45 protein-coding genes and 1 pseudogene are annotated in these 44,299 nt (G+C 67.7%); 15 read left to right on the top strand and 31 right to left on the bottom strand.

Features of this window, described 5'->3' with window-relative positions:
• Positions 1-122 precede the first annotated feature (122 nt).
• The 4 genes from RT97_RS24575 to RT97_RS24565 form a co-directional block, all read right to left on the bottom strand.
• Complete coding sequence (locus RT97_RS24575) at positions 123-1,673, bottom strand: class I SAM-dependent methyltransferase (protein WP_155403880.1); 1,551 nt, start codon at positions 1,671-1,673, stop codon at positions 123-125.
• Positions 1,674-1,734: 61 nt separating this feature from the next.
• The gene (locus tag RT97_RS33205) at positions 1,735-2,382 is read right to left on the bottom strand and encodes a hypothetical protein (RefSeq protein WP_155403879.1); all 648 of its coding nucleotides are present in this window, start codon (positions 2,380-2,382) and stop codon (positions 1,735-1,737) included.
• Between the two features lie 532 nt (positions 2,383-2,914).
• Positions 2,915-3,202 (bottom strand): hypothetical protein, encoded by a 288-nt coding sequence (locus tag RT97_RS24570; RefSeq protein ID WP_042581462.1) that lies wholly within the window; start codon positions 3,200-3,202, stop codon positions 2,915-2,917.
• A gap of 57 nt (positions 3,203-3,259) precedes the next feature.
• On the bottom strand, positions 3,260-3,661 hold the full coding sequence (locus tag RT97_RS24565; protein WP_042581461.1) for a hypothetical protein: 402 nt from the start codon (positions 3,659-3,661) through the stop codon (positions 3,260-3,262).
• Between the two features lie 199 nt (positions 3,662-3,860).
• Here RT97_RS24565 and RT97_RS24560 point away from each other — a divergent pair, with 199 nt between their 5' ends.
• Complete coding sequence (locus RT97_RS24560; RefSeq protein ID WP_042581460.1) at positions 3,861-4,097, top strand: hypothetical protein; 237 nt, start codon at positions 3,861-3,863, stop codon at positions 4,095-4,097.
• 138 nt (positions 4,098-4,235) lie between these two features.
• Here RT97_RS24560 and RT97_RS33525 read toward each other — a convergent pair whose 3' ends face one another.
• Positions 4,236-4,394, bottom strand: coding sequence for an HHHH-motif protein (locus RT97_RS33525; protein ID WP_172672245.1), 159 nt, complete (start codon positions 4,392-4,394; stop codon positions 4,236-4,238).
• 415 nt (positions 4,395-4,809) lie between these two features.
• On the opposite strand from RT97_RS33525, the gene RT97_RS24555 reads away from it, so the two are divergent.
• Positions 4,810-5,799 carry a Bug family tripartite tricarboxylate transporter substrate binding protein gene (locus RT97_RS24555; protein ID WP_042581459.1) on the top strand — a complete coding sequence of 330 codons (990 nt, stop codon included), beginning with the start codon at positions 4,810-4,812 and terminating at the stop codon, positions 5,797-5,799.
• 20 nt (positions 5,800-5,819) lie between these two features.
• On the top strand, positions 5,820-6,803 hold the full coding sequence (locus RT97_RS24550; protein WP_042581469.1) for a D-2-hydroxyacid dehydrogenase family protein: 984 nt from the start codon (positions 5,820-5,822) through the stop codon (positions 6,801-6,803).
• Between the two features lie 21 nt (positions 6,804-6,824).
• On the opposite strand, the gene RT97_RS24545 is transcribed toward RT97_RS24550, so the two are convergent.
• From RT97_RS24545 to RT97_RS24535, 3 genes are read right to left on the bottom strand one after another with little or no spacing between them, the layout of a single operon-like run.
• Positions 6,825-8,945 (bottom strand): acetate--CoA ligase family protein, encoded by a 2,121-nt coding sequence (locus tag RT97_RS24545; RefSeq protein WP_253278316.1) that lies wholly within the window; start codon positions 8,943-8,945, stop codon positions 6,825-6,827.
• Entirely contained in the window at positions 8,942-9,754 is an 813-nt protein-coding gene (locus tag RT97_RS24540; RefSeq protein WP_042581458.1) for an enoyl-CoA hydratase/isomerase family protein, read from the bottom strand. The genes RT97_RS24545 and RT97_RS24540 overlap by 4 nt, the downstream gene beginning before the upstream one ends.
• 13 nt (positions 9,755-9,767) lie before the next feature.
• Positions 9,768-10,736 carry a tripartite tricarboxylate transporter substrate binding protein gene (locus RT97_RS24535; protein ID WP_042581457.1) on the bottom strand — a complete coding sequence of 323 codons (969 nt, stop codon included), beginning with the start codon at positions 10,734-10,736 and terminating at the stop codon, positions 9,768-9,770.
• 131 nt (positions 10,737-10,867) lie between these two features.
• Between RT97_RS24535 and RT97_RS24530 the strand changes: the two genes are divergently transcribed.
• Entirely contained in the window at positions 10,868-11,638 is a 771-nt protein-coding gene (locus RT97_RS24530) for an IclR family transcriptional regulator (RefSeq protein WP_080898415.1), read from the top strand.
• Between the two features lie 15 nt (positions 11,639-11,653).
• Here RT97_RS24530 and RT97_RS24525 read toward each other — a convergent pair whose 3' ends face one another.
• Both RT97_RS24525 and RT97_RS24520 read right to left on the bottom strand, forming a co-directional pair.
• Positions 11,654-12,799: an ABC transporter substrate-binding protein gene (locus RT97_RS24525; RefSeq protein WP_042581455.1), complete on the bottom strand. Its 1,146-nt coding sequence runs from the start codon at positions 12,797-12,799 to the stop codon at positions 11,654-11,656.
• Positions 12,800-12,916: 117 nt separating this feature from the next.
• Positions 12,917-13,807 carry an amidohydrolase family protein gene (locus RT97_RS24520; protein WP_042581454.1) on the bottom strand — a complete coding sequence of 297 codons (891 nt, stop codon included), beginning with the start codon at positions 13,805-13,807 and terminating at the stop codon, positions 12,917-12,919.
• Positions 13,808-13,886: 79 nt separating this feature from the next.
• Between RT97_RS24520 and RT97_RS24515 the strand changes: the two genes are divergently transcribed.
• A complete protein-coding gene (locus tag RT97_RS24515; RefSeq protein WP_042581453.1) occupies positions 13,887-15,590 on the top strand; it encodes a M14 family zinc carboxypeptidase in 1,704 nt (567 codons plus the stop codon).
• Positions 15,591-15,598: 8 nt separating this feature from the next.
• Here the strand turns inward: RT97_RS24515 and RT97_RS24510 are convergent, their stop codons facing one another.
• A complete protein-coding gene (locus RT97_RS24510) occupies positions 15,599-17,293 on the bottom strand; it encodes an alpha/beta fold hydrolase (RefSeq protein ID WP_042581452.1) in 1,695 nt (564 codons plus the stop codon).
• A 234-nt stretch (positions 17,294-17,527) separates the two neighbouring features.
• Between RT97_RS24510 and RT97_RS24505 the strand changes: the two genes are divergently transcribed.
• Positions 17,528-17,758 (top strand): hypothetical protein, encoded by a 231-nt coding sequence (locus RT97_RS24505; protein WP_042581451.1) that lies wholly within the window; start codon positions 17,528-17,530, stop codon positions 17,756-17,758.
• Between the two features lie 151 nt (positions 17,759-17,909).
• On the opposite strand, the gene RT97_RS24500 is transcribed toward RT97_RS24505, so the two are convergent.
• The 6 genes from RT97_RS24500 to RT97_RS24475 form a co-directional block, all read right to left on the bottom strand.
• Positions 17,910-18,866 carry a S1C family serine protease gene (locus RT97_RS24500; RefSeq protein ID WP_042581450.1) on the bottom strand — a complete coding sequence of 319 codons (957 nt, stop codon included), beginning with the start codon at positions 18,864-18,866 and terminating at the stop codon, positions 17,910-17,912.
• A gap of 72 nt (positions 18,867-18,938) precedes the next feature.
• Positions 18,939-21,179: a hypothetical protein gene (locus RT97_RS24495; protein ID WP_042581449.1), complete on the bottom strand. Its 2,241-nt coding sequence runs from the start codon at positions 21,177-21,179 to the stop codon at positions 18,939-18,941.
• Entirely contained in the window at positions 21,179-21,679 is a 501-nt protein-coding gene (locus tag RT97_RS24490; protein WP_042581448.1) for a pyridoxamine 5'-phosphate oxidase family protein, read from the bottom strand. Before RT97_RS24490 ends, RT97_RS24495 begins: the two co-directional genes overlap by 1 nt.
• Before the next feature lie 160 nt (positions 21,680-21,839).
• Positions 21,840-22,445 carry an isochorismatase family cysteine hydrolase gene (locus tag RT97_RS24485; RefSeq protein WP_042581447.1) on the bottom strand — a complete coding sequence of 202 codons (606 nt, stop codon included), beginning with the start codon at positions 22,443-22,445 and terminating at the stop codon, positions 21,840-21,842.
• Between the two features lie 2 nt (positions 22,446-22,447).
• The gene (locus tag RT97_RS24480) at positions 22,448-22,939 is read right to left on the bottom strand and encodes a hemerythrin domain-containing protein (RefSeq protein WP_042581446.1); all 492 of its coding nucleotides are present in this window, start codon (positions 22,937-22,939) and stop codon (positions 22,448-22,450) included.
• Between the two features lie 109 nt (positions 22,940-23,048).
• Positions 23,049-23,282, bottom strand: a complete 234-nt coding sequence (locus RT97_RS24475; RefSeq protein WP_042581445.1) for a hypothetical protein — start codon at positions 23,280-23,282, stop codon at positions 23,049-23,051.
• Between the two features lie 159 nt (positions 23,283-23,441).
• On the opposite strand from RT97_RS24475, the gene RT97_RS24470 reads away from it, so the two are divergent.
• Complete coding sequence (locus RT97_RS24470) at positions 23,442-23,714, top strand: hypothetical protein (protein ID WP_042581444.1); 273 nt, start codon at positions 23,442-23,444, stop codon at positions 23,712-23,714.
• 30 nt (positions 23,715-23,744) lie between these two features.
• Here the strand turns inward: RT97_RS24470 and RT97_RS24465 are convergent, their stop codons facing one another.
• The 5 genes from RT97_RS24465 to RT97_RS24445 are packed head-to-tail and all read right to left on the bottom strand — an operon-like array spanning position 23,745 to position 29,863.
• On the bottom strand, positions 23,745-25,079 hold the full coding sequence (locus tag RT97_RS24465) for a four-carbon acid sugar kinase family protein (protein ID WP_042581443.1): 1,335 nt from the start codon (positions 25,077-25,079) through the stop codon (positions 23,745-23,747).
• Positions 25,076-26,353 (bottom strand): ribulose-bisphosphate carboxylase large subunit family protein, encoded by a 1,278-nt coding sequence (locus tag RT97_RS24460; RefSeq protein WP_042581442.1) that lies wholly within the window; start codon positions 26,351-26,353, stop codon positions 25,076-25,078. The genes RT97_RS24465 and RT97_RS24460 overlap by 4 nt, the downstream gene beginning before the upstream one ends.
• Before the next feature lie 2 nt (positions 26,354-26,355).
• A complete protein-coding gene (locus tag RT97_RS24455) occupies positions 26,356-26,895 on the bottom strand; it encodes a VOC family protein (RefSeq protein WP_042581441.1) in 540 nt (179 codons plus the stop codon).
• Between the two features lie 37 nt (positions 26,896-26,932).
• Complete coding sequence (locus RT97_RS24450; RefSeq protein WP_080898414.1) at positions 26,933-28,828, bottom strand: TRAP transporter large permease; 1,896 nt, start codon at positions 28,826-28,828, stop codon at positions 26,933-26,935.
• A 6-nt stretch (positions 28,829-28,834) separates the two neighbouring features.
• The gene (locus RT97_RS24445) at positions 28,835-29,863 is read right to left on the bottom strand and encodes a TRAP transporter substrate-binding protein (protein WP_042581440.1); all 1,029 of its coding nucleotides are present in this window, start codon (positions 29,861-29,863) and stop codon (positions 28,835-28,837) included.
• 123 nt (positions 29,864-29,986) lie between these two features.
• Between RT97_RS24445 and RT97_RS24440 the strand changes: the two genes are divergently transcribed.
• Positions 29,987-31,042 (top strand): LacI family DNA-binding transcriptional regulator, encoded by a 1,056-nt coding sequence (locus tag RT97_RS24440; protein ID WP_042581439.1) that lies wholly within the window; start codon positions 29,987-29,989, stop codon positions 31,040-31,042.
• A 242-nt stretch (positions 31,043-31,284) separates the two neighbouring features.
• Positions 31,285-32,754: an FAD-dependent monooxygenase gene (locus RT97_RS24435; RefSeq protein ID WP_042581466.1), complete on the top strand. Its 1,470-nt coding sequence runs from the start codon at positions 31,285-31,287 to the stop codon at positions 32,752-32,754.
• Positions 32,755-32,761: 7 nt separating this feature from the next.
• On the opposite strand, the gene RT97_RS24430 is transcribed toward RT97_RS24435, so the two are convergent.
• The 3 genes from RT97_RS24430 to RT97_RS24420 are packed head-to-tail and all read right to left on the bottom strand — an operon-like array spanning position 32,762 to position 35,663.
• Complete coding sequence (locus tag RT97_RS24430) at positions 32,762-34,567, bottom strand: ABC transporter ATP-binding protein (RefSeq protein ID WP_042581438.1); 1,806 nt, start codon at positions 34,565-34,567, stop codon at positions 32,762-32,764.
• 6 nt (positions 34,568-34,573) lie between these two features.
• Entirely contained in the window at positions 34,574-35,221 is a 648-nt protein-coding gene (alkB, locus tag RT97_RS24425) for a DNA oxidative demethylase AlkB (RefSeq protein WP_042581437.1), read from the bottom strand.
• Positions 35,222-35,261: 40 nt separating this feature from the next.
• Complete coding sequence (locus RT97_RS24420) at positions 35,262-35,663, bottom strand: hypothetical protein (protein ID WP_042581436.1); 402 nt, start codon at positions 35,661-35,663, stop codon at positions 35,262-35,264.
• Positions 35,664-35,931: 268 nt separating this feature from the next.
• Here RT97_RS24420 and RT97_RS24415 point away from each other — a divergent pair, with 268 nt between their 5' ends.
• Both RT97_RS24415 and RT97_RS24410 read left to right on the top strand, forming a co-directional pair.
• Positions 35,932-36,207, top strand: a complete 276-nt coding sequence (locus RT97_RS24415; RefSeq protein WP_042581435.1) for a hypothetical protein — start codon at positions 35,932-35,934, stop codon at positions 36,205-36,207.
• Positions 36,208-36,318: 111 nt separating this feature from the next.
• A complete protein-coding gene (locus RT97_RS24410) occupies positions 36,319-37,944 on the top strand; it encodes a phospholipase D family protein (protein WP_042581465.1) in 1,626 nt (541 codons plus the stop codon).
• Positions 37,945-37,994: 50 nt separating this feature from the next.
• Here the strand turns inward: RT97_RS24410 and RT97_RS24405 are convergent, their stop codons facing one another.
• The 5 genes from RT97_RS24405 to RT97_RS24385 form a co-directional block, all read right to left on the bottom strand.
• Positions 37,995-38,252, bottom strand: a complete 258-nt coding sequence (locus RT97_RS24405) for a hypothetical protein (RefSeq protein ID WP_042581434.1) — start codon at positions 38,250-38,252, stop codon at positions 37,995-37,997.
• Positions 38,253-38,372: 120 nt separating this feature from the next.
• A complete protein-coding gene (locus tag RT97_RS24400) occupies positions 38,373-38,876 on the bottom strand; it encodes a murein hydrolase activator EnvC family protein (RefSeq protein WP_042581433.1) in 504 nt (167 codons plus the stop codon).
• Positions 38,877-39,004: 128 nt separating this feature from the next.
• The gene (locus RT97_RS24395; protein WP_042581432.1) at positions 39,005-39,493 is read right to left on the bottom strand and encodes a CreA family protein; all 489 of its coding nucleotides are present in this window, start codon (positions 39,491-39,493) and stop codon (positions 39,005-39,007) included.
• An 8-nt stretch (positions 39,494-39,501) separates the two neighbouring features.
• Positions 39,502-40,053 carry an NUDIX hydrolase gene (locus tag RT97_RS24390; RefSeq protein ID WP_042581431.1) on the bottom strand — a complete coding sequence of 184 codons (552 nt, stop codon included), beginning with the start codon at positions 40,051-40,053 and terminating at the stop codon, positions 39,502-39,504.
• A 17-nt stretch (positions 40,054-40,070) separates the two neighbouring features.
• Entirely contained in the window at positions 40,071-40,772 is a 702-nt protein-coding gene (locus tag RT97_RS24385) for a fumarylacetoacetate hydrolase family protein (RefSeq protein WP_042581430.1), read from the bottom strand.
• Between the two features lie 157 nt (positions 40,773-40,929).
• Between RT97_RS24385 and RT97_RS24380 the strand changes: the two genes are divergently transcribed.
• From RT97_RS24380 to pgeF, 3 genes are read left to right on the top strand one after another with little or no spacing between them, the layout of a single operon-like run.
• Positions 40,930-41,838 carry a tetratricopeptide repeat protein gene (locus RT97_RS24380; protein ID WP_042581464.1) on the top strand — a complete coding sequence of 303 codons (909 nt, stop codon included), beginning with the start codon at positions 40,930-40,932 and terminating at the stop codon, positions 41,836-41,838.
• Positions 41,839-41,869: 31 nt separating this feature from the next.
• Positions 41,870-42,508: a maleylacetoacetate isomerase gene (maiA, locus tag RT97_RS24375; protein WP_042581429.1), complete on the top strand. Its 639-nt coding sequence runs from the start codon at positions 41,870-41,872 to the stop codon at positions 42,506-42,508.
• Positions 42,509-43,303 carry a peptidoglycan editing factor PgeF gene (pgeF, locus tag RT97_RS24370; protein ID WP_042581428.1) on the top strand — a complete coding sequence of 265 codons (795 nt, stop codon included), beginning with the start codon at positions 42,509-42,511 and terminating at the stop codon, positions 43,301-43,303.
• Here the strand turns inward: pgeF and RT97_RS24365 are convergent.
• Positions 43,235-43,558 (bottom strand): hypothetical protein, encoded by a 324-nt coding sequence (locus RT97_RS24365; RefSeq protein WP_042581427.1) that lies wholly within the window; start codon positions 43,556-43,558, stop codon positions 43,235-43,237. The genes pgeF and RT97_RS24365 overlap by 69 nt on opposite strands.
• A gap of 113 nt (positions 43,559-43,671) precedes the next feature.
• On the opposite strand from RT97_RS24365, the pseudogene RT97_RS24360 reads away from it, so the two are divergent.
• Positions 43,672-44,299, top strand: a pseudogene (locus tag RT97_RS24360) (alpha/beta hydrolase); the annotation flags it as partial.

Here is a 44,299-nt window from a genome sequence, read left to right as displayed (position 1 = left end):
GCGCGCGCGTCAACCGCTCACGATAGTTGTCGTCGACCGCTCAAGATAATTGTCGTCCGCCACGCCCCAATGCCCGTTGATCGCTTCCCACCGTTCGCGCTGGAGACTTTTTATGTATGGGGCTACCGGCGTCGCAGCACCACGAGGCTCTGCAGGTCGGCAAAGTTCTGGACGACCGACACGACCTCGAAGTACTCCGACCAGACGCGCTCGATGTAGCGCGTGGTATGCGAGACATTGCGGTAGACGCCCGGCGACGCTGCGTCCACGCCGACATCGAGGCTGCCATCATCGATGAAGCCTGCTTCCAGGTACTCGGCGATGTTGTCGGGCGTGCGTCCGTCGGGGTAGAACCGCACGAACCAGCTCACCTCGTTGAGCACCGTGGTGACGCACAGGCCGCCGGGCTTGGTAATGCGCTTCAGCTCGCGCAGCCACGTGTGTTGCTCCTGCTCGGCAATGTGAGTCAACACCGAGTGGCTGTAGATCAGTTCGAAGTAGCCATCATCGAAGGGCAGCGGAGGGGAGGGAGACGTGACCTGCACGGACAGCCCCGGCATGTTCTCACGGCACCAGTCGATGTTGACGCGGTCAATGTCCACGCCGTACAGCTTGGCGCGCAGGTGCTCGGGAAAGTGGCGGGCAATGCGGCCGCAGCCTACGCCCCAGTCCAGGATCGGCCCGCACGCATCGATGTGCCGGCCGGTCAGCCGCTCGTACAACGCGGAAAGCTTCACGAACCACGTGGCGCCGCTTCCTAGAAAGTAAGGCTCCTTGATCTTGCCGGCGATGCGGAACATGTGGTCTTCCGACGGTGTGTTCCCATAGCCACGGCCGCGCCAGTGCAGCGACTGCATCGGGAACCGTTCTTTGCCCTCTGCGTTCGCGACGAAGATGTCGAGCCACGGAAGCTCGCCCTCGGCACCACGGTACGCCTCTAGGCTCATTCGACCTCGGTACGCAATGCTCGGCAGGTGCGGAGTATCGAAACCCGTGCCGTCAGCCGACTGGCGCACCGACAGATCAACGATCTCACCATTCACCGAAAGCGGCACGCTATGCAACTGCAGGGCTTCGGCGGCTGGCAGGTAGAGGGTGATTTCGAGGAAGAACTCGCCATTCCGTGGCGTGGCCTGGAGTAGCGCGAAGCCCGGCCCCATGAAGCTTTCGAGTAGGTGCCTTGCCAACACCTCGTTGGTTCGCGCGCGCGCTGGCGGCGTCCAGTCCGAGGGCTTGCCTTCATCGACGTCAACCGTGCCCGCCTCGGGGTAGGCTCGCACCGACTGCACCATGATCCCGAGCTCGCGGCCGTCGCTGGGCAAGGTGCGCCGTGGGGCCACCGAAAAATGGCACAGCGTGTCGAGATTGGAGTAGGACACCGCCACAAGGTTTGCGCCCTGGCGCAGCTGATAGCCACGGCTGCCGGTTACCTTATTGTGGGCGGTCAGCGTGCCGTACTCGTGCGGATAGTAGACCGCCAGAAGTGCCTGCTCGCCGCCCGCACGGAACCGCATGCCGAAGGAAAATGTCGACCAAACGAACCCAGCCTCAGGGCTGTTGAAGCCATAGTCGAGAGTCTCGGCAGACCAGAGATTTTCTGTCAAAGAGATCGTTCCATCAGTGTTTTCGGACGGTCGCTCGCGCTGCTTGAACGTCGGGGGCGACTTCTTCAATATGGTCGGTCTCGCGCCATTCTGCCCGACGTGGCAAACGGCTTTGTCGGGCCACCGTCCCTCAGTAAGACTTCTTGCGAGCTCCGAAGTGCCGCGCGATGTGGAGTGTGAGCCTGCCAAAGCCACAGCCGAGTAGCGTCAGTGGCACGATGAAGAGGGCGCCCAGAAGCGCAGTCATCATTGAGCCTTGGGTGCTCTGCCAATCCACTTGGATTCCCAAATGCCAGGCACCCCAATGTATTGCTCCTCCGGCAATAGCGAGCAGCACCCATAGAAGAGCAGCATTTTGAAAGGCGTAGGCGCCCGGTAATAGACCAAGAGCAAATCCACAACCAAAAGGTTGGAGATATGGCCAGTAAGTCCAGAAGAGGCTCTTAGGCCTGCTTGCAGACCAGAAGCTCCAAATGGCCACGAACAGTGCAATCGACAAGCCAAAAACAAGCGCATTCCAACAACGGCCGTTCAACTTCAAAAGCGAAAATTCTGGTGTTGGCCGTAGAAGATGGAACGATTCTGCGTTCGTGGCGTAACCTATCGCCCGACGTTGCAATACAAATCCAACCAAGCAAATCGCGAGGCCAGCTAGCGCGATCGCAAAGCCAAAAGCTCCCCAGGTCACTACGAACGGCAGTACGCTCCCACCCCAAAACAGCAGCATGCCCAATACCTGAAGGAGGAGATCAGCCCTTTTGCTCTTGATGGATTTCATAGTCTGGTGGCAGAGTTTGGCCGTCAGAGTACCGGTCCGCTCCCTAGCGGACGACATTTGCCGTCGTTGGTACAAGTCGGCGCTACTGTTGGGTTAGGGAAACGCGCCTGATGAAGATGCACGCCGACCAAACCGTCAGATAAAAACGGGTTGGAGCCATAAGCTCAGACCCGCTTTTCTTGGGGTTTGGCAGCTCGTCGATCCTGACAAGTCCAGCTGTCTTCACGTCTCCCGATTGGCGACGGCAAGAAAGGCCTAGCTGGGACGTTGAGTCGGCAAATCGCACTTCGTCGTGTTATGTCGTCGTGGTGCGATAGTCCCTACCGCAGATCGTCCGAATCAAGGCCGACGAGGTCAAGGTCTTCATCACGCGCCTGCTTGCTGTGAGCTTTCAATTCCACATGCGACCCGGCGCCAATCAATGGTGACGTGGGCTTATACCGACCGGTTGAAATGCCGGTGAACGAGAGAGATAAGGCCGTGGCCCTGCTGCTCGGCATGCTCGGCCTATCGAGGCCACCTCAGCAAAGGCTCAAGATTTGACGCGCCCCAAGCGCAGCGCGCCCTTCCTCTCGAGCCGTCGCAGGATTTCGCAAAGCGACGAGTAAGGAATCCCAATCCCCCTGCGTACAAGTTCTGTCGCAGCGGCCTTGGGCGTGCGGATTTCCGCTGGTAGATCGGCGACCGCTTTCAACACATCGGTTTCCCGTCCGTGCAGTGTGGGGCGCAACTGGATGAACTGGTTCTCGGGGCCGGGGCCTTTCGGCACCACTTTGAGGGTTGCAGCGACGACGGGGGGCTTCCCGCTCTTGAGGGTCATGGCGCCGGAATGTGCCGTGTGGACCTGAACCGAATCTGAACACGCACGCGCGACGAATCAAACGTGCCGCACCTCGAAGTACGCCTCGTCCGCGTCGCCCAGATCACGGAAGCCTGCAGTGCGTGCGGCGTCGTAAGCCTTTGCCCAGCGCTTGGCCATGGCGATCTCGTCCTTTGTCAGATCGCTTTCGCCCGATTCACTTGCGTTCTGGAACGCACGAAGTGCCGGGACCACGTCGCAACCGAGTTGCTTGTCCAGCTCTCGCCGGAAGCGCTGCTCTGCAACCTTGAGTGCATCGACGGCAGGGTAGTCGAGGAGTCGGACGGTGTAGGAGACACGGGGCTCCGGCCTGGAATCCTCGAAGACGAAGGGCGCATCGTCTTCGGGCTCCTCCTGTGGCGCGGTATCGATCCGCACCTGATGCACGGGCCGCGGAAAGAACAGTTCAGCTTGGTTCATGGTCGGTCGTAGATAAAAGCCACAAAACACTGGTTAAATATACAGTAATAACGCCGGTGATCGGACGCGGGACGAGCGCATTCGAAGAGACCACCAGCGGGCGGCTGCGGCTGTTGAACCCGATGGGCGATCGGGGTAGATTGAATATTTCAATTCAAGCCGCTCCGCCAAGGTGCGGTGACGACAAGGACGACCGCTCATGCCCATGGATTTCCTCCGACGTATTGAAGACGCCTCCTTCCCCCTTGCAGTCAGGTCGGAGAGCGAAATTCAATGCGCGGCAGTTCTTGCCGCTGCGGAGTTGGTCGAGGTGGTCTTGCCGCCCTCCGGCAGTGAGGGCGCAGACAAGCGAATCGCGGTGATCCTCAGGATCACACCTCTTGGGCGTGCAGAGCTGAACCGGTTGCGAGAAAAAGGCGCGGATGCGATGCAATGAAAACCTGGCCGCGAAATCGGCCTATGTCACGGTCCCCTCGGCGGTCACTGCTGAATCGCACCCCCCACGCATCGCACGCCGACATAAAAAAGCCCTCGCAAGGAGGGCTTTTTTCTGCACGCCTCAAGGGCGCTGGCTTCAGCGCACCCAGTGGCAAACACGGTGGTGATGACGCGCGTCCCACTTGCACACCTTGTGCGCCTTGTGATGGGCGGCGGCCGAAGCCATGGTCGGTGCGAATGCCGCCAGGGTGGCGAAGGCGACGACGCTGGAGAGAACGAGCTGCTTGATCTTCATGTGTTTCTTTCTAAGCAATTGGCATCAAAGGATGCGTCGTGTGGACGACGCACCTTGATAACGCCCGACTCGCTTCCCAGCCGACACACCGGAACCCGCGAACGATCAAAGAGCCGTGATTGATCAACCGCCGGTCTCGACCGCGCAATCGAGCCGACCGGGCAAGAAAAAGCCCGCACGAGGCGGGCAAGGGTAGCCCTGAGAAGGGGAGGAGGGAGAAAACAAGGGGCTACCGAAGTGAAGTCTAACGTATTAATTCGGTCCGCAGCGCAACGTGGCCGATGCGATATCGAAACCGCGCGTATCAATTCCACTGAATGGAATTGGCAGGATGCGGTCAAACGAGCCCGGGCCTAAGCTGATCCGCTGAGACAAAAGATGTCCGCATGCAGCGATGCATCCCCAAGGAGACCCGATGCCCCCAACCACCGCCCCATCCCGGCGCCACTTCAACGCCATGGGAGGCGCACTCGCGCTCATGGCATTCGCCCCGCGCGCCTGGGCCGACACCTTCCCTTCGAAGCAGATCCGCATCGTCGTGCCGTTCTCGCCAGGCGGTCCCACGGACCTCATGGCGCGCGCGGTCGGCAAGATCATGTCGACGAACCTGGGCCAGCCCGTGATCATCGACAACAAGCCCGGCGGTGGCGGCGTCATCGGCATGAGCGAGGTCAGGCACCAGCCGGCGGACGGCTACACGCTGGTCTTTCCGTCGATCCTGGCTGTCACCAATCCGGCGCTGATGCCCGGTTATCCCTTCGACACGCTGCGCGATTTCGCCCCGCTGACCGTGGTGGGTTTCGTGCCCCATGCCGTCGTGGTGCGCACCGATTTCCCCGCCGCCGACCTGCAGGCGCTGGTGGCCAGCGCCAAGGCCAAGCCGGACGGCCTTTCGTACGGCTCCTCCGGCAACGGCACCTCGGCGCACCTGGGCGCGGCGCTCTTCGCGCAGCGCGCCGGCATTCGTGCGACCCACGTGCCCTACCGGGGCGCCGGCCCCGCGGTACAGGACCTCCTGGGCGGGCAGATCCAGTTCATGTTCCTCGACATGAGCAGTGCCTTGCCGTTCATCCAAGCCGGCAAGCTGCGCGCGCTGGCCGTCGCGACAGCCACGCGCTTCGATGGGCTTCCTGCTGTGCGCACTGTGGCCGAGCAGGGCTATCCGGGCTTCGAGGTGCACGGCTGGTACGGCCTGCTGCTCAAGGCCGGCACGCCGGCGGCCGTGACGCAGCGCCTCTACGCCGAGGTCAAGCGCGCCCTCGACACGAAGGAAGTGCGCGATCTCTTCAAGGCCCAGGGCATCGCGCCCGGCGGCATGCCGCCCGACCAGTTCACGACGCTGGTCCGCAACGACCTGGCGATGTGGAAGCGCACGGTCGAAGAACTTCACATCACGCTGCAATGAAAGACAAGGAACACCTGCGCATGCGCATCGCCATCCCGGACGACTACCAGGACTGCGTCCGAGGCCTCGCCTGCTTCTCCAAGCTCGACGCCCACGAGACGCACATCTTCAACGACACGGTCAAGGGCACCGACGCATTGGCCGAGCGTTTCGCCGATGCCGATGCCATCGTGCTCACGCGCGAGCGCACCCGCATCGATGCCGCGCTGCTCGATCGTTTGCCGAAGCTCCGACTGATCAGCCAGACCGGCAAGCTCGCGGGCCACGTCGACCTGGCGGCCTGCACGGCGCGCGGCGTGCTCGTGGCCGAAGGCAGCGGGGCGGGTTCCGCCACCGCGGAACTGAGCTGGGCGCTCGCGCTCGCGAGCCGCCGGCACCTGGTCGACGAGGCCAACCGCATGCGACAGGGCCTCTGGCAAGGGCACCTCGGACAGCAACTCGGCGGACAGCGCCTGGGCGTCTGGAGCTACGGCCGCATCGGCCGGCAGGTGGCTGCGTATGGCCGCGTGTTCGGCATGAAGGTCTGGGTCTGGGGCCGAGAGGCATCGACCGCCGCGGCGCGTGCCGACGGCTTCGAGGTCGCGCCGTCGCGCGAAGCCTTCTTCGCCGAGAGCGACGTGATCAGCCTGCATGTGCGGCTCACGGCGGACACTCGCGGACTGGTCACCGCCGACGACCTCGCGCGCATGAAGCGCACCGCGCTGCTGGTCAACACCAGCCGCGCCGAGCTGGTCGCCGAGGGCGCCCTCGAGCAGGCGCTGCGCGGGGGCCATCCCGGGTTTGCGGCGGTCGACGTCTACGAGCAGGAGCCGGTCATGACGCCCGGCCATCCGCTGCTCGCTTTGCCCAACGTGCTGTGCACGCCGCACATCGGCTACGTCGAGAAGGACAACTACGAGCGCTATTTCGGCATCGCCTTCGACAACATCAACGCGTTCGCCGAAGGCCGGCTCGCCGATGTCGTGAACCCCGAAGCGCTGGAGGCAGCGCGCCGCAGGGGCTGATCCGGCGGCGGCGCGCCCGGCTCACCCGCGTGCGAGCACCGCCACCCCGTCGGCCGCACGCACGCCTTCTCCCTTCGGCAGCACGAACACCGGATTGATCTCCGCCTCGACAAGCCGCTCGCCGAGCGCGTCGATCATCCGGGAGAACGCGACGATCGCCGACACCAGCGCATCGACGTCGGCCGGCTTGCGCCCCCGGAAGCCGTCGAGCAGCGGCCAGGTGCGCAGTTCGCGCACGAGCGACAGCGCCTCGTCGCGGCTCAATCCACCCGGCGGCACCATGCGCAGCGCGGTGTCCTTGAGCAGTTCGGCCGTCACCCCGCCCATGCCCAGCAGCACGGCCGAACCCAGCGGATCGCGATGGCAGCCGAGGATCAGCTCCACGCCGCCCTCGACCATCTCCTGCACCAGGAACTGCCGCGGCTGCACGCCAGCGCGTTCGCTCACCTCCGCAACCATGCGCTCGAGCCGTTCGCCGACACGGTCCGCGGCGATGCCGACCGCCACGCCGCCGACGTCGCTCTTGTGCGTGATCTCGGACGAGAGGATCTTGAGCACGACCTTGCCTTCGCCCATCTCGCGCGCCGCGGCCACCGCCTCTTCGGCATTGGCGACGATGCGCTCGCGCACGCAGGGCACGCCGAAGCCCGCGAACAGGTTCTTCGCTTCGGCTTCGTTCAACGATCCCTCGGGGAGGTCGTCGATGCGGACGATGGCAGTCGTGTCATCGCCTCGCGCCGCGGGCTCTTTCCACTGCGCCGTTTGAAGCATCGAGGCGAGCGCGCTCGTGCAGCTTTCGGGCGCCAGGAACGCGGGCACGCCGCGCCGGTTCAGCAGGCTTGCGATGCCGGGCGCATGCGGGCTCACGAACACGACCAGCGGCTTGTCGCTGCCCGGCAGGCTGTCATGGATGGCGCTGGCCATGAGGTCGGGCATTGCCAGGCCCGAAGAGCCGACGATCACCACCACCGCGTCGTAGCTGGGGCTCGCCAGCAGCGAGGTGATCGCGCCGCGCAGCAGGGCAGGCTGCAGGCCCGCGAGCGTGACGTCGATGGGGTTGCGGTCCAGCACCGCGTGGTCGCCCGACTGCAGCGCCCGCAGCGCGGCGGCCGTCGCCTCGTCGGGCGCCGGCGTCTCGAAGCCCGCGGTGCCGAGGCTGTCGGCCACCAGCGTTCCCGCGCCGCCGGTCGATGTGAGCACCGCGACGCGGCGGCCCGCCAGACGCCGGCCGGTGACCAGCGCGGCAGGCAGGTCGAGCAGGTCCGAAAACGTCTCTGCGCGGATGACGCCGACTTCGCGGAAGAGCGCGTCGTACATGCGGTCGGCACCCGCGAGCGCGCCGGTGTGCGACACGGCCGCCGCCGCGCCCGATTCGGAACGCCCGACCTTGAACACGACGACCGGCTTGCCCTTGCGCGCGGCCTTGAGCGCCGCGGCCTTGAACTTGGCGGGGTTGCGCACGCCTTCCATGTAGAGCGCGATCACCGAGGTCGCCTCGTCGTCGGCCAGGTGGTCGATGAAGTCGGCCATGTCCAGGTCGGCTTCGTTGCTCGTGGAGATCAGCTTCGACAGCCCGATGCCCCGCGCCGCCGCGCGCGACAACAGCGCGCCCAGGATGCCGCCGCTCTGCGACACCACGCCGATGCTGCCGGCCGTGAAGTCTTCCAGTTCCAGCGCGCCCGTGGCCGAGAGCGTGATGCGGTCCGTGAGGTTGACCAGCCCGATGGTGTTGGGCCCCAGGATGCGCATGCTGCCCGCCGCCTCCAGCAGTTGCTGCTGGCGCCGCGCGCCTTCCGCGCCCACCTCGGTGTAGCCGCTGGCCAGCACGATGGCGGCCGCGGTGCCGCGCGCGGCAAGGTCGCGCACCGCCTCGTGCGCGCGCTCGGCGCCGAGCAGCACGATGCCGACATCGGGCGCTTCGGGCAGCGACTGCACATCGGGATAGCTCTTGAGTCCGCCGATCACATCCGCGCGCGGATTCACCGGATAGATCGCGCCGCCGAAGCCGTGCTTCGTCAGGTACGCGACCGGGCGGCCCGCGGTCTTCGTCGGATCGGCCGAGGCGCCGATCACGGCCACGCTGCGCGGCTTCATCAGCCGCGCGATCGCGTTGTCGGGCATGTCCGGCAAGAGGGCGCTCATGCCGCCTTCTCCTTGCCCGCATTCAGAAACGCCAGCACCGCATCGCGATGCTGCTGCGTCGTGTAGCAGATGCCCTGCGCCTGGCTGCCCTTGGCGAACACCTGCTCGGCCGGAGATTCGAAGCTCTGGTTGAGGATCGACTTGCCCAGCGCGATCGCGGCCGCCGAGCCTTGCGACAGTTCGGTCGCCCAGGCGTGCGCGTCGGCGAGCAGGTTCTGCGCGCTCGTCACGCGGTCGGCGATGCCGAGCTTCAGCGCTTCGTCGGGCTCGACCTTTCGGCCGGTGAAGATCAGCTCTTTCGCGCGCGAAAGGCCCACGCGGCGCGGCAGGAAATACATGCCGCCGCCGTCCGGAATGAGCCCGCGTTTGATGTAGCTCCACGCGAAGCTGGCCGCGTCGGAGGCCAGCACGAAATCGCAGGCCATCGCCATGTCGGCGCCGAGGCCGTTGGCGCCGCCGTTGACGGCGGCGATCACCGGCTTGGGCATCGTATGCAGCAGCGACACCGAGTGGTGCACGCGCTGCTGCCGGCTCCAGCCGTTGAAGCCGACCTCGCCTGCGGGCGCGTCCATGCGCCGCTGCATGCCGGCGACGTCGCCGCCGGCGCAGAAGCCCTTGCCGGCGCCGGTCAGCACCAGCGCGCGCACCGCGTTGTCGGCGCCGATCTTCTCCAACGCGGCGATGAAATCGCTGCGCATGCCGTCGGTGATGGCATTGCGTTTCTCGGGGCGGTTCAGCGTCAGGGTCGCGATGCCGGCCTCGATCTCCAGTTCGATCAGCGATGGTGCTGCGTCGGGTGTCGTGCTCATGGGGTGGTGCTCCTCAGTCTGTGGTGATGTGGTTGTCCTTGACGACCTTGCGCCAGCGCACTTCTTCGGCGCGCACGTAGGTGTCCAGTTGCGCGGGCGCGCCGACGTCGACGGCCAGCCCTTCCGACTCGGTCTGCTTGATGAAGGCGGGTGCCTTGACGGCCTTCCTGACAGCGGCGTTGAGCTGGTCGATCACGTCCTTGGGCGTCCTGGCCGCGACGTAGAGGCCATACCAGCTCTCGGCCGCGTAGCCGGGCACGCCGGCTTCGGCGAGCGTCGGCACGCCGGCGTAGGCGGGGGAGCGGCGCGCGGTGGTCACGCCGAGCGCGCGCATCTTGCCGCTGTCCACGAAGGGGCGCACGGCCGACGCGGTGGCGAACATCATGTCCACCTGGCCGCCCAGGAGGTCGGTCATCGCGGGTCCCGCACCGCGGTAGGGAATGTGGGTCAGCTCGACCTTGGCGAGGTTCTTGAAGAGCTCGCCGGCCAGGTGCGCCGAGGTGCCGTTGCCCTGCGATGCGAAGGTCAGCTTGCCCGGCTTCGCCTTGGCCGCGGCGATCAGGTCCGCAACGGTCTTGTAGGGGCTGTCGGTGCGCACCACCAGCACGTTGGGCGAGACGCCGATCAGCGCCACGGGCGCGAAGGCCTTGTCGGTGTCGTAGGGCAACTTGGGCTGCAGCCCCGGGTTCACCGCATGCGCGAAAGTCGCCATGACGAGCGTGTAGCCGTCGGGCGCGCTCTTGGCAACGAACTCGCTGCCGATGATCGTGCCTGCACCGGGCTTGTTGTCGACGATGACGGGTTGGCCCAGCGCTTCCGACATGCCGATGCCGAGCGAGCGCGTGATGGCATCGGTGCCGCCGCCGGGCGCGAAGGGCACCACGATGCGCAGCGGCTTGTCGGGGAAGGCGGCCCAGGTGGCGAGCGGCGCGAGCGCAACGAGCGACAACGCGAGCGCGCGAAAAGTTGTGGATGACGGCATGTTTGTCTCTCTCTTTGTCGGGGATTGAAGCGAGCCTTCAGCTTAGGTCGCATACTCCCGCCGCGCACCCGTCCAATTCCACTCAGTGGAAATGAATGATGCGCCGCAGCTCTGAGAATCAAGGAGACAACATGGCAAGCACGCTCAACCGTTCGCTCGAACGGGGCATGGAAATCCTTCGCGCCTTCCGGCCCGGCTCCACCTTGCTCGGCAACAGCGAGATCGCAGAGCGCACGGGGCTCTCTCCGGCCACGGTGAGCCGCCTCACGCAGACGCTGGTGGTCGCCGGCATGCTCGCGCACGACCGCAGCGCGCGGGCCTACAGGCTGGCCGCGCCGGTGCTGAGCCTGGCGCACGCCATGCGCACCGGCTCGATCGTGCTGCAGGTCGCCGCGCCGCTGATGCGGACGGTGGCCGAAAAGCTGCGCATCAACGTCGGCCTGGCGGTGGCCGACCGGTCGGAAATGGTCTACCTGGAATCGATCCGCTACAACCGCCGCGCCTCGCTGCGCAACGTGGTGAGCGGGCAGCGCGTGCCGATCGAGCTGACATCGCTGGGACGCGCCTGGCTGGCCGTTGCACCGGCCGATGCGCGCGAGGCGCTGTTCGCGGAATTCGCCGCGCGAAGAACCGACTGGCCCCGGCTGCGCAAGGAGATCGACAAGGCCATCGAGAGCGTCGGGCGCCAGGGGTGGTGCGCCGCGTCGTGGCAGCCGGAAGTGGTGGCGCTGGCTGCGCCGTTGAAGCTGGAATCTGCGTGGGGCTACGTGCTGAACGTGAGCGTCTCGTCCACGGATTCATCGAGCGACGTGGCGGCGGAACTCGCCGCGCCGCTGCTGGCCCTGGGCCAGAAGATCACTCGCGCGGTGGACACGCGGGAGCCCGCCGGCGCGATGCGCTAGCGGGCATGGTCGATGTCAGCGGCGGACCTTGCCGTCCTCCGTGAGCATCGACAGCTCCACGTAGTTCGACGCCTTGTGGTCGCGCGCGCTGAAGTCGACGTGGAAGCCGCCGAAGTCGGTGTTCTGCATCGATTCGAGCCCGGTGATCAGCGAATCGCGCGTGGCCGGCTTGCCGGCGCGCTTCAGGCCTTCGGCGAACACCTTGGCCGCCACGTAGCCTTCCATGCTCGAGTAGTTCGGCTTGGCGTCGCCGCCGGCCTTGCGCACGGCCTCCACGTACTCGCGCGAGATCGCGGTGCTGGTGGAGAACGGCGAGGGCATCACCTGGCTGATCACGACGCCGCGGGCGTCCTTGCCGAGCTCGTCGGCCAGCGCCTGCGTGCCGACGAACGACACGTTGAAGAAGGTGCCGCCGTACCCGGCCTTGCGCGCTTCGCGGATGAACGCGGCGCACGCCTTGTAGGCGCCCACCTGGACCACGGCCGCGGGCTTGGCGGCCATGATGTCCTTCACCGCCTTGGCCACGTCGACCGAGTTGCGCTCGACCGTGCCGATGGCAACCGGAGACAGGCCGATGGGCTTCATCGCATGCAGCACGCCGGCCAGGCCCGCTTGGCCGTACGCGTCGTTCTGGTGGAACACGGCGATCTTCTGGATGCCCAGCGAGGTGAGCTGCTTGACGATCAGCGCGGTCTCGTCGTCGTACGAGGCGCGCACGTGGAACACGGTCTTGCGGAACGGATCGCGCAGGGCCTCGGCGCCGGTGAACGGGCCGAAGAACGGAATCTTCGCGGCATCGACCAGCGGCATCGCGGCCATGCAGGTGGGGGTGCCGACATAGCCGAAGAGGGCGAAGACGTCGTCCTTGATGAGCTTGTCGGTGTTGGCCTTGCAGCGCTCGGGCTCGTAGCCGTCGTCCAGCGTGCGCAGCTCGATGGTGCGGCCGTTGACGCCGCCGGTGGCGTTGAGCGCGTCGAAGTAGATGCGCGCGCCCTGGTTCATCTGCAGGCCCAGTTGCTCGGCGGGGCCGCTGAAGGCGGCGGACTGTCCGAGCACGATGCGCGCGGGTTGGGCGAGGGCGGGGAGTGCAACCGCGGCGCCGGCGGCGGCAAAGTACTTGATCGCGTCTCTGCGGTGGAGGGAGGTTTTCAGGGAGGCCATTGGACAGGTGAGCGCAGTCGACAGCCTCTGAAGAACCTGACAGGACCCCCGCTGCGCATGTAAGAAGGTAGTGCGCAGTGTAACCGGGCGTTCGGGTAAACCCTTGGTTTCGTCGGGCTATCGCACGCCGAACAGGCCCGCCGCATTCCCCCATGCCACGCGCTGGGCCACGGCCGGCGGCAGGTCCGCGAGCCAGCCGCGGTAGCCTTGCATGATCTCGTCGTAGCTGCTCCAGCGCTGGTTGATCCAGGTGTCCGAACCCACGATGAAGCGGTCGGGAAACGCGAGGATCAGCTCGCGCCACGGCGCGCACAGCTTGCCGCCTTCGCAGGTGAGGCCGGGGCGGTACGACAGCTCGCCCAACAGCTTCGGATAGCGCTCCAGCATCTGCCGCACCCGCGCGATGGGTGCACCGCCGATGCCCGTGTGCGCCCAGATCAGCCGCAGCTCGCGGCCTTGGGTAGGCGAGTGCGCCATCAGCAGGTCGACCGCCTCGTCGTCCACATGCGCAAGCACGGCGAGCTGCCGCTGCTCGGCCAGCACCATCAGCTTCTTTGCCACAGGGCCGTTGGCATTGGCGCTCTCGTAGAGGTGGAACTCGCCGATGCCGCGGTAGGGGCCGCTCGCGGTACCGCGCGCGAGTTCGGCCAGCACCATCTCGTAGATGGTCTCGTCGCGGAACCAGTTGGTGTAGTCGGCGCGGTTGCGGTAGAGGCGCACGAAGGGCACGACCGTGACGCCGGCTTCGCGCGTCTCGCGCAGGGCCGCGAGCGTGCGCGTGCCTTCGTTGGGCCGCGAGTTGCCGACGATGGCGCGCACGCCGTTGCGCTGCATGCGCGCGAGCGCATCGGCGGGCGGAAACGGGCCGCTGCTGCCGTTCCATGCCTCCTCGTTGTAGTGGAGGTGGGCATCGAAGATCGGGCCGGTGTAGTCGGCCGCTTGCGCCGAGAGGGCGAGGGCTGCGCCGCAAGCCAGGAGCGCGGCGCGGGAGATCGAGGAGGGGGCCATGGATGTTCCTTGCGAGGTGCACCGGGACGATAAACGATCGTCGATGCAGAATCGCTTTCGATCAACGGAGCCTTCCCCGATGCCTGCTGAACAACACCGCCAGTACCTCACGCCGTACGAAACCGGCAACCGCAACCAGACCACCACCTGGGCCGAATGCATCGCCTTCTACGAGCGGCTCGCCCACGACTTCCCCTCGGTGCTGCGGTGGCAGCAGATCGGCACCTCGGACAACGGCATTCCGATGCACGCGGGCATCGTCACCGCCGATGCGCAGTTCGACCGCCAAACCCTGCAGCGGCAACGCCGCCCGGTCTTCTTCAACAACAACGGCATCCACCCGGGCGAGCCCGAGGGCATCGATGCCTGCATGGCGCTGGTGCGCGATTTCTGCACGCAGCCCGCGCGGCTGGCGGCCCTGGGCGAGACGGTCTTTCTTTTCATCCCGATCTACAACGTCGACGGTTGCCTCAACCGGCAGAGCACTTCCCGTGCGAACCAGCTCGGCCCGGAGTCGTCCGGTTTTCGCGGCAACGCGCGGCACCTGGACCTGAACCGCGACTTCATCAAGTGCGACAGCCTCGCCGCGCAGGTGTTCAACCGCTTCTTCACCGCGTGGGACCCGGACGTGATGGTCGACACCCACACCTCCAACGGTGCCGACTACGCCTACACGATGACGCTGATCCCGACCCAGCCCGACAAGCTCGGCGGCGGCCTCGGCCAGTTCCTGCGCAGCCGCATGCTGCCGGCGATCTACGGCGGCATGGACGAACGCGGCTGGCCCACCTGCCCCTACGTGAACTGCGTGGCCGAGACGCCCGACGACGGCATTGCCGACTTTCTCGATTCGCCCCGTTTTTCCACCGGCTACGCGGCGCTGCACCACACCATCGGCTTCATGCCCGAGACGCACATGCTCAAGCCCTACGCCGACCGCGTGTCGGCGATGCGCACGCTGGTCGAGGTGGTGCTGGACTTCACCGTCGCGCACGCGGCGCAGATCCAGGAACTGCGTCGCGATGCCAGGGCAGGCGCGGCGCATCAGGCGCGCTGGCCGCTGTCATGGCGTTCGGACACGAGCCGGCCGAACAGCTTCCGCTTCAAGGGCTACGAGGCGGTCTACACGCCCAGCAGCATCGGCAACTACCAGCGCCTGGCCTACGACCGAAGCCAGCCTTGGGAGAAGGACATTCCGTACTTCGATCGCTTCGCAGAAGACGTGGCCGTCGCCGCGCCGAAGGCCTACCTCGTTCCGCAGGCCTGGCGCGAAGCGATCGAGCGGCTCGAGTGGAATGGGGTGGCGATGCGAAGGCTGGAAGAAGACCAGGTCTTCGACAACGCCCGCGTGTACCGCATCGAACGCGTGGCTTCGCGCCCCGCTCCGTACGAAGGGCACATGTTCCACGACGAGGTGACGCTCGTTGCGCACACCGAGGCGGTGCACGCGCGCGCTGGCGACGTGTGGATTTCGCTGGACCAGCCGAAAGCCCGCTACATCGTCGAGACGCTCGAACCCCAAGCCCACGACAGCTTCTTTCGCTGGGGCTTCTTCAACAGCGTGCTCGAAAAGAAGGAGGGGTTTTCAGCCTACGTGTTCGAAGACACGGCGAGCCGGATGCTGCAGGAAGAGCCGGCGCTGAAGGCCGCCTTCGAAGCTTGGAAGAAGAGCAATCCCGACAAGCTCTCCGATCCGCGCGAGGTGCTCGGCTTCATCTTCGCGCACGGCCGGCGCCATGCCGAGCCCGGGTGGCGGCGCTACCCAGTGGCGGGGCTCGGCTAGCGGAAAGTTCAGCGGGGTGCAGGCCCCGCCGCTCCTGGCGTCCTGGGCCGCGACGACGGCTCCCACGAATCGGGCGTGGTCGCGACCAGCCCCTTGAAATCCTTCCACGACCGCGCACCGGGCACGGTGCGCCCGCCGATCACCACCACCTTGGCGTACGCCACCATGCGCTCGCGCAGGTAGCGCCGGTCGGACTCGGGCCAGGTCTCGATCGAGTGCGGCCCGCGCGCCAGCACGATCTCCTTCACGCCGCGGATGCGGTTGTAGGCCGCGACGGTGCCCTCCAGCGTTTCCGCGCGGTCCCACAGGCCCTTGCCGAAGAAGGCCGCGGGCCAACGGTCCATGCCCGCGAGCGGGGCCGAGTTCGGATAGAAAAGGATGTGGTGGTCCGCCGCCATGCCGCCCAGGAACAGGTTGCGGTCCGAGAGATCGGGCGCGTCTCCCACGTAGCCCGCGCCGCTCGCGAACGACGACAGCAAGATCGCGCCGCGGATGTTCTTGAGGCCTCGCGGCTTGGCGCAGGTCACCTCCGGCAGGTCGAAGCTGCAGGAGGCGACGTAGTTGGTGGTCATTGCCCACGCGGTGGACATCGAGCCGCGCGAGTAGCCGCCCAGCACGAGCGGGATCTCGCTGGCCTTCATGCCCGCCAGCAGCCGGCCGCGCGCGGCGGTGCCTTCGAGCACCTCGCCCGAGGGCGTGAGCATGCGCAGGCCCCGGCCGTCTTCCAGCTGGCCGAGCGTGCGGAACACGTCTTCGCCTTGCTCCAGCGTGTTGGTGTCGCTGAAGCCGCCCGAGAGCCCTTCGCCGCGCCGGTCGTAGGCCAGCACGTCGAAGCCGGCCTGGTTCAGCGCATGCAGGTTCTCGCGCCACCAGCGCTGGCCCATGGTCTCGGTGGTGGCGTTGGGAAACTGCACGGGCGTGGTCTTGCCCGTCTTCTCGTCGGTGCGGTAGGCCACCTCGTCCGGGTGCTGGATCGCAGTGAGCTGCCCGCCGCCGCCGGGCGCCATGACCGCGAGCGCGCGCACCTTGCGGCCCTTGCCGTCGTCCACGCCGGCACCTTCGATGTACCAGCCGCGCAGCTTGATGTCCTCGGTCTTCTTCAGGTCGATGCGCTCGAAGGCATCGGGCGGTACGGTGAACTCGACCGTGTAGGTGCGGCCCTCCGCTTCGGCGATGCCTTCGCGGTAGGGCGCCTTCGCGAAGAAGGCGGGGCGGCGGATCTGCTTGAGGTCGACCTGCCCCTCGGGGTTGATCTTTCCGGACGGATCGACCACGCCCGTGGAGCGCGTGGCGCGCTCCTTGTTCGGCGGCAGCCAGCGCTGCATCTGCGCGTCGATGCGCTTGAAGCAGGCCGCATCTTCCTTGCACGCGCGCCAGCGCGCCTTGAGTTTGTCGTCGGTGAATTCGCTGATGTGATAGTCGCCGCCCGCGTAGCTGGCCGGCGTCGGGTTGGCCGTGAGCAGAAGCGGCACGCACACGGTGTTTCCCACGCCCTTGGGGCCCTGGTGCAGCAGGTAGCCGGGCAGCATCGCGTTGCGGTCGGTGCCGACCCACGCGGTGCAATCGGTGGGCGGCGGCGTGCTGTTGTCCGCCTGCCGCTTGGCCTCGGTGGTGCCGGTGCAGGCCGAGAGCGCGAGCAGCGCGCCCAGACCCAGCGCACAAAGACTTCGTTCGAGGCGGGGCGACGGATCGTGAGGGGTCATGCGGACTGGGCTTGTGGAATGGGGGTGCCATTGTGGCAACGGTGCTTGACGAATACAGCGGGGCCGATGGCGCTTTGTGGTGCGGGAGGGCTCCTACCGCGGGACGTGCGCGCGCTTCGACCAAGGCAGCGAAAAATCCCCGTGGCCAGCTGGACAAGTCACACGGAATTTATCGCCGCCCTGGTAATAGTTCCTTGGGGTGGATGGGGGCGAGCCACTACGCTCGACCCCCTCATGGACGCAACGCCTCTCGCCATCGACCTGCCGGAGCACTGGACCGGCTCCTTCGTGCTCACCCGGACCGGCGGTGGCAGCTATGTCGGCATGGCGAGACTGAGCTCCGGCGGCGTTCCCCGCGGCGTGCTCGTGATCACCCAGCAGCTCACCTGGGACGCGGCGATCGCTCGCGTGAAGCTGCGGGTCGGCCACTTCATCCAGGAGTGGGACCTCCGGCCTCGCGCCTGACACCCGATCCCCCGCATCCTGAGCGGGTATCTCCTGACCAACCTGTGAGCCGGCAAGAAACCGCTGCCGCCCAAGGCCGAGTTCGATGGGTGGCCCCGCAGGAGGCGCCTGGGCCTTCGCGCAGGCGGCGATCGACGTGGACCGGTTCCGATCAGCCGCCCGGCGACACCGTCAGGTAGAACGGCGTGAGCGTTCCCGCCACGGGCCGCAAGAGCTTGAGCAGCAGCGGGCGGCCATAACCCTCGCCCGCCAGCCGCTTGAGCAGGTCCGACAGCTGCGCGAGCGGCGTGCCGTCGCAGCCGACCAGGACGTCGCCGCTGCGCAGGCCATCGCGCGCCGCGGCCGAACCGGCGACCACTTCGACCACCCGCACCCCGGTCGCGACCGGCCAGTCGTTCTCGCGCACCCAGCGCCGGGGCAGGGCGACGGCCGCGCACTGCACGCCCAGCTTGCCGCGCCGCACGGTGCCGTGTCGCATCAGCTCGCCGGCGACCCAGCGCGCCGTGTCGATCGCCACCGCGAAGCTCAGGCCCTGCGCCGACGGAATCACCGCCGTGTTCACGCCGATGACCTGCGAGCTGCTGTCCAGCAGCGGGCCGCCCGAGTTGCCGGGGTTCAGCGCCACGTCGGTCTGGATCACGTCCTCGATCATCCGGCCGCCGCGCGAAGGGAGGCTGCGGCCCAGCGCGCTCACGATGCCGGCGGTCACGGTGAAGTCGAAGCCCAGCGGATTGCCCACCGCCACGGCCACCTGGCCGGGCTGCAGGCCCGCCGAGCTCCCCAGCGGCAGGAAGGCGCTCGGGTGCGATTCGAAGCGCAGCACCGCGATGTCGGTCGATGCGTCCATGCCCACGAGCCGCGCGGCGCTCTCGGTGCCGTCGACGAAGGCCGCGCGCAGCTCGCTCGCCCCCTCGACCACATGCGCATTCGTGATGGCGAAGCCGTCGGGCGTGAAGAGAAAGCCGGAGCCGCTGCCCTGGCCGCCCGCATTGCCGCGCTGCGGCGGCTTTCGGACCTTGATGTGCGCGACGGCCGCGCTGGCGGTGTGAGCCACCTGGGTGACGGTGGCCGAGTAGGAGTCGAGGAGGAATTGGTCGCGTGAGCCCATGGGGCGCCTCTTTCAGTCGGCAAGTCCGAATGAAATGGCGGCGCCCCCGGGCGTTTTCAACCCGCCCGCAGGCTATGAGGACGGCGCGGGCGGCGCCGCCTGGGACGCCGCGGCGGTCGGCGAATGCTGCAGCGCTGCGGGCAGCCGGTTGTCCAGCCAGTCCATGCGCCAAGCCAGCACGACGAGCGCCATCGCCAGCACCACCGCCGCGGCAACCCCGGTCGTGCCGTGGCGCTCCCGGTACGGATCGGGCGCCACCCGCCGCGCGCCCGGCGGCACATGCGCGGTCTGCGACAACATGCCGCCCAGCCGCACGTTGACCTTCATGCGCCCGTTGATGGCCCAGCCGCTCGCATCGAGGATCGGTCCCAGGCTGCGCTGGCGCAGCTTGAGCCAGGCAATCAGCATGCTCGGCCCGGAAATCGCCGCCACGATGCCGACGAGCGCCACCGGTATCCACTGCCCCAGGTCGATGAACTTGCCAAAGATCGCGACCAGCACCGCGCTGATGCTCCCGAGCGCCACGCCGATGGCGGCCACGGTGCCGACATCCACGCGCCCCGCGGTGCGAGTCGCCGCCGTGGGCGCCTTCGCCGCGTTCGCCGCGGCCTGGTCGGCTGTCGTGAGCTTGGTCGCCAGGCCCGTCAGCGTGCCCTGGCCTGCAGCCTCGCTGGCGGCCGCGCGCTTGGCCACCTGTTCCTCTATCACCCGCACGAACTTCTTGTAGGGCGCGAAGAACGCCTGCGCCACGCTGGTCGGGTTTTCGATCAGCTTGGTGATGGTGGCGTCCCAGTCGCGGCCCTGGCGGTCGTAGAAGACGCCGTTGCGGCCGACGAAGAGGAAGTCGATGTCGCCCGCGGTGAACGCCGCGACGATGCTCATCTTCTGGCCCTGGCGCGTGCAGTCGCAGTATGCAAGGCATGTCTTCGCAAGACCCGCGAGCACCGCGTGCTTGGCCGTGTCCTGCACCTGCACCGTGAGCTCGCAGCTGCGGCCGTCCAGGTACAGCGTGCCGGCCTGGAAGATCGCGCCCTCGCGCCGGTAGAAGGCCTTGAACGACACGAAGTTGTTGAGCAGCACGACCAGGTCGCGCTGCAGCCGGATGAGCTTCTCCAGGTCGACGAGCAGCTTGTTGTGCGTCTCGGCGGCCTCGTCGTCGTGCAGGAGCGCGAGCAGGGCTTCGCGGTTCTGCAGGAACGCGTCGAGCTGTGCCAGCGAAAGCGCGGCGGCGGCGTTGTCGGGGCGCTGGGCCATCAACGCCTGCAGCGGCGCGAGTTGCTGCTTGATGGCGAGCCACTCCGTCTCGGCGAGTTCGTCGCGCGCGCCCAGCAGCGGCGTGACGGCGCGCTCGGCGAACGTGGCGATGTCTTCGGTCCACGCGGGGTTGATGCGGTTGCCGTGCAAGGGCAGCACGCAGCGCGGCGTGACGGGGGCCAGGGGCAGGTCGGCAATCGGATCGGCGCTCAGGTCGAGCTTGTTCGCGCCCAATGCGTCATAGGCTTCGGGCGAGGGGTTCAGCGCCGTCACCGCCTGCACGTCGAACGCGGCGACGCGACAGCGCGCGAAGTAGTCGTCGAGCTTGGCCTGCACCTTGCGGGTGGCATCGGCGGCGGCCAGCGTAGGCTCGCCGAGCGGCATCAGCGTACGGTCGTTCGCGTCCGCCTTGGCATGCCAGTCGCGCGCGGCCTGCACCTCGGCGAAAAACGTTTCGACGCGGGGACGATCGACGCCCGGTGTCGCCTTGTGGCGGTCGGGCACGCTGCCGTGGGTGCGCATGATCTCGGCGACCGTCGCGCGCACGGCGTCGTCTTGCGTGGTCTCGGGCGTGATCACGCCGTCGCCGTTGAATCGCATCGCGGACAGCAGCTCGCCGCGGTCCGCGATGTCGGCCAGCGTGAGCGTGGCCAAATCGGGCTTGCCCTGGATCTGCAGCAGCCGGCGCGCCTCTTCGATCAGGCGTGCGCCGTCGGCGTTGTCGGCATCCAGGTCGTCCAGCGTCAGCACGTCGCTGCCCTGCAGCAGCACGTCGGGGTTGCTCAATCTCGCGCACACCCACTCGCAGGCCGCGACCACCTCGGGGGGGCGCACGCGGCCGTCGCCGTCGGCATCGATGAGGTCCAGCGTTCGCGGATCGAAGTCGATCCCTCGCGTCGGACAGGCGAGGGCGACCCACAGCTTCTGGTCCAGCTCCCGCAGGCGGACGATGTCCTCGCCCGTGCGAAAGATGACCTGGTCGGCCCCCCCGACCCGTATGAATTGCCAGCGGTGAGGTGCCGGCGGCGTCGTCGTCGTCGTTGGCGGCACTGTACTCATCAGGAAACGGCGACCTTCTTGTGTTCACCCAGGTCGGGCGTCTTCCCGGTGACGGCGGCCTTGGCCATCTTGAACAGCTGCACCATCTTGCTGTCGTCCACGTCCCAGTATTCGGCGCGCAGCACGCTCACGGCCAGGAGGCCGAGGTTGGGGTCGGTCGGTCCTTCGGGGAACCAGGCCTTGGCCATCGTGTTGAACAGCGCTTCCTTCTTGGCGGCGTCTTCCAGCAGTGCCGCATGGCCCGAGACGGAGACGTAGCTGTCGTCGTCGGTGTTGGCGTAGGAGACATTCACGGTCGGGTCGGTCGCGACATGGCGTGCGATCTCTCCGTCCTTGGGCACGAAGAAGTACAGCGTCGCGCTGTCGTCGCCGTCCTTGTTCTGCGTCGTCAGCGGGTGACTGTGCAACTGGCCGTCGGCGTGGCGGTGCGTGAGCATGCCGAAGCGGGTGTCCTTGATCAGCTCCAAGAGCTTGCTGGTGTTTCCGGTAGTGGCGGTCATGAAGGTTTCTCCTTGGTTGGTGACTTCAAGGTCCACCGTAGAGGCTCGCGCGGCGCCGGCATGAGGACACACGGCGCACACACGTGTCGTCCCAGGCTGACATTGGAGGTCGAGCCGCGCCGCAGTGGGTCAGGCGTTCAGGCGTTGGTGCGCTGATCGCTCAGGCGCCGCGCCGCCGCGGCACCAGGCGGATGCGCGAGGAGGGCGTGGTCGGGAGTTTCTGAAACTCTTCCAGTTGACGCAGCACGATGTCGTTGCGGCTGGCCGACTGCGAAGCCACGCAGTCGCGCGGCACCACCACCGCCAGGTCGCGCATGCCTGCCTCGGTGGCCGTGACGAGCACACACTGATCGCTCGCCACGCCGGTGAGGATGAGTCGGCGCGCATCGAGATGTCGCAGCAGCAATTCAAGAGGCGTGCCGAAGAATGCCGATTGCTTGGGTTTGAGCACGAAATAGTCGTCAGGCCCGGGCTGCAAGGTGCGAGTGACGCCTGCGCCCGCGCTGTTGTTCGCGAGCGACTCCTCGACCAGCGCGGGGAAGTCCGAGCGCCACCGGCCGCGGTTGTCGTTCGCGTAGATGACGGGCACGCCGGCCTTGCGGCAACGGGCCTTGAGCGCGGCGATGCGCGGTGCGATCGCCGCGGCCCGCGGCAAGAGTTTGTCAGCGTCCGGGAAGTCCCAGCAGTTGATCATGTCGATGATCAACAGCGCGGTATGTCCGGCCGCGCGCTCCGGTGCCAGAACTCCGGACGGCTTGGGCGGCATCCCTAGGCAGGTTCACCCATCAGTTCGGCCATCAGCTCTTCCTTGCGCGCGGCGAGCTGCTCACGCATGGCGACGAGGTCCAGCTTGGTGGCGCGCGCCTTGGGGAACATCTCGTTGCGCTCTTCCTTGACATGGTGGTCGATGTATTCGCCGAGGACCTTCACCTTGGCGTCGAACATGTCGTCGATGTCGGTGGCGTCCTGGAGCTGGGCGATCAGGTCCTTGGCGGTGGAATGTTCCACCTCGGCTTCGTCGAGCAGGTCGGTTTCCTTGATGGCCTCGCGCACGGCAGGGTAGAAGATCTCTTCCTCGATCTGCGCATGCACGGTCAGTTCCATGCAGATCTGGTTGGCCAGCTCGCGCTTCTTGCCGGTGGCGCTGGCGGCCTTGGACTCCATGAGTTCCTCGTAGGCGGAGAACATCTTCTTGACGTTCTTGTGGTCGGTATCGAGCAGGCTGCATGCATCGGGCTGTGCGCGCTTGGTGGTGGGCATCGTGGGCTCCTGGTGGGGTGGTGGGGAAAGCAAAGATGCGCAGCACGGTGAGGCGCCTGCGTAGGAATTCATCGCGTGCGCATGCAAGGCGCGCAGCACGTGCCCACACCTACTTCTCTTCGGTCTTGAAGAGACCCCGGATGTTCAGCGCCGCCAGGCACACCTGCAGCGCGATCAGCGCCCACGCCTGCGTGTGCACGCCCCACACGACCCACAGCACGTTGCTCGCCAGGAAGACCCAGAAGCCGACGTTGCGGCGGCCTTTTGCATTCGAGCCCACGAGCCAGGCGGCGGCGACCGAGGCGGCGAAGGCCGGCCATTGGACGAGGGAGAGGATTTCCATGATGGGCGTGCTTGTATGTGGATGTTCGTGGACCGTAGCGCACGCCATCGCCGTCGATCCGGTGCTTGTGCCGACGCGCGACGTGGGCCGGTTCTCACACGGATCGCTCGGGGAGCAGTGCAGATTGAAGTCCGATCACAAAGAAAGACAAGGCCACCCATGGACACCACCTCACCGCCGCTCGACGAGCGTCTCGTCACATTCACCTACCGGGGCTGGATGTTCCAGTGCCGCGCGGAGCGGATCGACGACCTGACCTACCGGCCCGTCGTGCGCTGCCTCGGGCGGTCGGACAAGACCGAAGACATCGAGTTGCCCGACGACACGGACAACGTCTCCTACGCCACCGAAGTGGAGGCGCTGCGCCATGCCGAGCAGCAGGCGGTGCGCTGGGTGCACGACCGCACCAGCGACGGACAAGGACAGATGTAGGGCAAGGAGCGCGACGCAACGCGGCGTGTTTCAGCTCGCGCCGTGCACCAGGCGTTCGAACACGTCTTCCGTGCCCATCTGGCCACCCTTGAGCATGATTTCCATGCCGTCGAGCCGCGCGTCGTCGCTGTGCACGCGGCACAGCGAGGCGCCGGCGCCCATGTCGGCCACGTAGGAGAGCCCCCAGGCATCCAGTGCCTGTACGCCGTGGCTCGAGGTGTCGCCACCGGCGACGCCCACGCGGCGCAGCGGCGTTCGCGCCAGCACACGAACCAGCAATTCACCACCGGCGCGCGCGAGTGCCTGCGCGTCGACGTCGGGCGCGGGCGCTGCCTGTTCGGGCGGGCGCGTGCAGGCGAGGACGTTGTGTCCGAGCGCGAGCGCCTGCGCAATGTCCTGGGCATGGCGCTCCAGCGTGGGCGAGTCGTGCCGTGCGAGCTTCGGCGCATCGAGCCACACGATGTCGAACGACGACGCGGCGGCCACCTGCCGCGCCGTGACGGGCGAAAGGCTGCCGGCAAGCACGAGCACGGGGCCGGTCGCTGGCGTCACCGGTTGCGTCGTAAGCGCATGCGAGCGTGTGTCCAGCGCAGTGGCCAGCGCGTCGATCACGCTGCTCGGCCCCACTGCCAGCAACGTGTCGCGCAGCGCCTCTGCCCACAGCACCTGGCCGATGGCCTCCAGCTGCGCCGCATCGGCCACGTCGAACAGCACGGCCTCGGCGGGCTTGGCGGGCGCGGGCGGGTGCAGCGTGCCTTGCAGCGCCTCGCCGAGCGCATCGGCACCCTTCGACGCGATCGTGAATGGAATGGAGCGCACGTCGGCCAGGCCCTGCCCGGCCAGGTGCAGCCGCAGGTCGGCTTCGTGCATCGGAGTGACGGGGTGCCGGCTCATCGTCGGATGACGGTCGATGCGGAACACCTCGCCGCCGGCGCCGGCCGCGGCGAACAGGTTGCCGAAGAGACAATGCCGGCCGAGATTCGGTTGCCCGCCGACGATGGCGGTCCAGGGCTGCGCGACCGCGCCGCGCAATGCGCGCACGGCCGCGCCGATGGAGCCGATGTGCGGTGCGCTGTCGAAGGTCGAGCAGGTCTTGTAGTGCAGCACGCGCGCGCCGAGCGAGCGGAACAGCGCTGCGACGGGCGCGAGTTCGGCCTGCATCGCTTCGGGCGTCATGGCGCGCGCCGCGCCTGCGATGCCCAGCACGTCGAGCGGGCCGGCGCGTTCGAGCCGCGCGGCATCGGGCGTTTCCAGGAACAGCAGCGCCCGAAGCCCGGCGCGGGCCGCGGTGCCGAGCGTGTCGGTCGCGCCGGTGAAATCGTCGCCGTAGTAGACGACGGCCGGCGCCGGGTTCGCTGGCGTCACGGCTTGCCGAAGAAGGCGAGGGCGCGCGCGAGTTCGGGCGCGCTCTTCGCCGCGTCCTGCAGCGTCGTGCCTGCGCGCGCCGCCGACCACGCCTGACGGATGCTGGTCACGCCGGCTTCCGCGCCGTCCGGGTGCGCGAGGATGCCGCCGCCCGCCATGAAAAGCAGGTCGTCGCTGCCGATGGCGGCCCAGGTGGCGGGCACGGTGCCGGCCCACTGGCCCGAGGAGAAGGCGGGCATCACGCGGTCGTCCGCAGCATCGGTCGAATCGGTCAGCGGCGTGAAGCAGTCGCGCGCCGATTCGATCACTTCGCTGTCGGGCTGCGAGAACTTGCCCTGCAGGCCGTGCACATGCATGTGGTCAACACCTGCGAGGCGCCAGAGCGTCTGGTACGCCTGGAACGAAATGCCCAGCAGCGGATGCCGCGACAGCGCGCCGTACCCATTGCGGTGGCCGTGCAGCGCCAGGCCCGTGTGGCGCCGCAGCGTCTGGATACCCGAGTGCCCGCACCAGTTGAGGCTGGCCATCACGCAGGAGCCGCCTTCGCGCTCAACCAGATCGGCATGCCGCTTCATCGCATCGGTTTCGTCTGTGATGTTGAAGGCCACCATCACGTGCTTGCCGGTGCGCTCCTGGTGGGCGCGCACGACCGCCATCACGGCGGGCACGCGCTCGGCGAGCGGGGCATGCGCAGGGTCTGCGCAGACCTCGTCGTCCTTGATGAAGTCGACGCCCGCGGCGCAGAGCCGTCCGACCAGCGCGGCGGTCTCCGCCGCCGAGAGGCCCACGTTCGGCTTGATGATCGTGCCGACCAGCGCACCGCTTGCCACGCCGGTGGCGCGGCGCGTGCCCGCGATGCCGACGCGCGGCATCTCGAACTGCGCGCGGTAGGCGGCCGGCACGTGCAGCGATTCGAGCCGCAGGCCCGTCACTTCGCCCAGGTCGTACAGGTTGCCCGACACCGTCGCGGCAAGCGTCGGCAGGTTGGCGCCGATGTTCGCCACGGGAAACGAGATGTCGACGTGCGCGCGCCGCCACGGGCCGCGCGTTCCCTTGCGTTCGAGCAATGCGTTCGGCAGGCTCGGCGCCTCGACCGGCGCGAGCTCGGTGATCGCTTCGACCGTCGCGCGCGCACGTTCGCGCAGCGCATCGGTCTCGCCCTCCACCCGCGTGAAGGTGCCGCACGATTGCTCGCCGGCCATCACCTCGGCGACGGCGGCCGGTTCCACCGGCGTCTCGATGAGATAGCGCGCGCGGATGCGTTCGGCCGCCATCGTCACAGCTTGCTCAGGTCGGGGAAGGGCCGCACGGGCTCGCTGCCGTCCCAGCCTTCGGAGGCGCTGCGGATCAGGTCGAACATCTTGCCCTTCGGGCCCGCCACTTCCGACAGCTCGATCACCGTGCCCGGGTGGTACTCGGTGTCGAAGTAGATGAAGCGGCCGCGCTCGCCCACTTCGCCGCTCATCACGGGCTTGAAGCCCTGCGCGGTGAGGCGCGCGAGGTCGGCGTCGTAGTCGGCCGTCCAGTAGGCGACGTGCTGCAGGCCGGTGCGCCCGGCCTGGAGGAAGTCGCGGTACATCGAGGGCACGTCGTTGCGCGTCTGGATCAGCTCGACCTGCACGTAGCCCGAGTTGGCCAGCGCCACCGAGTTGTGCGGCTCGTGCGCCTCGCCGTTGTAGCGGTAGTTCTTGATGGGCACCTTCGGGTTGTAGAACCACGGGCCCACGCCCAGTTTGGTGCTCCAGTAGTCCATGGCGGCTTCGATGTCGTGCACGACATAGCCCAGCTGGCGGATCTCGCCGAGGAATCGACTCATTGGGGTTGGCTCCGGTGATGTGAGTGTGTTGTTGTGATCAGAATTTCAGGAAGCCGGTCGAGAACCACGGGAAGGCGGCCACGATCACCAGGCCCACCAGCATCGCGGCGATGTAGCCCCAGATGTGGCGGATGCCTTCGTCGGGGTTGACCTTGCTCACGGCGCAGGCGCCGTAGTAGCCGACGCCGAAGGGCGGTGCGAAGAGGCCGATGCCCATCGAGAAGATCACCACCATCGCGTAGTGCACCTCGTGCACGCCCGCCGCCTTGGCGATGGGGAAGAGGAGCGGTCCGAACAGCACGATGGCCGGAATGCCCTCGAGCACGCTCCCCAGCACGATGAACGCGACGATCGATACGGCCAGGAAGCCATACGCGCCGCCGGGCAGCGCGCCCATGATGCGGGCCAGGTCCTGCGAGAAGCCCGACTGCGTGAGGCCCCAGGCCATGGCTGTGGCGCAGCCGACGATGAAGATGATCGCGCCCGAGAGCGAGGCGGTGTCGATCAGCATCGGCTTCAGGCGCTTCCAGTCGAATTGCCGGTACACGAAGAGGCCGACCAGCGCCGAATACACGATGCCGATGGTCGACACCTCGGTGGCCGTGGCCACGCCCTCGACCACGGCGGCGCGGATCACGAAGGGCAGCAGCACCGCGGGCAGCGCGACCAGGAGGAGCTTGCCGATCTCGCGCTTGCTGTAGCGCTGCACGCCGCTCAGGTCTTCGCGGCGGTAGCGCCACCACACGACCACGCACAGCGCCGCGCCGAGCACCACGGCCGGCAGCAGCCCGCCCGTGAAGAGCGCGGCAATCGAGATGCCGGTGACCGAGCCGATGGTGATGAGCACGATCGAGGGCGGAATGGTCTCGGTCTGCGCGCCGGTGGCCGAGAGCAGCGCCACCAGGTCGCCGGGCTTGGCGCCGCGCTTGACCATCTCGGGGAAGAGCACGGGCGCGATGGCCGCCATGTCGGCGATCTTGGAGCCCGAGATGCCCGACACCAGGTACATCGCGCCGATCAGCACGTACGAGAGGCCGCCGCGCACGTGGCCCAGCAGGCTTGCGAGGAACTGGATCATGGCGCGCGCCATGCCCGTCATCTCGATCAGCGCGCCCAGGAAGATGAAGAGCGGCACCGCGAGCAGGATCAGGTGCGACATGCCTTCGTCCAGCCGCCCCACCATGACCAGCAGCGGCGTGCGCGTGGTGAGCGCCAGGTAGCCGAAGGTGGCGAGCGCGAACGAGAACGCGATCGGCACGCCCGAGAGCACCGTGGCGGCCACCACGATCACGAAGAAGATCACCAGGTTGAACTTGCCGAGCGTCGCGAACAGCGGCGCGGCGAGCCAGAAGGCGCCCACCAGCGCGGCCATGCCGAGCACCGCCACGGCGATCTGCCTGCCGGTGCACACCCGCACCAGGCGCAGCAGCGCCATCACCAGCATGATGCCGATGCCCGCCGGAATGGCGGCGGCGCGCCAGGCGTTGCTGATCTCCAGCGCGGGCGTGACGATGAACGACTCCTCGTGCGCGTAGTCGATCGAGGGCCAGATGATGAGCACCAGGAACGCGACCGATGCAGCGATGGCGAAGGCATCGAGCATGGCGCGCGTGGAGGGCGTGACCTTCTGCAGCAGCGCCGTCATGCGCATGTGCTCGCCGCGCCGCAGCGCCACCACGGCGCCCAGCATCGAGAGCCAGAGGAAGAGGATCGACGCGAGCTCGTCCGACCACACCAGCGGCGCATGGAACACGTAGCGCGAGACCACGCCCGCGAACAGCACGCAGATCTCGGCCAGCACCAGCAGCGCGGCCAGGGCCTCGACCGCGCCGCCGAGCACGCGGTCGGCGCGCCCGGCGATGCCGCTCAGCGCATTGGCCGAGGGCCCGGCGCCCACGAACGGGGCCGCCTCGAAAGTGGATTCATGCACCATGGACGCTCAGGCCAGCTTGCCGACGGCGCCTTCGAGCAGCGCCCACGCCTCGGGGCCGAAGCGGCCCTTCCACTCGCCGTAGAAGCCCGATTCGCGCAGCTTGGCGCGGAAGGTGTCGGCCGTGGGGCGGTTGATGGTGAGGCCCTTGGCCTGCAGGTCGCCGACCACCGATTCGTTGAGCTTCTTGATGTCTTCGCGCTGCTGCATGCCCGCGTCGTTGATGGCGCGCGCGACGATGGTCTTCAGGTCGTCGGGCAAGGCGTCCCACGCGCGGCCGTTGGCGATGAACCAGTAGCCGTCCCAGATGTGGTTGGTGAGCGAGCAGAACTTCTGCACTTCGAAGAGCTTGGCGACCTGGATGATGGGCAGCGGGTTCTCCTGCGCATCGACGATCTTGGTCTGCAGGGCCGAGTACACCTCGCTGAACTGCAGGCTCGCGGGCGCGGCGCCCAGGCCCTTGAACATCGAGATCGAGAGCGGGCTCACCGGCACGCGGATCTTCAGCCCGTCCATGTCTTTCGCATTCGTGACGGCCGCCTTGCTGCTGGTGGTCTGGCGGAAGCCGTTGTCCCACATCTTCTCGAAGGCGTAGAGGCGCGACTTGGCGATGGCGCCGCGCACGTGCGCGCCGAGCTTGCCGTCCATCGCGGCCCAGACCTGGTTGTAGTCGCTGAACGCGAAGCCCACCGCATTGATGGCCGCCACCGGCACGAGCGTGGCGATGACGAGCGCCGAAGGCGTGAAGAACTCGATGCCGCCCGAGCGCACCTGCGCGAGCATGTCGGTGTCGCCGCCCAGCTGGTTGTTCGGGAAGATCTTGATCTCGACCCGGCCCTTGGTTTCCTTGGCGATGCGGTCCGCGGCTTCCTGCGCGCGGATGTTCAGCGGGTGGCTCAGCGGCAGGTTGTTGCCGTACTTGTACGAAAACTCCGCGGCGCGCGCGATGCGCGGCACGGCCGACACGATGCCGGCGGCGGGGAAGGCGGAAAGGGTGCGCAGGGCATCTCTGCGATTCGGGCGGGTCAGCGAGTTCATGTTTTGTCTCCAGGATCTTCGGAATGCGGTTGATGCAATCTGATGCATCAGTGGATTCGGGCCACAGCGAAGATAAAAGGATGCATCATCCGGGTCAAACTTGGTTCTGATGGTTTTTGATGTATGCGGGATAACCCTTCACCTCCTTCCGATGCACGGCGCGCACGCGTGGTGGACATCGCCCGCGCGGCGCAGGTCTCCACCGCCACGGTCGATCGCGTGCTCAACCGGCGGCCCGGCGTGCGCGATGCCACGGTGCAGCGCGTGCTCAAGGCCGCGGGCGAACTCGACTACCTGCCGGGGCCCGAACTCTATGCGGCGCTGACGCCGCCGCCGCTGCGGCTCGTGTTCCTGCTGCCCGCGGGCACCAACCGCTTCATCCGCATGCTGGGCGACATGGTGGGTTACTCGCAGGAGCACTGGGCGCCGTTCAACGTGCAGTGCCGCACGGTGTTCATCGAGAGCTTCAATCCCCATGAGCTGGCGGACGCGTTGCGCAAGCACGGCCAGCGCTGCGATGGCATCGCGATGATGGCGCTCGAACATCCGGCGGTACGTGAAGCGGTGGCTGCGCTGGCAGCGCGCGGGCTGCCGGTGGTCACGCTGATCTCGGACCTGTCGAACTCCGAGCGCGCCGCGTTCGTGGGGCTGGACAACCGCGCGGCCGGGCGCACGGCGGGCTACCTCATCGGCCGCTTCATCGGCGCGCGCGCGGCGAAGGTCGCGCTCATCGCGGGCAGCCTCAGCTACAAGGCGCATGAGGAGCGCGAGGCCGGCTTCCTGCACGTCATCGACGAGATGTTCCCGCGGCTCGAGGTGGTCGGCCTGCGCGAAGGCCAGGACGACGCGGGCAAGAACTACCGCCAGACGCGCGCCCTGCTGGAGCAATACCCCGACATGGGCGGCATCTACAACATCGGCGGGGCATCGGACGGCGTGGCGCGCGCGCTGAAGGAAGCGGGGCGCGAGCAGAAGGTGGTCTTCATCGGCCACGGCCTCACGCCCGACACGCGCGCATTGCTGATCGACGGCAGCATGGACGCGGTGATCACGCAGAGCCCGCACACCACGCTGATGAGCTGCGTGCGCATCTTCACCAACCTGCGCGACAAGCGCGAGGCGCTGAGCGGCGTGGAGACGACGCGCAGCCAGGTGATCTTTCGCGAGAACCTGCCGTAGCGCGGGTCCTTGGCGTGGGTCTTCCGAGAGTGATCTTGCGGGGGAGAGCCTGGTGGAAACGTCGCGGGCCGCGAGGGCCGTACCCGTCTCCTGGCACTTCCAGAATATAACTGACCGGGGCCCTTGCAGAAGCCCCGGGGGTGTACTTCAGAATCGCCGGCCCTTGCCGGAGTCGGCGGAAATCGGAGTCACTGAATGCATTTGTTTTTGTCTGTGCAATGGCCGCGGATCGGAGCGCGGCAATGAGCGCGCACGCGGTGTTGATCGCCGGCGGCGGCCCGACCGGGCTGATGCTGGCAGGCGAACTGGCGCTCGCGGGCATCGACGTGGCCATCGTCGAGCGGCGCGAGAACCAGGAGGTCGACGGGTCGCGCGCGGGCGGCCTGCATGCCCGCACGCTCGAGGTGCTCGACCAGCGCGGCATCGTCGAGCGCTTTCTCGCGCTGGGGCAGGTGCACCGCGCCGTGCATTTCCGCACGGCGATGGACATCGGCGACTTTCCTTCGCGCCACAACTGCAGCCTCGCGCTGTGGCAGCGCCACACCGAGCGCCTGCTGGCCGGCTGGGTCGGCGAACTGGGCGTGACGGTCCATCGCGGATGCGAGGTGACGGCCTTCGCGCAGGACGGCTCGGGCGTCGATGTCGTGCTCTCCGACGGCCGGCAACTGCGAGCCGCATACCTGGTCGGATGCGACGGCGGCCGCAGCCTCGTGCGCAAGACGGCCGGCATCGGCTTTCCCGGATGGGAGCCGACCACGAGCTGGCTGATGGCCGAGGTCGCGATGACGGAGGAGCCGAAGTGGGGCTTTCACGAGAACGCCTTCGGCATCCATGCGATCGGCAAGGCCGAGAACACCGAGAAGGCCCTGGCGCGCGTGGTGCTGACCGATCGGCAACTGCAGCGCGACGCCCACCCCACGCTGCACGATGCGCGCGAGGCGCTGGTCGCTGTCTATGGCACCGACTTCGGCGCGCACAGCCCCACCTGGATCTCGCGCTTCACCGACATGACGCGCCAGGCGGATGCGTATCGCGACCGCCGCGTGCTGCTGGCCGGCGACGCGGCGCACGTGCATCCGCCGATCGGCGGGCAGGGCCTGAACCTCGGGGTGCAGGATGCGGTGAACCTGGGGTGGAAGCTCGCGCAGGTGGTCAAGGGCACATCGGCTGACAGCCTGCTCGACACGTACCACGCCGAACGCCACCCGGTGGCCGCGCGCGTGCTTCGCCACACGATGGCGAATGTCGCGCTGCGCCGCACCGACGACCGCACCAAGGCACTGGACGAGACGCTCGCCGAACTGTTCGCGATGGACGAACCGCGCAAGCGGCTGGTCGCGGACATGTCGGGCCTGGGCATTCGCTACGACCTGGGCGAGGGGCACCCGCTGCTCGGGCGGCGGATGCCCGATCTCGATCTCGTCACTGCCGAGGGGCCGCTGCGGGTCTTCGCATTGCTGCATGCGGCGCGGCCGGTGCTGCTCAACCTCGGCGAACCCGGCGGCTTCGACATCGCGCCGTGGGCGGACCGGGTCCGTCAGGTCGATGGCCGGTCCGAAGGCGCGTGGGAGCTGCCGGCCATCGGAGAAGTCGAGGCGCCCGCTGCCGTACTGATTCGGCCAGACGGCCATGTGGCATGGGTGGGCGATTCGGCGCAGCAGGGGCTGGCCGAGGCACTGACCACCTGGTTCGGACCGCCTTCCGCGGGGTAGCTCCAGCTCAGGCCGGCGCAGTCATGCGCTGCAGCAGCGGCTGGCGCGCGAGCACTTCGTCGCGCGGCCCGTGGTCGAGCACATGGCCGGCTTCCATCAGCAGCACGGTGTCGAAACGCTCGAGCAGGCTCAGGCGGTGGATCGACGCGATCACGCAGGCGTTGGGGAACGCATTGGCGATGCGCTCGAGCACGCGCGCCTCGGTATTGGCGTCGAGCGCGCTCGTGGGTTCGTCGAGCAGCAGCAGCGAGCTTCCTTCGGCCGCGAGCACGCCGCGCGCGAGGCACAGGCGCTGGCGCTGTCCGCCCGAGAGATTGAAGCCGCGCTCCGACACGGCCGTGTCGAGGTCGCCGTGGTTGGCCTTGAGCACTTCGTCGAAGGTGCTGGTGTGCAGCGCGGCGAGCAGGCGCGCATCGTCCGCCGGCTGACCAAAGGCGAGGTTCTCGCGCACGCTGGCCTCGAAGAGTTCGGTCTCCTGCGGGATCAGCGTGGCAAGGCGACGCAACTGCGGCCAGTCGACCGGCTGTCCGTCGAGCATGAGCGTGCCGGCATTCGGCGCGTAGAGGCCCGCGAGCACGCGCAGCAGCGTGCTCTTGCCGCCGCCGCTCGGGCCGACGAGGGCCACGCGCTGGCCGCGGCGCAGGGTGAGGGCGACGTCGTGCAATCCGCTGCGCGGCGGCTCGTTGGCATCGGCGACGGGTTCGCCGCGCGGCGCGTACCTCCACTGGAGCGCGTCGACGCCGAGCTGGGCCCATGTCGCACCGGCGTCGATGCGCTCGCGCTCGGGCACCTGCTCGGGTGCGGTGGCCAGCACGTCGCCCGAAGGCGCCTGCCAGATCGGCTCGGCGCTGGAGTAGTCGGTGTGCATGCGCGCGAAGAAGCTGAAGTTAGCGGCCACCGAGGTCACCACGCCGGCCGCCTGCTGCGCGTACTGGTAGATCATGAATACCGCGCCCAGCATCACCGCCTGGCCCGGCGTGCGCGCCTGCCACACGTAGATCACGACGAGGCCCCAGGTGAGCGCCAGCCCCATCAGGTCGACCGCGAACCACTTGCCTTCGTTCAGCACCACGGTGCGCTTGAGCGGCAGCGAAATCGCCGCCATGCGACGGCGCAGCAAGAGGCGTGACGCGCCCTGCAGCCGCAGGCCGATCACCGTCGATGCGTTGCCCAGGAAGTCGAGCAACGCGGACACATAGCGCCGGTCGGCGTCGTTCTCGGCGCGCGCGAGCTTCATGAGCGCGCGGTCGATGCGCACGATCACCAGGCCGATCAGCACATAGCCCGCGAGGGCAGTCACCCCGCTCGTGCGCGACAGCAGCGCCAGCGCCACCAGCGGCCCGACGAAGTTGACCGCGTTGGTGAGCCAGATGAACTGGTTCTGCGCGAAGTCCGCGAGCGCGCGGCTGGCCTGGTGCACGCGGTGCTGCAGCTCGCCCGAATGGTGGCCGTCGTGCCAGGCCAGCGGTGCGGCTGCGATGCGCGCATAGAGCTCGTCGGCCAGGCGCTCCCGCACCTTGAGGCCCACGTTGCGCTCCAGGATGCGGCCCGGCCCGTGCAGCGCCCACGCGCCCACATACACCGCGGCCAGCGTGCCGATCCAGCGGCCCGCGCCGCCGAAGTCGCTGCGCTGCAGCGCGTTGATCGCCTGGCCGGCGAGGTAGGGAAGCGTGAGGCGGATCAGCTGCGACGACGCGAGCAGCGCGGTGGCGCCGAGCAATTGCCCGCGCGCGCCGGCCGCGAAGTGCCAGAGCGCGGCATAGAGCGCGCGGATCGCGTTGCCGGGGTCATTGGTCTCGGTCGTCTTCTGCATGCGTGGTCAGCCGGCTTTGCGGAATGTAAGGTTGATGCGCAGGCTGCCCAGCGCCGGATGCGGCTGGTCCTTGAGCGGCAGCACGCCGTGGTAGCGCAGACGGTCTTCGCCGCCCCACACCACGACATCGCCGTGCGCGAGAGGAATGCGAGTGGCCTTGTCGCCGCGCGCATGCCCGCCGAACAGGAACACGGCCGGCATGCCGAGCGAGACCGAGACGATCGGCGCGCCGTAGTCGTGCTCGTCCTTGTCCTGATGCAGCGAGAGCCGCACGCCGGGTTCGTAGCGGTTGACGAGGCAGGCATCGGGCGCGAAGCCCTCGAAGCCGGCGGCCGAAGCGGCCTCGCGGGCGAGGCGCGAGAACGCCTCGGGCATGGCGGGCCACGGCTTGCCGGAGTCGGGGTCGGTGGCGCTGTAGCGGTAGCCGCGGCGGTCGCTGGTCCAGCCGAGCGCGCCGCAGTTGGTGAGCGCGACCGACATCGTGAAGCCACCGGGGGTGACGAGGTGGCGGAAGGGCGCGTCTTGCGCGACCGCCTTCACTGCCGAGAGCAACGCGTCGGCAAAGGGCAGGGCGAAACCGGGGAGGACGAAGGCGCCGGGACCGATCGCTTCGCGGGCACTGCGGGGAGGGTCGTCGAACAGGTCGAGCGTCATGCGGCAGGCCGGCCCGCGCGGGCCGGCGCGGAAGAAACGACTAGCGGACCGTCGACATCACCGTCGCGCGGCACCGTGGCTGGTCGCGGGGTGCGAGCAGGTTGCAGTTGTTGAGCGCGCGCTCCTGCATGTCGCTGAGCTTCGGGCGCTCCTGCTGATACTGCGGCTGCCGCTGGTACTCGGGCACGTACACCGGTGCGGGCTCCTGCCAGCGCTGGCGGCCTTCGTACTCGCGGCGCTGTTCGTATTCGCGCCGTTCGTACTCGCGGCGATCCTGGCGTTCGCGGTCGTGGCGCAGTTGCCGCATGCAGGAGTTGAAGTCCATGCCCGAGCGGCCGCTGGCGCAGTAGCGGCGGTCGTTTTCGTAGCTGTATTCGCCCTGTGCCATGGCGGGGACGGCGCTCATGAGGCCGAGGACTGCGAAGAGAGCGAGTTTTTTCATGATGCGTGGCCTGTTCTGTGATTGCCGTTTGTCTGTGCAGTGTGAAAGGTCTGCCGTGCGCCGAATGTAGCCGGTCGTCCTGCACGCACGTAGGGTCGAAGCTGCCGGCGCATGCGACTGCATGCTCAACGTCTGACGAATGCGCCGAGCCGACGCAGCCGGCCGCCTGCCTTACCTCCGAAACCCTTGCATCCCATGAACACGTGAGGTAGTACTAAGGGATTCACTTATTGGAATCGGCGGTACAAAGGCTTATGGTCAAACGACTATGGACACAGTGCGCCTCGATATCCACGTCCCGGAAGGTTGGGCATGCTGGATCGAGCTCGCGCGTACGCCCCACGGCACTTATGCGGGGCTCGCGGAACTGAGCCACCTGGGCATTGCGCGGTGCGCGCTCGTGATCACGCAGCAGCTGTCGTGGGAGTCCGCGATCGAGCGAGCGACGGTGCGCGCGGACCACTTCGTGCGGCAATGGATGCCGCAGCGCAGCCCGCGACCCGCGCCCGACGCCGGGGCAACCACGGTACCTGGCGACGCCTAGCCTTTGCGCCGGGCCGGTCGCACCAAGGCGCGGCGCGCTCATGGTAGAAACCGCGAGCCGCGGATGTCCTGCATTCCGCTTCGTGCGCCTGCCCCCACCTTTCTCGCTTCCATGACCCACATCCCCGATCGGGTTGAAAAACCGTGCGCCCGGTGGCTGGCGTGGCTGATCGCCGGCATCGCCGCGCTCTGCATGGCCGGTTGCGCGGGCCTGCCCACCGACGTCCAGCGCAAGCCCTCGGCGGCCATCGCCGACGGGCCGGAGACGATGCTCGGCCGCCTCGTCAAAGCGGCCGCGCCGCCCGGCGAACCCTTGAGCGGATTCCGCCTGCTGCCGATGCCGCAGTTCTCGCTGCATGCGCGCATCGAACTCGCGCGCCGCGCGCAGCGCTCCATCGACGTGCAGTACTACCTCGTGCAGAACGACGAGACCGGCCGCTACCTGCTGCGCGCCCTGCGCGATGCGGCGGACCGCGGCGTGCGCGTGCGCCTTTTGGTGGACGACCTCTACACGGCGGGCGCCGATCCGCTCTTCACCAGCTTCGCCTCGCACCCGAACGTCGAGGTGCGCCTCTTCAACCCGTTTCCCGCGGGGCGCGACCGCTTCGGCACGCGCTGGGCCGCGTCGCTCTTCGACTTCGACCGCGTGCACCGCCGCATGCACAACAAGCTCTACGTGGTGGACAACACGATGGCGGTCATGGGTGGCCGCAACATCGCCAACGAGTATTTCCTGCGCGACGGTGGCTCGAACTTCATCGACATCGACACGCTGGTCGCCGGCGCCGTGGTGCCCCGGTTGTCGTCACTGTTCGACATCTACTGGAACAGCCCCTACGTGTATCCCATCGAAGCGCTGGTCGCCAAGGGCGGCGAATCGCAAACGGAACTGCGCGAACGCTTCGACCGCCTGACCAGCGGCCCCGAGACGCTGCATCCCGAGGAGCCCGACTCCACTGACCTGCTGGGCAACAACCCGCTGGCCAAGGACCTGGATGCCGGCACGCTGAAGCTGGCCTGGGCGCGCGCCGAAGCGTATGCCGACCCGCCGGCCAAGGCGCTGGCGCCGACGCCGGAAGGACGCGGCCTGCCCGCCGACGAGGCGAGCGAGAGCGTGCTCTACAACGTGCGGCGTTACCTGGTCGGCGCGCAGAGCGAGATCATGCAGACCACGCCCTACCTGATACCCGGGCGCGGCGGCATGGAATCGATCCGCGTCATCCGCGGCAACGGGGTGAGCTACAGCATCGTGACCAATTCGCTCGCGGCCACCGACGAGTCGCTGGTGCACATCGGCTACCGGCGCTACCGCGCACAGATGCTGCGGCTGGGCGTAGAGCTCTACGAGCTCAGCCCCAAGCGGGTGGAGGAGACCAAGCGCTTCGGCATGTACGGCTCGGCGAGCGGGCGGCTGCACGGCAAGTCGGCGGTGATCGACCGCAAGACGGTGTTCATCGGCTCGATGAATTTCGATCCGCGCTCGGAGCTGCACAACACCGAGATCGGCATCTTCATCTTCAGCCCGCAGATTGCGCAGCAGCTCACCAGCCTGATCGGCTTCATCCGCCTGGACGGCGCCTACCAGCTGCAACTGGGACCCAGGGGCGGCATCGAATGGGTGAGCCCGGCATCGGGCGATGCGGCCGACACCATCCTGCACACGGAGCCCGAAACGCATTTCTGGGCGCGCTGGAAGCTGGAGCTTCTGGCGCCGCTGGTGCCCGAGAGCCTGCTCTAGCGTCATTCGCCGCCGGTGCCCGCACTGGGGCGGGGCGGGGCGGGGCGGGCCTAGCGGACGGTGGACATGACCGTCGCGCGGCAGCGCGCACGGTCCTGGCGAGTGGGCAGCACGATGCAGTTGTCGAGCGCGCGCTGCTGCATGTCGCTCAGGCGCGGGCCTTCGCGCGGGGCTTCCCGCTCCGGCTCGTAGTAGGGCCGCGGCGGCGGACGGCCGTAGTAGTCGTAGTCGCGATCGCGGCCGTGGCGGGTCGTTTCGCAACCGACGAGGCTCAGCGCCAGAAGGCCACCCCAAAGAATCAGACGCAAGTTCGTTCTCCATTTCGAAGGGAAGGGCTGCAAGACGTGCCCCACCCCGGTTGCGTGCAGCTTAGTACGTACGAAGGGAACAACCTGAAGAAAAGATGAAATGCAGCCGCCGCGGAATACTTACTGCTGCAGACGGCCGCTGAGGTACGGCTCGGGATCGACGGCGGTGCCGTTCTTGCGGATCTCGAAATGCAGCTTCACGCGATCGGCGTCGCTGCGGCCCATTTCGGCGATCTTCTCGCCCTGGCGAACGACCGCGTTTTCCTTCACGAGGATGGTCTGCGCGTGGGCGTAGGCCGTGAGGAAAGTGTCGTTGTGCTTGATGATGACCATGTTGCCGTAGGAGCGCAGTTCGCCGCCCACGTACACCACGCGGCCGTCGGCCGATGCCACGATGGGGTCGCCCAGGTTGCCGGCGATGTCCAGCCCCTTGTTGCGCACGCCGTCGAAGCGGCCGATGGTGGTGCCGCTCGCCGGACGGATGAAGAGCGCCTGCTTCGCCGGGGGCGGGGTGACGGTCTGGCCGGGCCGTGCCGGAGGCAGGGGCGTGGTGGTACAGGCGGCGAGAGACGCGGCGACCAGCGCTGCGGCGCCGGTGCGGAAAAGGAAAGTCTGGATATGCATGGCGCTGTTGGAACGGGTTCGTTGCGGAGGGTTCCTGCGGTCTGGCACGCCGGGCGCGCCACGCGGGGGATGCTAGCAAACTCGTGCGTACCTTCCGCAAGAGCGGAATGCGCGAAGGGCTATCGCCGCTACTTCAGCGGAATCGGCGTGCCACGGTCGATGGGCACCGCGGTCACGCTGTTCTTGGGCGAGCCGTCGATCAGCAGGTCCGAGTAGGTGAGGTAGACCAGCGTGTTGCGCTTGGCATCGACCATGCGCACCACGCGCAGGCGCTTGAAGAGCACCGAGAGGCGCTCGCTGTACACCTCTTCGCGCTTGGGCAGAGGCTGCGTGATGCTCACCGGCCCGACCTGGCGGCATGCGATGGAGGCCTCGGCCTTGTCCTCGGCCACGCCGAAGGCGCCGGCGAGGCCGCCGGTCTTGGAGCGCGAGACATAGCAGGTCACGCCGTTGACCTTGGGGTCGTCGTAGGCCTCGATCACGATCTTGTGGTCGGGGCCGATGAGCTTGAAGGCGGTGTCGACTTCGCCCACCGTCTCCGCCCTGGCAGCCGTTGCCGCCAGTGCAAAGCCGAGGCTGACGCCGCAGAAGAGGGTGGCGCGAAGTGTCTTGTTCATGAGGTGGGTCAAACGATGCTGAGTTCGTGCACGCGGTCGAAGCTGCCGCGGCGGCGGTCTTCGAAGAAATGTTCCAGCGCCTCGCGCACGGTGCGAAAGGCGATCTCGTCCCAGGGGATCTCTTCTTCGGTGAAGAGCTTCGCCTCGATGGTTTCGTGGCCGGGGTCGAACTTGTCGTCCAGCAGCCGCGCGCGGTAGAACAGGTGGACCTGGCCCACGCGCACGACGCTGATCACGGCGAACAGGCCCTGCATCTCGAAGTTCGCGCCGGCCTCCTCGTCGGTCTCGCGCGCGGCGCCCTGCGCGGTGGTTTCCTCCAGCTCCATGAAGCCCGCGGGCAGCGTCCACTTGCCCCAGCGCGGCTCGATGTTGCGCTTGCACAGCAGCACCTTGTCGCCCAGGACCGGGATGGTGCCCACCACGTTCAGCGGGTTCTCGTAGTGGATCGTGTGGCAGGACGGGCAGACCGCGCGCGGCTTGGTGTCGCCGTCGTCCGGGACGCGGTAGACCACCGCGGTGCCGCAGTTCTTGCAGTGCTTGATGGGGACGCGCAGGAGCATGGGCGGTGCTGCCGTCTTCAGGCGATCTTGACGGTGAGCGTCGGCAGGCCCGCGACCTTGCCCACGAGCGTGTCGCCCGACACCACGGCGGCAACGCCTTCGGGCGTGCCGCTGTAGATCAGGTCGCCGGGCTGCAGCTCCCAGGCGGCCGACAGGTGCTCGATGGTCTCGGCCACGTTCCAGATCAGCTTGCTCACGGTGCTGCGCTGGCGGTCGGTGCCGTTCACCTGCAGCGAGATTTCAGCGTTCTCGGCATCGCCGGCTGCGGCCACCGGCACGATCGGGCCGATGGGGGCGCTCTCCTCGAAACCCTTGCCGATGTCCCAGGGGCGGCCCTGCTTCTTCATTTCGCCCTGCAGGTCGCGGCGCGTCATGTCCAGGCCGACGGCGTAGCCGTAGATGTGCTTGTGCGCATCGGCCGCCTTGATGTTCTTGCCGCCGGTGCCGATGGCGACCACGAGTTCGATCTCGTGGTGCAGGTTCTTGGTGAGCGAGGGGTAGGCCATGGTGCCGGTCTGGCCTTCGTCGACCACGACCAGCGCATCGGTGGGCTTCATGAAGAAGAAGGGCGGCTCGCGGCCGGTGAAGCCCATTTCCTTGGCGTGATCTTCGTAGTTGCGGCCCACGCAGTAGATGCGGTGCACCGGAAAGCGGGCGGGCTGTCCGGCCACCGGAACCGAAACGGTGGCGGGCGGGGCGAAAACAAACTCGGAAGCCATTGCGACGTGTCCTTTTTCAGCGAAACGGGAGGGGAGACCGGCAGTGTGCCAGAGGCCGCACAGGGCTGCCGGAGCGCCGCACCGGGGGTCTCCGGCCGCTTCACAATAGGCGCCCTGCGTTTGCAACGTGTTCTTCCTCGATTTTTCCCGCCACACCATGCCCATCCGAATCGGCAAAGCCGGCAAAGCCACCGCCTTCAACGAACTCGGCCGCCGGCGCGACGAAGAGGGCGACCAGGACGGCGCCCTGGAGGCCTACGCCCAGGCGAGCGCCATTCATCCCGGCTGGTCGGTGCCCTGGTACAACACCGGCCTCATCCACAAGTACCGCGGCGAGTGGGCCGCGTCGCTGGAGGCCAACGCGCGGGCCGTGCAATGCGAGCCGGGCAACGAGGGCGCGCTGTGGAACCTGGGCATCGCCGCCACCGCGCTCGGCGACTGGACCACGGCGCGGCGGGCCTGGCAGCAGTACGGCATCCAGGTTCCCGAGGGCGAAGGGCCGATCGACTTCTTCATCGGGCTCACGCCGATCCGCGTGCATGGCGACGAGGCCAGCGAGGTCGTCTGGTCGGACCGCATCGACCCGGCGCGCGCCATCCTGCGCAACGTGCCGTCGGCCGCGTGCGGGCACCGCTTCGGCGACCTGGTGCTGCACGACGGCGCGGCCAATGGCTATCGCAAGCACGGCGACAGGGAGGTTCCGGTGTTCGATGCGCTGGAACTCATCGCACCCTCGGACTATTCGACCTACGAAGTCTGGATCGACGATGCCACGGAGAAAGACATCAACGCGCTCATCGAGCGCTTCGAACTCGCGGGCGCAGCTGCCGAGAACTGGACCACCAGCATCCAGGTGCTCTGCAAGGCCTGCTCCGAAGGCCGGCCCGACGGCGAGCACAACCATGCGCCCGGCGAGCCGCCCGAGGCCTTCGGGCCATGGCATGTGGGCATCGCCGCCCGCGAGGAGGCGCATGCGCGCCGCATCCTCGACGAATGGCATCGGCTCACTCCGAAGGCCGCGCTGCGCGATTTCGGTTGCATCCTGCGGGCCACCCCGCGGTCCTAGCGCGCCGGTGGGCGCTATCCTTGGAAAAATCATGAAGCTGCATAACTATTTCCGTTCCTCCTCCTCGTTCCGTGTGCGTATCGCCCTCAGCCTGAAGGGCCTGGACTACGAGTACGTTCCCGTGCACATCGCGCGCGGCGAACACCGCACCGGCCCGTACGCCACCATCTCGGCCGACAAGCTCGTGCCGCTGCTCGAAGACGAGGGCGAGCGCTTCTCGCAGTCGCTGGCCATCATGGAATACCTCGACGAGACGCACCCTGAGCCGCCGCTGTTGCCGAGCGGCCCGGTGGGCCGCGCCCACGTGCGCGCGCTGGCCCAGTCCATTGCCTGCGAGATCCACCCGCTCAACAACCTGCGCGTGCTCAAGTACCTCGTGAAGGACCTGAAGCTGGACGACGAAGCCAAGAACGCCTGGTACCGCCACTGGGTGCGCGACGGCATGGAGGCCTTCGAGCGCCAGCTCGCTCTGCATCCGGGCAGCACCTTCTGCTACGGCGACACCCCGACGCTGGCCGATTGCTGCCTCGTGCCGCAGATCTTCAACGGCCGCCGCTTCGATTGCGATTTCAGCGGCCTGCCGCGCAGCATGGCCGCCTTCGAGGCCTGCATGGCGCTCGACGCCTTCCAGCGCGCGCAGCCTTCGCAAGCCCCCGACGCGGAAGCCTGATTGACCGCCGCCGTCATCGATCCGCGCTGGCTCGTGCCGGAATGGCCCGCACCGTCGAACGTGCGGGCCGTGTGCACCACGCGCGAGGGCGGCGTTTCGCACGGCCGCTACGAGAGCCTGAACCTCGGCGACCACGTGGGCGACCTGGCAGCGGACGTGGCCGAGAACCGCCATCGCCTCGGGCAAGCCATTGCCGCGCGGCCGGTGTTCCTGCAGCAGGTGCACGGCACGGGCGTCGTGACGCTCGATGCCGACTCGGAGCTCGTGCGCGACGCCACGGCGGCCGATGCCTGCACGGCGACGGCGATCGGGCTGGCCTGCACGATCATGGTGGCGGATTGCCTGCCCGTGCTCTTCACCGACGAGTCGGGCCAAAGGGTGGCGGCCGCGCACGCGGGCTGGCGTGGCCTTGCGGGCGGCGTGCTCGAGGAGGCCGCCCGTTGCTTCGCGTCCGAGCCGCAAGCCGGACCGGCACGAGGCGAGAGCCGGGTGATCGCGTGGCTCGGCCCGTGCATCGGGCCGAAGGCCTTCGAGGTCGGTGAGGAAGTGAAAGCGGCGTTCGAGGCGCATGCGCCGGAAGCTGCAAACTGTTTCAAGCCCGCGGGCGCGCCGGGCAAATGGCTGGCGGACCTGCCTGCGCTCGCGCGGCAGCGGCTGCGCTCGGTGGGTGTCGATGCAGCGTACGGCAACGACGGCGGCGATGCGTGGTGCACCGTCGCCAACCCGTCACGTTTCTTTTCGCACCGGCGCGACGGCGTCAGCGGGCGCTTCGCCGCGCTGGTCTGGAAGGCCTGAGTCTTCCGGTACTTTTGCCGCTGCTTCTGCGGCGGCGCGGCGTGCCGCTTCCTGCGCGTCGGCCTCGCGCTGCTTGATCGCGCGGCGCCGCCCCGGCGTCCCCATCAGGTAAACCACCAGTGCCACCGGCGCCAATCCGTACAAAAGAAATGTGAAGATGGCGCCCAGCACGGTGCCCGTGGTGGCAGTGGCTTCGGCCACCGCCATCATCACGGCGACGTAGAGCCAGCCGATCACGATCAGATGTATGAACACTAGAAGTTTCAGTCGGTAAGAGGAAAGAGCGGCGTTGTGGGTGCCGTGCGAATGCAGGATACTCAAAACACGCACCCATCCGGATTCGATTCAGGCGAGGACCAGGAGACATGATGAAGCAACAAGCGACGGGGGCGGATGCATTCGCGCCCTTCCAGCAGGCACTTTCCGAGGGATGGACCCAGGCGCTGGCATCGTTCCAGCAGTCCCTCGCGAAGGGGGGCTCGGCCTTCGATGTCGGCGGCACCCCGCTGTGGCAGTTGCCGCAGGGCGCAAAGTTGCCCGATCTGCCCAAGATCGCCATCGACCCGCAGAAGCTCCAATCCATCCAGCAGCAGTACGTCGCGGACGCCACCGCCCTCTGGGGCCAGGGTTTCCAGGCCAGGCCCGAGGGCGACAAGCGCTTCGCCTCCGATGCATGGGGCAGCAACCCGCTTGCAGCCTTCTCGGCCGCGGTGTATCTCCTCAATGGCCGCACGATGCTCAGCATGGCCGAGGCCATCGATGCCGACGAAAAGACCAAGGCCCGCCTGCGCTTCGCGGTCGAGCAGTGGATGGCCGCTTCGTCCCCCAGCAACTCGCTCGCCTTCAACGCCGAGGCCCAGAAGAAGGCCATCGACTCGCAGGGCGAGAGCATCGCCAGGGGCATCCAGAACCTGCTCAACGACGTCAAGCAGGGCCACCTGAGCATGACCGACGAGAGCGCCTTCGAAGTGGGGCGCAACGTGGCGACCACCGAGG

Origin of the sequence: Variovorax paradoxus (assembly GCF_000834655.1) — a bacterium.
Lineage (GTDB): Bacteria > Pseudomonadota > Gammaproteobacteria > Burkholderiales > Burkholderiaceae_C > Variovorax > Variovorax paradoxus_F.
The sequence above is the reverse complement of the archived record's forward strand: the minus strand, read 5'-3'. Positions and strand labels throughout refer to the sequence as shown.

What these genes read in the sequence shown, in the direction of transcription:
- RT97_RS33205 (WP_155403879.1), bottom strand. Translation starts at nt 2,382, where the DNA reads ATGAAATCCATCAAGAGCAAAAGGGCTGATCTCCTCCTTCAGGTATTG.
- RT97_RS24570 (WP_042581462.1), bottom strand. Translation starts at nt 3,202, where the DNA reads ATGACCCTCAAGAGCGGGAAGCCCCCCGTCGTCGCTGCAACCCTCAAA.
- RT97_RS24565 (WP_042581461.1), bottom strand. Translation starts at nt 3,661, where the DNA reads ATGAACCAAGCTGAACTGTTCTTTCCGCGGCCCGTGCATCAGGTGCGG.
- RT97_RS24560 (WP_042581460.1), top strand. Translation starts at nt 3,861, where the DNA reads ATGCCCATGGATTTCCTCCGACGTATTGAAGACGCCTCCTTCCCCCTT.
- RT97_RS33525 (WP_172672245.1), bottom strand. Translation starts at nt 4,394, where the DNA reads ATGAAGATCAAGCAGCTCGTTCTCTCCAGCGTCGTCGCCTTCGCCACC.
- RT97_RS24555 (WP_042581459.1), top strand. Translation starts at nt 4,810, where the DNA reads ATGCCCCCAACCACCGCCCCATCCCGGCGCCACTTCAACGCCATGGGA.
- RT97_RS24550 (WP_042581469.1), top strand. Translation starts at nt 5,820, where the DNA reads ATGCGCATCGCCATCCCGGACGACTACCAGGACTGCGTCCGAGGCCTC.
- RT97_RS24545 (WP_253278316.1), bottom strand. Translation starts at nt 8,945, where the DNA reads ATGAGCGCCCTCTTGCCGGACATGCCCGACAACGCGATCGCGCGGCTG.
- RT97_RS24540 (WP_042581458.1), bottom strand. Translation starts at nt 9,754, where the DNA reads ATGAGCACGACACCCGACGCAGCACCATCGCTGATCGAACTGGAGATC.
- RT97_RS24535 (WP_042581457.1), bottom strand. Translation starts at nt 10,736, where the DNA reads ATGCCGTCATCCACAACTTTTCGCGCGCTCGCGTTGTCGCTCGTTGCG.
- RT97_RS24530 (WP_080898415.1), top strand. Translation starts at nt 10,868, where the DNA reads ATGGCAAGCACGCTCAACCGTTCGCTCGAACGGGGCATGGAAATCCTT.
- RT97_RS24525 (WP_042581455.1), bottom strand. Translation starts at nt 12,799, where the DNA reads ATGGCCTCCCTGAAAACCTCCCTCCACCGCAGAGACGCGATCAAGTAC.
- RT97_RS24520 (WP_042581454.1), bottom strand. Translation starts at nt 13,807, where the DNA reads ATGGCCCCCTCCTCGATCTCCCGCGCCGCGCTCCTGGCTTGCGGCGCA.
- RT97_RS24515 (WP_042581453.1), top strand. Translation starts at nt 13,887, where the DNA reads ATGCCTGCTGAACAACACCGCCAGTACCTCACGCCGTACGAAACCGGC.
- RT97_RS24510 (WP_042581452.1), bottom strand. Translation starts at nt 17,293, where the DNA reads ATGACCCCTCACGATCCGTCGCCCCGCCTCGAACGAAGTCTTTGTGCG.
- RT97_RS24505 (WP_042581451.1), top strand. Translation starts at nt 17,528, where the DNA reads ATGGACGCAACGCCTCTCGCCATCGACCTGCCGGAGCACTGGACCGGC.
- RT97_RS24500 (WP_042581450.1), bottom strand. Translation starts at nt 18,866, where the DNA reads ATGGGCTCACGCGACCAATTCCTCCTCGACTCCTACTCGGCCACCGTC.
- RT97_RS24495 (WP_042581449.1), bottom strand. Translation starts at nt 21,179, where the DNA reads ATGAGTACAGTGCCGCCAACGACGACGACGACGCCGCCGGCACCTCAC.
- RT97_RS24490 (WP_042581448.1), bottom strand. Translation starts at nt 21,679, where the DNA reads ATGACCGCCACTACCGGAAACACCAGCAAGCTCTTGGAGCTGATCAAG.
- RT97_RS24485 (WP_042581447.1), bottom strand. Translation starts at nt 22,445, where the DNA reads ATGCCGCCCAAGCCGTCCGGAGTTCTGGCACCGGAGCGCGCGGCCGGA.
- RT97_RS24480 (WP_042581446.1), bottom strand. Translation starts at nt 22,939, where the DNA reads ATGCCCACCACCAAGCGCGCACAGCCCGATGCATGCAGCCTGCTCGAT.
- RT97_RS24475 (WP_042581445.1), bottom strand. Translation starts at nt 23,282, where the DNA reads ATGGAAATCCTCTCCCTCGTCCAATGGCCGGCCTTCGCCGCCTCGGTC.
- RT97_RS24470 (WP_042581444.1), top strand. Translation starts at nt 23,442, where the DNA reads ATGGACACCACCTCACCGCCGCTCGACGAGCGTCTCGTCACATTCACC.
- RT97_RS24460 (WP_042581442.1), bottom strand. Translation starts at nt 26,353, where the DNA reads ATGGCGGCCGAACGCATCCGCGCGCGCTATCTCATCGAGACGCCGGTG.
- RT97_RS24455 (WP_042581441.1), bottom strand. Translation starts at nt 26,895, where the DNA reads ATGAGTCGATTCCTCGGCGAGATCCGCCAGCTGGGCTATGTCGTGCAC.
- RT97_RS24450 (WP_080898414.1), bottom strand. Translation starts at nt 28,828, where the DNA reads ATGGTGCATGAATCCACTTTCGAGGCGGCCCCGTTCGTGGGCGCCGGG.
- RT97_RS24445 (WP_042581440.1), bottom strand. Translation starts at nt 29,863, where the DNA reads ATGAACTCGCTGACCCGCCCGAATCGCAGAGATGCCCTGCGCACCCTT.
- RT97_RS24440 (WP_042581439.1), top strand. Translation starts at nt 29,987, where the DNA reads ATGCGGGATAACCCTTCACCTCCTTCCGATGCACGGCGCGCACGCGTG.
- RT97_RS24435 (WP_042581466.1), top strand. Translation starts at nt 31,285, where the DNA reads ATGAGCGCGCACGCGGTGTTGATCGCCGGCGGCGGCCCGACCGGGCTG.
- RT97_RS24430 (WP_042581438.1), bottom strand. Translation starts at nt 34,567, where the DNA reads ATGCAGAAGACGACCGAGACCAATGACCCCGGCAACGCGATCCGCGCG.
- alkB (WP_042581437.1), bottom strand. Translation starts at nt 35,221, where the DNA reads ATGACGCTCGACCTGTTCGACGACCCTCCCCGCAGTGCCCGCGAAGCG.
- RT97_RS24420 (WP_042581436.1), bottom strand. Translation starts at nt 35,663, where the DNA reads ATGAAAAAACTCGCTCTCTTCGCAGTCCTCGGCCTCATGAGCGCCGTC.
- RT97_RS24415 (WP_042581435.1), top strand. Translation starts at nt 35,932, where the DNA reads ATGGACACAGTGCGCCTCGATATCCACGTCCCGGAAGGTTGGGCATGC.
- RT97_RS24410 (WP_042581465.1), top strand. Translation starts at nt 36,319, where the DNA reads ATGACCCACATCCCCGATCGGGTTGAAAAACCGTGCGCCCGGTGGCTG.
- RT97_RS24400 (WP_042581433.1), bottom strand. Translation starts at nt 38,876, where the DNA reads ATGCATATCCAGACTTTCCTTTTCCGCACCGGCGCCGCAGCGCTGGTC.
- RT97_RS24395 (WP_042581432.1), bottom strand. Translation starts at nt 39,493, where the DNA reads ATGAACAAGACACTTCGCGCCACCCTCTTCTGCGGCGTCAGCCTCGGC.
- RT97_RS24390 (WP_042581431.1), bottom strand. Translation starts at nt 40,053, where the DNA reads ATGCTCCTGCGCGTCCCCATCAAGCACTGCAAGAACTGCGGCACCGCG.
- RT97_RS24385 (WP_042581430.1), bottom strand. Translation starts at nt 40,772, where the DNA reads ATGGCTTCCGAGTTTGTTTTCGCCCCGCCCGCCACCGTTTCGGTTCCG.
- RT97_RS24380 (WP_042581464.1), top strand. Translation starts at nt 40,930, where the DNA reads ATGCCCATCCGAATCGGCAAAGCCGGCAAAGCCACCGCCTTCAACGAA.
- maiA (WP_042581429.1), top strand. Translation starts at nt 41,870, where the DNA reads ATGAAGCTGCATAACTATTTCCGTTCCTCCTCCTCGTTCCGTGTGCGT.